General features: G+C 70.7%; 58 protein-coding genes and 1 pseudogene (2 of these 59 cut by a window edge). 47 read left to right on the forward strand and 12 right to left on the reverse strand.

Annotated elements, in window-relative coordinates:
• The 3 genes in view from ACQB60_RS02575 to ACQB60_RS02585 are tightly spaced (at most 39 nt apart) and all read left to right on the forward strand, a layout consistent with a single transcriptional unit that may run on beyond the window.
• Positions 1–376, forward strand: partial view of a sensor histidine kinase gene (locus ACQB60_RS02575; protein ID WP_496924128.1) — the final stretch only. Its footprint begins 905 nt before the window's first position; only the last 376 of its 1,281 coding nucleotides appear in the window; its start codon lies beyond the left edge, outside the window; it ends in the stop codon at positions 374–376.
• On the forward strand, positions 361–1,014 hold the full coding sequence (locus ACQB60_RS02580) for a LuxR C-terminal-related transcriptional regulator (RefSeq protein ID WP_496924129.1): 654 nt from the start codon (positions 361–363) through the stop codon (positions 1,012–1,014). The genes ACQB60_RS02575 and ACQB60_RS02580 overlap by 16 nt, the downstream gene beginning before the upstream one ends.
• A gap of 39 nt (positions 1,015–1,053) precedes the next feature.
• The gene (locus ACQB60_RS02585) at positions 1,054–2,403 is read left to right on the forward strand and encodes a DUF1996 domain-containing protein (protein ID WP_496924130.1); all 1,350 of its coding nucleotides are present in this window, start codon (positions 1,054–1,056) and stop codon (positions 2,401–2,403) included.
• 11 nt (positions 2,404–2,414) lie between these two features.
• On the opposite strand, the gene ACQB60_RS02590 is transcribed toward ACQB60_RS02585, so the two are convergent.
• Positions 2,415–2,846, reverse strand: a complete 432-nt coding sequence (locus tag ACQB60_RS02590; protein ID WP_496924131.1) for a hypothetical protein — start codon at positions 2,844–2,846, stop codon at positions 2,415–2,417.
• Positions 2,847–2,952: 106 nt separating this feature from the next.
• On the opposite strand from ACQB60_RS02590, the gene ACQB60_RS02595 reads away from it, so the two are divergent.
• From ACQB60_RS02595 to ACQB60_RS02615, 5 genes are all read left to right on the forward strand, one after another.
• Positions 2,953–6,060, forward strand: a complete 3,108-nt coding sequence (locus ACQB60_RS02595; RefSeq protein ID WP_496924132.1) for an alpha-N-acetylglucosaminidase — start codon at positions 2,953–2,955, stop codon at positions 6,058–6,060.
• A gap of 294 nt (positions 6,061–6,354) precedes the next feature.
• Positions 6,355–8,316: a hypothetical protein gene (locus ACQB60_RS02600; RefSeq protein WP_496924133.1), complete on the forward strand. Its 1,962-nt coding sequence runs from the start codon at positions 6,355–6,357 to the stop codon at positions 8,314–8,316.
• Positions 8,317–8,386: 70 nt separating this feature from the next.
• Positions 8,387–9,298, forward strand: coding sequence for a metal-dependent hydrolase (locus ACQB60_RS02605; protein ID WP_496924134.1), 912 nt, complete (start codon positions 8,387–8,389; stop codon positions 9,296–9,298).
• 1 nt (position 9,299) lies between these two features.
• Positions 9,300–10,421 (forward strand): PDR/VanB family oxidoreductase, encoded by a 1,122-nt coding sequence (locus ACQB60_RS02610; RefSeq protein WP_496924135.1) that lies wholly within the window; start codon positions 9,300–9,302, stop codon positions 10,419–10,421.
• A gap of 77 nt (positions 10,422–10,498) precedes the next feature.
• The gene (locus tag ACQB60_RS02615) at positions 10,499–11,206 is read left to right on the forward strand and encodes a TetR/AcrR family transcriptional regulator (RefSeq protein WP_496924136.1); all 708 of its coding nucleotides are present in this window, start codon (positions 10,499–10,501) and stop codon (positions 11,204–11,206) included.
• A gap of 16 nt (positions 11,207–11,222) precedes the next feature.
• Here ACQB60_RS02615 and ACQB60_RS02620 read toward each other — a convergent pair whose 3' ends face one another.
• Positions 11,223–11,588 carry a 5-carboxymethyl-2-hydroxymuconate Delta-isomerase gene (locus ACQB60_RS02620; RefSeq protein ID WP_496924137.1) on the reverse strand — a complete coding sequence of 122 codons (366 nt, stop codon included), beginning with the start codon at positions 11,586–11,588 and terminating at the stop codon, positions 11,223–11,225.
• 51 nt (positions 11,589–11,639) lie between these two features.
• Between ACQB60_RS02620 and ACQB60_RS02625 the strand changes: the two genes are divergently transcribed.
• On the forward strand, positions 11,640–12,152 hold the full coding sequence (locus ACQB60_RS02625) for a GNAT family N-acetyltransferase (protein WP_496924138.1): 513 nt from the start codon (positions 11,640–11,642) through the stop codon (positions 12,150–12,152).
• On the opposite strand, the gene ACQB60_RS02630 is transcribed toward ACQB60_RS02625, so the two are convergent.
• Positions 12,149–13,786 carry a SpoIIE family protein phosphatase gene (locus tag ACQB60_RS02630; RefSeq protein WP_496924139.1) on the reverse strand — a complete coding sequence of 546 codons (1,638 nt, stop codon included), beginning with the start codon at positions 13,784–13,786 and terminating at the stop codon, positions 12,149–12,151. The genes ACQB60_RS02625 and ACQB60_RS02630 overlap by 4 nt on opposite strands.
• A 282-nt stretch (positions 13,787–14,068) precedes the next feature.
• On the opposite strand from ACQB60_RS02630, the gene ACQB60_RS02635 reads away from it, so the two are divergent.
• The 3 genes from ACQB60_RS02635 to ACQB60_RS02645 are packed head-to-tail and all read left to right on the forward strand — an operon-like array spanning position 14,069 to position 17,760.
• Complete coding sequence (locus ACQB60_RS02635) at positions 14,069–15,760, forward strand: glycoside hydrolase family 13 protein (protein WP_496924140.1); 1,692 nt, start codon at positions 14,069–14,071, stop codon at positions 15,758–15,760.
• An 11-nt stretch (positions 15,761–15,771) separates the two neighbouring features.
• Positions 15,772–16,827, forward strand: a complete 1,056-nt coding sequence (locus ACQB60_RS02640; protein WP_496924141.1) for a LacI family DNA-binding transcriptional regulator — start codon at positions 15,772–15,774, stop codon at positions 16,825–16,827.
• Positions 16,828–16,881: 54 nt separating this feature from the next.
• Entirely contained in the window at positions 16,882–17,760 is an 879-nt protein-coding gene (locus tag ACQB60_RS02645) for a phosphatase PAP2 family protein (protein ID WP_496924142.1), read from the forward strand.
• Here the strand turns inward: ACQB60_RS02645 and ACQB60_RS02650 are convergent.
• Positions 17,748–20,759, reverse strand: coding sequence for a bifunctional [glutamine synthetase] adenylyltransferase/[glutamine synthetase]-adenylyl-L-tyrosine phosphorylase (locus ACQB60_RS02650; RefSeq protein WP_496924143.1), 3,012 nt, complete (start codon positions 20,757–20,759; stop codon positions 17,748–17,750). The genes ACQB60_RS02645 and ACQB60_RS02650 overlap by 13 nt on opposite strands.
• A 244-nt stretch (positions 20,760–21,003) precedes the next feature.
• On the opposite strand from ACQB60_RS02650, the gene ACQB60_RS02655 reads away from it, so the two are divergent.
• The 4 genes from ACQB60_RS02655 (at position 21,004) to ACQB60_RS02670 (ending at position 26,241) form a co-directional block, all read left to right on the forward strand.
• Entirely contained in the window at positions 21,004–21,888 is an 885-nt protein-coding gene (locus tag ACQB60_RS02655) for an alkaline phosphatase family protein (protein ID WP_496924144.1), read from the forward strand.
• Between the two features lie 74 nt (positions 21,889–21,962).
• Positions 21,963–23,330, forward strand: a complete 1,368-nt coding sequence (locus ACQB60_RS02660) for an MFS transporter (RefSeq protein ID WP_496924145.1) — start codon at positions 21,963–21,965, stop codon at positions 23,328–23,330.
• Positions 23,331–23,350: 20 nt separating this feature from the next.
• Entirely contained in the window at positions 23,351–24,397 is a 1,047-nt protein-coding gene (locus tag ACQB60_RS02665; RefSeq protein ID WP_496924757.1) for a TolB-like translocation protein, read from the forward strand.
• A 1,391-nt stretch (positions 24,398–25,788) separates the two neighbouring features.
• Positions 25,789–26,241: a hypothetical protein gene (locus ACQB60_RS02670; protein WP_496924146.1), complete on the forward strand. Its 453-nt coding sequence runs from the start codon at positions 25,789–25,791 to the stop codon at positions 26,239–26,241.
• Here ACQB60_RS02670 and ACQB60_RS02675 read toward each other — a convergent pair.
• Entirely contained in the window at positions 26,214–26,690 is a 477-nt protein-coding gene (locus tag ACQB60_RS02675) for an ATP-binding protein (RefSeq protein ID WP_496924147.1), read from the reverse strand. The genes ACQB60_RS02670 and ACQB60_RS02675 overlap by 28 nt on opposite strands.
• Positions 26,691–26,799: 109 nt before the next feature.
• Here ACQB60_RS02675 and ACQB60_RS02680 point away from each other — a divergent pair, with 109 nt between their 5' ends.
• Positions 26,800–27,459 (forward strand): Scr1 family TA system antitoxin-like transcriptional regulator, encoded by a 660-nt coding sequence (locus ACQB60_RS02680; RefSeq protein WP_496924148.1) that lies wholly within the window; start codon positions 26,800–26,802, stop codon positions 27,457–27,459.
• 30 nt (positions 27,460–27,489) lie between these two features.
• Positions 27,490–27,930, forward strand: coding sequence for a VOC family protein (locus ACQB60_RS02685; protein WP_496924149.1), 441 nt, complete (start codon positions 27,490–27,492; stop codon positions 27,928–27,930).
• A 45-nt stretch (positions 27,931–27,975) separates the two neighbouring features.
• On the opposite strand, the pseudogene ACQB60_RS02690 reads toward ACQB60_RS02685, so the two are convergent.
• Positions 27,976–28,062: pseudogene (locus ACQB60_RS02690) on the reverse strand (glutamine synthetase); the annotation flags it as partial.
• Between the two features lie 194 nt (positions 28,063–28,256).
• On the opposite strand from ACQB60_RS02690, the gene ACQB60_RS02695 reads away from it, so the two are divergent.
• On the forward strand, positions 28,257–28,898 hold the full coding sequence (locus ACQB60_RS02695) for an HAD family hydrolase (RefSeq protein WP_496924150.1): 642 nt from the start codon (positions 28,257–28,259) through the stop codon (positions 28,896–28,898).
• Positions 28,899–28,902: 4 nt separating this feature from the next.
• On the opposite strand, the gene ACQB60_RS02700 is transcribed toward ACQB60_RS02695, so the two are convergent.
• From ACQB60_RS02700 to ACQB60_RS02710, 3 genes are all read right to left on the reverse strand, one after another.
• Positions 28,903–29,973 (reverse strand): DUF1932 domain-containing protein, encoded by a 1,071-nt coding sequence (locus ACQB60_RS02700; RefSeq protein ID WP_496924151.1) that lies wholly within the window; start codon positions 29,971–29,973, stop codon positions 28,903–28,905.
• A 346-nt stretch (positions 29,974–30,319) separates the two neighbouring features.
• Positions 30,320–31,333 (reverse strand): P-loop nucleotide/nucleoside kinase family protein, encoded by a 1,014-nt coding sequence (locus ACQB60_RS02705; RefSeq protein ID WP_496924152.1) that lies wholly within the window; start codon positions 31,331–31,333, stop codon positions 30,320–30,322.
• 249 nt (positions 31,334–31,582) lie between these two features.
• Positions 31,583–31,933, reverse strand: coding sequence for a winged helix-turn-helix domain-containing protein (locus ACQB60_RS02710; protein ID WP_496924153.1), 351 nt, complete (start codon positions 31,931–31,933; stop codon positions 31,583–31,585).
• A gap of 594 nt (positions 31,934–32,527) precedes the next feature.
• Between ACQB60_RS02710 and ACQB60_RS02715 the strand changes: the two genes are divergently transcribed.
• From ACQB60_RS02715 to ACQB60_RS02830, 24 genes are all read left to right on the forward strand, one after another.
• Positions 32,528–32,740, forward strand: a complete 213-nt coding sequence (locus ACQB60_RS02715; RefSeq protein ID WP_496924154.1) for a hypothetical protein — start codon at positions 32,528–32,530, stop codon at positions 32,738–32,740.
• Complete coding sequence (locus tag ACQB60_RS02720) at positions 32,740–32,883, forward strand: hypothetical protein (RefSeq protein WP_496924155.1); 144 nt, start codon at positions 32,740–32,742, stop codon at positions 32,881–32,883. Before ACQB60_RS02715 ends, ACQB60_RS02720 begins: the two co-directional genes overlap by 1 nt.
• Before the next feature lie 136 nt (positions 32,884–33,019).
• Positions 33,020–33,793: a DUF4097 family beta strand repeat-containing protein gene (locus ACQB60_RS02725; protein WP_496924156.1), complete on the forward strand. Its 774-nt coding sequence runs from the start codon at positions 33,020–33,022 to the stop codon at positions 33,791–33,793.
• Between the two features lie 5 nt (positions 33,794–33,798).
• Positions 33,799–34,257, forward strand: coding sequence for a transcriptional regulator (locus tag ACQB60_RS02730; protein ID WP_496924157.1), 459 nt, complete (start codon positions 33,799–33,801; stop codon positions 34,255–34,257).
• A gap of 82 nt (positions 34,258–34,339) precedes the next feature.
• On the forward strand, positions 34,340–34,633 hold the full coding sequence (locus tag ACQB60_RS02735; protein WP_496924158.1) for a hypothetical protein: 294 nt from the start codon (positions 34,340–34,342) through the stop codon (positions 34,631–34,633).
• Complete coding sequence (locus ACQB60_RS02740; RefSeq protein WP_496924159.1) at positions 34,630–35,160, forward strand: hypothetical protein; 531 nt, start codon at positions 34,630–34,632, stop codon at positions 35,158–35,160. The genes ACQB60_RS02735 and ACQB60_RS02740 overlap by 4 nt, the downstream gene beginning before the upstream one ends.
• On the forward strand, positions 35,157–36,167 hold the full coding sequence (locus tag ACQB60_RS02745) for a DUF2637 domain-containing protein (protein WP_496924160.1): 1,011 nt from the start codon (positions 35,157–35,159) through the stop codon (positions 36,165–36,167). The genes ACQB60_RS02740 and ACQB60_RS02745 overlap by 4 nt, the downstream gene beginning before the upstream one ends.
• Entirely contained in the window at positions 36,164–36,550 is a 387-nt protein-coding gene (locus ACQB60_RS02750; protein WP_496924161.1) for an RRQRL motif-containing zinc-binding protein, read from the forward strand. The genes ACQB60_RS02745 and ACQB60_RS02750 overlap by 4 nt, the downstream gene beginning before the upstream one ends.
• A 27-nt stretch (positions 36,551–36,577) precedes the next feature.
• A complete protein-coding gene (locus ACQB60_RS02755) occupies positions 36,578–36,904 on the forward strand; it encodes a hypothetical protein (protein ID WP_496924162.1) in 327 nt (108 codons plus the stop codon).
• 11 nt (positions 36,905–36,915) lie between these two features.
• Positions 36,916–37,242, forward strand: a complete 327-nt coding sequence (locus tag ACQB60_RS02760) for a hypothetical protein (RefSeq protein WP_496924163.1) — start codon at positions 36,916–36,918, stop codon at positions 37,240–37,242.
• A 114-nt stretch (positions 37,243–37,356) separates the two neighbouring features.
• On the forward strand, positions 37,357–39,603 hold the full coding sequence (locus ACQB60_RS02765) for a cell division protein FtsK (RefSeq protein WP_496924164.1): 2,247 nt from the start codon (positions 37,357–37,359) through the stop codon (positions 39,601–39,603).
• A gap of 141 nt (positions 39,604–39,744) precedes the next feature.
• The gene (locus ACQB60_RS02770) at positions 39,745–39,996 is read left to right on the forward strand and encodes a hypothetical protein (RefSeq protein WP_496924165.1); all 252 of its coding nucleotides are present in this window, start codon (positions 39,745–39,747) and stop codon (positions 39,994–39,996) included.
• Positions 39,996–40,124, forward strand: a complete 129-nt coding sequence (locus ACQB60_RS02775) for a hypothetical protein (protein ID WP_496924166.1) — start codon at positions 39,996–39,998, stop codon at positions 40,122–40,124. The genes ACQB60_RS02770 and ACQB60_RS02775 overlap by 1 nt, the downstream gene beginning before the upstream one ends.
• Entirely contained in the window at positions 40,115–40,309 is a 195-nt protein-coding gene (locus tag ACQB60_RS02780) for a hypothetical protein (protein WP_496924167.1), read from the forward strand. Before ACQB60_RS02775 ends, ACQB60_RS02780 begins: the two co-directional genes overlap by 10 nt.
• 12 nt (positions 40,310–40,321) lie before the next feature.
• A complete protein-coding gene (locus ACQB60_RS02785) occupies positions 40,322–40,522 on the forward strand; it encodes a hypothetical protein (protein ID WP_496924168.1) in 201 nt (66 codons plus the stop codon).
• A complete protein-coding gene (locus ACQB60_RS02790) occupies positions 40,519–40,794 on the forward strand; it encodes a hypothetical protein (protein ID WP_496924169.1) in 276 nt (91 codons plus the stop codon). Before ACQB60_RS02785 ends, ACQB60_RS02790 begins: the two co-directional genes overlap by 4 nt.
• Before the next feature lie 25 nt (positions 40,795–40,819).
• Complete coding sequence (locus tag ACQB60_RS02795; RefSeq protein WP_496924170.1) at positions 40,820–40,951, forward strand: hypothetical protein; 132 nt, start codon at positions 40,820–40,822, stop codon at positions 40,949–40,951.
• Between the two features lie 17 nt (positions 40,952–40,968).
• A complete protein-coding gene (locus tag ACQB60_RS02800; protein ID WP_496924171.1) occupies positions 40,969–41,574 on the forward strand; it encodes a hypothetical protein in 606 nt (201 codons plus the stop codon).
• Positions 41,575–41,660: 86 nt separating this feature from the next.
• Entirely contained in the window at positions 41,661–42,347 is a 687-nt protein-coding gene (locus tag ACQB60_RS02805; protein ID WP_496924172.1) for a DNA cytosine methyltransferase, read from the forward strand.
• A complete protein-coding gene (locus ACQB60_RS02810; RefSeq protein ID WP_496924173.1) occupies positions 42,344–42,973 on the forward strand; it encodes a DNA cytosine methyltransferase in 630 nt (209 codons plus the stop codon). The genes ACQB60_RS02805 and ACQB60_RS02810 overlap by 4 nt, the downstream gene beginning before the upstream one ends.
• Positions 42,970–43,809 carry a bifunctional DNA primase/polymerase gene (locus ACQB60_RS02815; RefSeq protein ID WP_496924174.1) on the forward strand — a complete coding sequence of 280 codons (840 nt, stop codon included), beginning with the start codon at positions 42,970–42,972 and terminating at the stop codon, positions 43,807–43,809. Before ACQB60_RS02810 ends, ACQB60_RS02815 begins: the two co-directional genes overlap by 4 nt.
• Positions 43,810–43,811: 2 nt before the next feature.
• Positions 43,812–45,287, forward strand: coding sequence for an AICE element replication initiation protein (locus ACQB60_RS02820; protein WP_496924175.1), 1,476 nt, complete (start codon positions 43,812–43,814; stop codon positions 45,285–45,287).
• A gap of 447 nt (positions 45,288–45,734) precedes the next feature.
• Positions 45,735–45,980, forward strand: coding sequence for a helix-turn-helix domain-containing protein (locus ACQB60_RS02825; RefSeq protein WP_496924176.1), 246 nt, complete (start codon positions 45,735–45,737; stop codon positions 45,978–45,980).
• An 87-nt stretch (positions 45,981–46,067) separates the two neighbouring features.
• Positions 46,068–47,333, forward strand: a complete 1,266-nt coding sequence (locus ACQB60_RS02830) for a site-specific integrase (protein ID WP_496924177.1) — start codon at positions 46,068–46,070, stop codon at positions 47,331–47,333.
• A 78-nt stretch (positions 47,334–47,411) separates the two neighbouring features.
• Here the strand turns inward: ACQB60_RS02830 and glnA are convergent, their stop codons facing one another.
• Entirely contained in the window at positions 47,412–48,773 is a 1,362-nt protein-coding gene (gene glnA / locus ACQB60_RS02835) for a type I glutamate--ammonia ligase (RefSeq protein WP_496924178.1), read from the reverse strand.
• A 335-nt stretch (positions 48,774–49,108) separates the two neighbouring features.
• Here glnA and ACQB60_RS02840 point away from each other — a divergent pair, with 335 nt between their 5' ends.
• The gene (locus tag ACQB60_RS02840; protein WP_496924179.1) at positions 49,109–50,311 is read left to right on the forward strand and encodes a globin domain-containing protein; all 1,203 of its coding nucleotides are present in this window, start codon (positions 49,109–49,111) and stop codon (positions 50,309–50,311) included.
• Here ACQB60_RS02840 and ACQB60_RS02845 read toward each other — a convergent pair.
• Entirely contained in the window at positions 50,308–50,748 is a 441-nt protein-coding gene (locus ACQB60_RS02845) for an RrF2 family transcriptional regulator (protein ID WP_496924180.1), read from the reverse strand. The two genes, ACQB60_RS02840 and ACQB60_RS02845, sit on opposite strands and share 4 nt — an antisense overlap.
• A gap of 215 nt (positions 50,749–50,963) precedes the next feature.
• On the opposite strand from ACQB60_RS02845, the gene ACQB60_RS02850 reads away from it, so the two are divergent.
• Together ACQB60_RS02850 and ACQB60_RS02855 are read left to right on the forward strand one after the other, a co-directional pair.
• Complete coding sequence (locus tag ACQB60_RS02850; RefSeq protein ID WP_496924181.1) at positions 50,964–51,629, forward strand: thioredoxin-like domain-containing protein; 666 nt, start codon at positions 50,964–50,966, stop codon at positions 51,627–51,629.
• Positions 51,626–52,252 carry a DUF305 domain-containing protein gene (locus tag ACQB60_RS02855; RefSeq protein ID WP_496924182.1) on the forward strand — a complete coding sequence of 209 codons (627 nt, stop codon included), beginning with the start codon at positions 51,626–51,628 and terminating at the stop codon, positions 52,250–52,252. Before ACQB60_RS02850 ends, ACQB60_RS02855 begins: the two co-directional genes overlap by 4 nt.
• 49 nt (positions 52,253–52,301) lie before the next feature.
• Here the strand turns inward: ACQB60_RS02855 and ACQB60_RS02860 are convergent, their stop codons facing one another.
• Entirely contained in the window at positions 52,302–53,774 is a 1,473-nt protein-coding gene (locus ACQB60_RS02860) for a peptidoglycan D,D-transpeptidase FtsI family protein (RefSeq protein WP_496924183.1), read from the reverse strand.
• An 85-nt stretch (positions 53,775–53,859) separates the two neighbouring features.
• Between ACQB60_RS02860 and ACQB60_RS02865 the strand changes: the two genes are divergently transcribed.
• Positions 53,860–54,722: the 5' portion of a LysR family transcriptional regulator gene (locus tag ACQB60_RS02865; RefSeq protein WP_496924184.1), read on the forward strand. Its footprint extends 106 nt past the window's final position; the window shows 863 of its 969 coding nt (coding positions 1–863); it begins with the start codon at positions 53,860–53,862; the stop codon falls past the right edge of the window.

The raw sequence follows: 54,722 nt of genomic DNA on the forward strand, positions 1-54,722 counted from the left end.
CGCCGAGCGCGGCCTCGGCGACGCGGTGAAGGCGGTGGCGCTGCGCCTGCCCGTCGACATCGAGGTCGACGTCGAACTGCCGGGCCGGGCCGAGGCGCCGGTGGAGGCCGCGGCGTACTTCGCGGTGAGCGAGGTCCTGACGAACGTGGTCAAGCACGCGGCGGCGGACCGCGTCTGGGTGGACGTGCACCACGCGGAGGGCATGCTGCGGATGGCGGTCACGGACAACGGCAAGGGCGGTGCCCAGGTCGGGACGGGCTCGGGGCTGAGCGGGATCGAACGCCGACTCGGTACATTCGACGGCGTACTGGCCGTCAGCAGTCCCGTTGGCGGCCCGACCATGGTGACCATGGAGATCCCTTGCGAGTTGTCCTAGCCGAAGATCTCTTCCTGCTGCGCGACGGCCTGGTGCGGATGCTGGAGGCATTCGACTTCGAGATCGCGGCTGCCGTCGAGACGGGCCCCGAACTCACCAAGGCCCTCGCGGAGCTGGAGCCGGACGTCGCCGTCGTGGACGTCCGCCTGCCGCCGTCCCACACGGACGAGGGCCTGCAGTGCGCGCTCGCCGCGCGCCGGGCCCGGCCGGGGCTGCCGGTGCTCGTGCTCTCCCAGCACGTGGAGCAGCTGTACGCGCGCGAGCTGCTCGCGGACGGGAACGGCGGGGTGGGATATCTGCTCAAGGACCGGGTCTTCGACGCGGACCAGTTCATCGACGCGGTGCGCCGGGTCGCGGCGGGCGGCACCGCGATGGACCCCACGGTGATCCAGCAGCTCCTGTCGCGGCGCTCGGCGGCCGACCACCCCCTTGCCAAGCTCACGCCGCGCGAGCGGGAGGTCCTTGAACTGATGGCGCAGGGCAGGTCGAACGCGGCGATCGCGGCGCAGCTCGTGGTGACGGAACGGGCGATCGCAAAGCACACGTCGAACATCTTCGGGAAACTCGATCTGCCGGTTTCGGACGACGACAATCGCCGGGTGCTCGCGGTTCTCGCATATCTGGACCAGGGCCGCTGATCGCTGAACGCGATGGGGTTCTGATGCGTATGTAGCCCCATGCGACGTACCCCACAACGCAGTTCACGGAAACGATCAAAACTGTCCCGGCGTCTCGTCACCGCCGCAGCCGCGCTCTTACTGGGGGGTGGCGGCCTGATCGCGGTGAATTTCTACGCGAATGCCGAGGACGGACCGGATGCCGCGCCGCCCGACCCGGCGGCGCGGATGGCGACCATCGACTGCCCCGATGCGACCGACCGGCTGCCGGAGGTCCCGCGGGACGAGCAGGCCGAGCGGGACCGCCGGCTCGCCGACCTGGACAGTCAGATCACCGAGGCGTACACGCGCTTCCAGGAGTCGGCCGACCAGCAGTCCGTGCTCGGCCCCCTTGAGCAGCAGCGCCGTACCACGCTCGACCAGCTGGGCCCCGGCCTCGACGACCTGGCCCCCTGCACCCTGCGCGCCGCCGACGGCACCGGGCAGCCCAGCGGCGGCGGAGCGGCCCCTCCCCCGCAGGGCAACGGCCCCGACGCGGGCGACTTCGTCCCCATCACCTCCGTCCGCCCGAACGCGGCCCTCCCCCGCGAGCGGCGGGGCGCGTCCCGTGGCAGCTTCACCACGAAATGCGGGCGCAACGAGAACGGCAAATTCAATCCCGACAACGTCATCGTGGCGCCCGGTGTGAGCAATGGCGCGCACCATATGCACGACTACGTGGGAAATCAGGCGACGGACGCCTTCGCGAGCGACGACGATCTCGCGAACGGGGCGACGAGCTGCCGCAATCAGGGCGACAAATCCACGTACTACTGGCCGGTGCTCCGCCTGCGGAACGGAAAGGCCGAGAACGACGCCGGAGCCGACGGCGGCGGAAAGGACCAGAACGTCGGGGAGATCCAGACCCCGGCCGCGGTCACCCTGAAGTTCGCCGGGAGCCCGGTGAGCAAGGTCGCCCCCATGCCGCGCTTCCTGCGCATCATCACCGGCGACGCGAAGGCGTTCACCAACGGCGACGCGAACGCCAACGCCTCGTGGAGCTGCACCGGCTTCGAGAACCGGCAGCTGAAGGACAAGTACCCCATCTGCCCGCGCGGTTCGAAGGTCGTGCGCACCTTCCGCTTCCAGAGCTGCTGGGACGGGCGGAACACGGACAGCGCGGGCCACCGCACGCACGTGGCGTTCGCGGACCGGCGCACGGGTGCCTGCCCGCAGGGGTTCCGGGCCATCCCCCAGCTGGTGCAGCGCATCGTGTACGACGTGCCGCCGGGGCCCGGCTTCGCCGTCGACTCGTTCCCCGAGCAGCTGCACAAGCCGGTCACCGACCACGGCGACTTCATCAACGTCTTCGACCAGCGCCTGATGCGCAGGGTCGCCGACTGCCTCAACTCGGGCCGCGCCTGCGCCTGATCGCGGCCGGGTCACATGCCACCGTGGTGGCCGCCGTCCCCGTGTTCATGCCCGGCGGCCACCACGGTCCCGCCCAGCCGCTCGCGCACCTCGGCGACCGTCCGCGCCGAGCCGACCGCGATCCACTTCCGGCCGATCAGATACGTGCCCCCATAGGCCCGCGCCTCCGCGAACCACTCTGACTGGCCACGGTCAGTTGTAAAGGTTGCGAGGACAAAGCGACGGGAACCTTTCTTGCAGGTGGCCTGCCGTAGGTCGGCGGCATCCGTCGTGATGTCGGGCGCACAGCGCGCCCTGACCGCCAGCTGCTCCAGACTTCCGTGTGCCGTCCGAGGTGTGCCGTCACCGCCTGAGCCGCATCCCGCCACCAGCGCCAGCACTCCCACACCCATGCCCAAAAGCGCGCCTCGCGCTGCCCGCATGACCCGCACGTCCTCACTCATCCCTTCAGGCGATCCCAACTCGCCATCTCCGTATGCACCGTTGAGCACCGACGTACGCCCGGATACCGTGCGCCGCAGCCAGCGGCCCGCGACACAGGGGGTACACATGTCCGAACCGTCCCGACGTTCCGTGCTCGGCGCGGCCGGTGCCATCGGCATCGGCACGGCTCTCAGCGGGGTGGCGCTGCCCGCACAGGCGGTGGAGCGCCCCGCCTCAAGTACGGATTCCGCGCGCGCAGCGCTCAAGAGAGTCCTGCCGCAGCACGCGGACCAGTTCCACCTCAGACTCGTCCCCGCCCAGGGGAACCGCGATCGCTTCCGGGTCACGGGAGCCACCGGCCGCATCGAGGTGTCCGGCACCTCACCCGCCGTACTCCTGACGGGAGTTCACTGGTACCTGAAGTACGCGTGCGGGGCGCACATCGCGTGGAACGGCAGCCAGCTCGACCTGCCGCGCCGCCTGCCCGCCCCCGGCAAGGAGCTGACCCGCGAGACGGCGCTGCCGCACCGGTTCGCGCTGAACGACACCAACGACGGGTACACCGCCCCGTACGCCGACTGGGCGTACTGGGAGCGGATGATCGACGTCCTGGCGCTGCACGGCTGCAACGAGGTCTTCGTGATGGCGGGCGCCGAGGCGGTCTACCACCGCGTCCTGAAGGACTTCGGCTACTCCGACGCCGAGGCCCGCGCCTGGCTCCCCGCGCCCTCGCACCAGCCGTGGTGGCTGCTGCAGAACCTCTCCGGATACGGGGGTCCGCTCTCCCCCGAACTCATCGCGCGGCGCGCCGAGTTGGGCAAACGCATCTGCGACCGGCTGCGCGCGCTCGGCATGGCCCCGGTCCTGCCCGGCTACTACGGCCACGTCCCCGACGGCTTCGTGAGCCGCAACGGCGGGGACGCGCGGGTCGTGCCGCAGGGCACCTGGCACGGCTTCAAGCGCCCCGACTGGCTGGACCCGCGCACACAGTCCTTCGCCAAGGTGGCGGCGTCCTTCTACCGCCACCAGGACGACCTCTTCGGCGAGGCGGGCCACTTCAAGATGGACCTGCTGCACGAGGGCGGCACGGCGGGCGACGTGCCGGTGCCGGACGCCGCGAAGGGCGTGGAGCGGGCGCTGCGCGCGGCGAGACCCGGGGCGACCTGGGTGATCCTCGGCTGGGAGGCGAACCCCCTGCCCGAGCTCCTGGACGCCATCGACAAGAAGAAGATGCTGATCGTCGACGGGGTCTCCGACCGCTTCACGAGCGTCACCGACCGCGAGAAGGACTGGGGCGGCACGCCGTACTGCTTCGGCACGATCCCCAACTTCGGCGGCCGCACGACGATCGGCGCCCGCGCCCACATCTGGATGGACAAGTTCTTCGCCTGGCGCGACAAGCAGGACAGCGCCCTGGCGGGCACGGCGTATCTGCCGGAGGCGACGGACCGCGACCCGGCGGCCTTCGAGCTCTTCTCCGAACTGGCGTGGACGGAGCGGAAGATCGACCGGGCCGCGTGGTTCTCGGACTACGCGGACTTCCGCTACGGCGACCGCGACCGGAACGCCCGGTCCGCGTGGCGGGCCCTGCACGACACGGCCTACCAGCAGACCGCCGTGGAACGCAGCGACCCGCACGACTCGCTCTTCGCGGCCCGCCCCGACCTGGCCGCGAACCGCGCCGCCGAGTACGCGCCGCGCGCGCTCACCTACGACCCGGCCCGCTTCGACGCGGCGCTCGCGGGCCTGCTGGCAGTGACGGGAACGCTCCGCGGCTCGGCCGCCTACAAGTACGACCTCGTCGACGTGGCCCGCCAGGCGGTGGCTCACCGCAGCCGCCAGCTCCTGCCGCAGCTGCGCTCGGCGTACACGCGCAAAGACCGGGAAACCTTCAAGGCCCTGTCGACCCTGTGGCTGAAACTGATGGCCCTCTCGGACGACATCACGGGCACCAACTCGGCGTTCCTGCTGGGGCCTTGGGTGGACCAGGCGCGCCGCCTCGCGACGAACGACGCCGAGCGGGCCGAGTTCGAGCGGACCGCGAAGGTGCTCATCACGGTGTGGGGCGACCGGCCCACCTCCGACCCCGGCAAGCTGCACGAGTACGGCAACCGCGAGTGGCACGGCCTGATGGCCGACTTCTACACGCCCCGCTGGAAGAAGTGGCTGGACGAACTCGCGGACGCGCTCGCGGCGGGCCGGGAGCCGAAGCCGGTGGACTGGTTCGCGGTCGAGGAACCGTGGACGCGCGAACGCAAGGACTACCCGCTGCGCCCGGTGGCCGACCCGTACCGGACGGCGACGCGGGTCCGGGACACCCTCGCGGCGGCGCCCTACCAGGGCTCGCTGTCCGTGACGGCCGACCCGCCGGCGTTCCCGCCGGGCGGACACGCGCGCGTGGAGGCGGAGTTCCGCAACGTCAACGGGCTGCGGGCGACGGGCAAGGTCGACTTCGCGCTCACCGGGATCGACGCGGAGCCGGAGGGCCCGACGTCGCTGCCGAGCGTTCCGGCGGCGGGGAAGGGCAGCGTGAAGTGGCAGGCGAGCGCGCCGAGTTCACCCTTGGACCGGCCGCTGCGGCCCCTTCCTTACAAGATCGCCGTCCAGTACGGCCCGAAGGGCGAGCCCCGGGTGACCTCGGTGCACGAGGGCACGCTGTACGAGGCGGGGCCGCTGAGCGAGGGCTGGAAGACGTACACGAACAGCGCGGCGGTCTTCGGCGAACTGGAGGGCAAGTACGCGATCAACGGGGCGGGCGCGGACCTGTGGAAGGGCACGACGGAGTTCGGCGCGCTCTACCGGGCGGGGGCGTTCAAGGACGGCGTCTCGGTGACGGTGAAGGTGACGTCGCAGGACGCGACGGGGCCGTGGGCGCGGGCCGGGATCATCGCCCGCGACAGCATGGCCACGCCCGGCTCGAAGGGGATCGTGGACCTGGCGGTCACCCCGGCGAACGGGGTCGTGCTGTCGTACGACACGAACGGAGACGGGACGCTGGACACGTACAAGAGGATCACGGGGGTGAAGGCGCCGGTGCTGCTGCGGCTCTCGTGGGCGGGGGGTTCGGTCACGGGGGCGTGCTCGACGGATGACGGGGCGTCTTGGCGGACCGTCGCCACGGTGCCGGCTTCCGGGGCGGGCGGGGCTCAGGATGTGGGGATGTTCATGAGCGCGACGAATGGGGGTGACGGGGGGCGCGGGACGGTGGAGTTCGGTGAGTGGGGGCTGAGCTAGCGCCTCCGGCGGCCTTTCCCCGATCCCGCCCCTTCCCGAACCCGCCGACTCCGTCGGCCCTGGGGCACCCGATATCGCCCTAAGGGCTCGTCCTCAATCGCCGGACGGGCTGATTCAGCCCGTCCGGCGATTGAGGACGAGGCGCGTTCAGCGCCGACAGGGGGTCCAGGGGCGCAGCCCCGGGACGGGTGCCCCACCCAAAGGAGCGGCCCTGCAAGGGGGTTGACCAGCCACCGGTCAGGCGCCCCCGCCCGTGAAAAGTGACCGTAAGACGAATCGCTCGTTTTGCTGAACGTGTCGTCCCAAGCGCAGTCCCCGGAAGCCGCCCCCAAGACCGCCGCCGCCCCCGTCGTCGACGTGGACCAGGCCGAGGCCGCTCTCGTCGAGCACTACCCACGGCTGGTCCGGCTCGCCTACCTGGTGCTGCCGCCCAGCCTCGGCCGCAACCGCCGGGTGCTCACCGCCCACGCGCTCACCCAGCGCGCCCTCCCCCGCAACCGCACCACGGGCGACGCCGCCGTCGTCCCGGGCCAGGGGGCACCTCCCACGCCCTCAAGGCAGTGGGGGAGCAGCGCGGAGGGCGGGCGCAACGGGGACCCGGGCTACGCCTTCGTACGCCTGCGGGTGCTGCGCACCGCGCTGGAGGCCGGGCTTCCGCTGCGCCGCAAGGCGTGGCCGAAGCGGGCCCAGCTGCCGCCGCTGCTGCCGCACGTGTGGGGCCTGCGGCTCTTCCCGCGTTCGGGGGGCGCCGATGAACTGGCCCTGGATCAGCGGCTTTCCGCGCTGTCCGGGCCCGCCCGCGCCGCGTACGTGCTGCGCGGCCTGGAGCAGCTGGGCGACACCGACGTACGGAAGGTGCTGGCCGCCGCGGGGCTCACGGAGGCGGCCGCGGCGGACGCCCTCGTGGAGGCCGAGTCCGTGGCGCCGCAGTACGCGCTGCTGGACTCCCCCGAGTTCGACCCCTGCTCGCTGCAGGCGCGGCCCACCGACCTGATGCGGCGCAGGCAGCACATGAAGGCCGCCGGGGTCGCGGCCGCCGCGGCCCTGCTGTGCGGGGCGCTGCTCGGGCTCCCGGGCGACGGCTGGGGCCCTGACGGCGCCGCCGCACCCCCGTACGCGCAGAACCCGGCGGGTCAAGCGGCCCTGGACCCGGGCCAGTTGACGAAGGTCGCGCCCGCCGCGTGGAAGCGTTCGGCGCGCACCGACTTCTCCGTGTGGCCCGCGCGCGGATCGCTCACCGGCGACAAGGCGCTGCTGCGGCGGGCCCTCGCGGTGTGGGCGCGGCCCGGCGAGTCGGTGCAGGTCTCGGCGACGCCCGCCACCCCGGCGGGCGCCCCGCCCGGGCCCGCCCAACTGCTGTACGCGGGCGAGGTCGACGCGGCGCGCGTGGTGCTGTTCTACGACGGTCTGCGGCTCGTCCGGTACGCCGAGCCCGCGTCGGGCACGGCGGGCGCGGCCCTCGACTTCGCGCGGGTCGACGGGGCGACGGGGGCGGAGGCGGGGGCCGTGGTGCTGAACCGCGCCGACGGCAACGTCCGCTATCTGACGGCGCCCTGGGTGAGTGGCGCGTCGGTGCGGGACCTGCTGAAGCCGGGGGCCGCGGCGTCGTCCCTGCACCGGTCGGCCGACGGCGTGACGAGCCCCTTCACGAGCCCCGCGCTCGCCCGTACCTGCGCGTCCTGGAACACGCTGCAGCTCCGCGACAACAGCGGCACGTCGCGCCTCATGACCGACCTCGGGGAGCTCGCCCCCGCCCACCTCACGTCGGGCGGCCCGGCCGCGCCGCACGAGGCGAGCCCCGCGGCGTGGTCGCGGCTCGCCTGCTCGCTGGCGTCCGTGCGGGCGCACGGGGTGCGGTCGGTGAACTCCTGGAGCTACGCCCGCCAGACGCTGCCCGAGGGGAACGGGGCGGCGGAGTGGGCGTGTACGCGGGCGGAGACGTGGCGGGGCGGCGGGAGCCGGGTGCTCGCGCAGTTCGCGGGGCCCGGTTCCGGGGCGGCCGCGGTGGCGGCCAAGGCGGAGGACTCCCCCGCCTGCGGCGAGCGCGATCCGCTGGTGCTTGCGGGGGTGCTGTGGAAGTCCCGGGCGGGGCAGTGGTATCTGCTCGGCGCCGGGAGCAAGGGGGTCACTTCGGTGACGGCCTCGGGGGGCAAGAAGGTGCCGGGCAACGTGCTGGCGGTGCCGACGAAGCGGTCGGCGAAGGCGAGCTTGAGCGGACGCCTGGCGAACGGGGCGAAGGTGTCGACGCTGCGCTGACCCATCGCGACGGGAAAAGGGGCCGCACACCCCCTACCCCCCGCCACCTACCCATCAGTACATTGACGCCATGTCTAATACGAAGAGCCGGTCGACGGAGCCCGAGCCCATAGTCGAGGAACGCGTGCCGCTCAAGGCGCGCAAGGTCTCCTTCTCCTGGGAGGACACCCCCCTCCACTGGGTCCCGGACGACCCCTTCACGACGCACACCATCAACGTCCTGCACCTCCTGCTCCCGGCGGGCGAACGCTGGTTCGTGCACGTCTACAAGCAAGTCCTGCCGTACATCACCGACGACCGCCTCCGCGAGGACGTCATCGGGTTCATCGGCCAGGAGGCCATGCACTCGCAGGCTCACGACGAGGTCCTGCCCCACCTGAGGGAGCAGGGCCTCGACCCCACCCCCTACACCGCCCAGGTCGACTGGCTCTTCGAGAAGCTGCTCGGTGACCGGACCCTCCCGCCGGGCAAGCCCCGCACGTGGTGGCTCATGGAGCGCGTCGCGATGATCGCGGCCATCGAGCACTACACCGCCTTCCTCGGCGACTGGGTGCTGAACGCCGACGAGTTGGACCGGCGCGGGGCCGACCCCACCATGCTGGACCTGCTGCGCTGGCACGGGGCCGAGGAGGTCGAGCACCGGTCGGTCGCCTTCGAGCTCTTCATGCACGTCGACGGGGGCTACCGGCGCCGCGCCAGGACCTGGGCCACCGCCTTCACCGCCCTCGTCTTCCTCTGGCAGCGCGGCGCCCGCTTCTTCATGGAGAACGACCCGACGCTCGTCGACGGCAAGGCGAGCTTCAAGGACTTCTACCGGCGGGGGCGCGCGGGGACGCTGCCCACCACCGGCGCCATGATCCGCTCCATCCCCCGCTATCTGAGCCGGAGTTACCACCCCTCCCACGAAGGCAGCACCGAGCAGGCCGTCGCCTACCTCGCCTCCTCCCCCGCTGCCCGAGCCGCCGAGAAGGGTGCCGCCTGACATGCCCCGCCCCCGCATCCGCACCGTCCTCCTCGTCGCCGGAGCCGCCCTCACCGCCCGGCGCGTCCAGCGGGCCATGCGGCGCCGCATCGACGGCTCCCCGCTGTGGCCGCTGCCCGCCCTGGAGGAGCCCGTCTCCGGGCGGCCCCGCTCGCGCGCGCTCACCCTCACCGTCGCGCGGCACGAGACGGTCGCCGAGGGCGTCGTCCAACTGCGCCTGGAAGGGCCGGACTTGCCGCCCTGGGAGCCGGGGGCCCACCTCGACCTCGTGCTGCCCTCGGGGCTCGTACGGCAGTACTCCCTGTGCGGGGATCCGGAGGACCGGTCCTCCTACACCCTCGCCACCCGGCTCATCGGCCCGGACGAGGGAGGCCGCGGCGGCTCGCGCGAGGTGCACGAGGAGCTGCGGGCGGGCGCCGAGGTCGAGGTGCGCGGGCCGCGCAACCGGTTCCCGCTGGCCGACGCGCCCGCGTACGTCTTCGTGGCGGGCGGCATCGGGATCACCCCGATCCTGTCCATGGTGCGGGCCGTCGAGGCCGCCGGGAAGGACTGGCGGCTGCTGTACTGCGGGCGCACCCGGGCCTCCATGCCCTTCCTCGAAGACGTGCACAAGCTCGGCGGAACGCCCGGCGGGGCCGCGGAGGGCCGGGTCACCGTCGTCGCCGAGGACGAGAGCGGGCGGCCCGATCTCGACGCCTACCTCGCCACCGGTACCGGCCCCGCCGGTGCAGCCGGTGCCGCCGGTGCCGCCGTATACGTCTGCGGGCCCGAAGGGCTCATGGACGCCGTCGCCGGCGCCCTGCCCGAGGGGTGCGCACTGCACCTGGAGCGGTTCGCGCCGCACACCTCGTCCGACGGCAACACCGCCTTCGAGGTCGAACTGCGGCGCAGCAAGCGCACGGTGGCCGTCGCCGCGGACACCACGGTGCTCGCCGCCGTGCGCGAGGAGCTGCCCAACACCGCGTACTCCTGCGAGCAGGGCTTCTGCGGGACCTGCCAACAGCGCGTCCTGGAAGGTGAGATCGACCACCGTGACGAGCTCCTCACGGACGCGGAGCGTGGCGACGCGATGCTGATCTGTGTCTCCCGGGCCCGTGGCGAGCGGATCGTGCTCGACATGTGAGACGCGCGATCCGGAAGGCGAACGGGCCGAAGGACCTGGGCCGTTGGGCACCCGGCCGCGCTCGGTAAGGTGTTCGCATGACAACCGGGGTGCGCCGCAGGATGGGAGTCGAGGAGCGGCGGCAGCAGTTGATCGGGGTCGCGCTCGATCTGTTCAGCCACCGCTCTCCCGACGACGTCTCCATCGACGAGATAGCAGCGGCCGCGGGCATCTCGCGCCCGCTGGTCTACCACTACTTCCCCGGGAAGCTCAGCCTGTACGAGGCGGCGCTGCAGCGGGCGGCCGACGATCTCGCGGAGCGGTTCGTGGAGGCCCACGAAGGGCCGCTCGGCGCCCGGCTGCTGCGGGTCATGGAGCGGTTCCTGTCGTTCGTGGACGAGCACGGGCCCGGGTTCTCCGCGCTGATGCGGGGCGGACCGGCGGTGGGGTCCTCCACGACCAACGCCCTCATCGACTCCGTACGGCAGGCCGCCTACGTCCAGATCCTCGCCCACCTGGGCATCGAGGATCCGCCGGCCCGGCTTGAGCTGGTCATCCGCTCCTGGATCTCGCTCGCCGAGTCGACGGCCCTGATCTGGCTGGACGGCCGCCGCATCCCGCGCGCCGAGCTGGAGCTCCAGCTGGTGCACGACTTCGCGGCGCTCACGGCGGTCAGTGCCGCGTACGACGAGGAGATGGCGGCCGTGCTGCGCCGGGTCCTTGCGGCGGAGCCCGCGGACGGGCCGTTCGCCGACCTGATCGCCCGCCTCTTCGCGCTCGCCCCGCAGCCGGCCGCCGCCCCCTGAGCCGCGGGGGCTCGCGTCAGGCTTGCTGCGCGAACTTCCGGTAGGTGACGTCGAGTTCGCGGACCTCGGCGGAGGCGTGCAGGGTGCGCCCCGGGGTCGGCTTCACATGATCCCGTACGAGTTCCAGGGCCGCCTCCGAGAGCCGCGCCCTGACCTCGGCGGGGCGGCCGGGCAGCAGCCCGATCACGAGGTGCACGACGTCGTGGCCGTCGGCCGCGGCGCCCACGACGGTCGTGTCGGTGCGCACGAAGCGGGCCTTGCAGGCGTCGAGGGGGACGTTGTCGACCGTCTCGTGGAGCAGGGTGTGCAGGGCGAGCGCGAGGCCGCCGCGGTCGAAGGAGTCGGTGAGCTGCTCGGAGTAGTCGACGGTTATCTGCGGCATGGAGACCTCCTGCGTGCGCGTGCCCGAACGGGCAGCCTTACCGTGATCGTCATGACAGTACAGCTGGTGGTCCGCAGGGCGGGCGAGAGAGATGTCACCACCCTCGTGGACCTCTTCGACGGGGCGGCACGCTGGATGCTCGACCACGGCATCGAGCAGTGGCGCCCCGGCGAGCGGGACGCCGCGCACTTCCGCAAGCGGATCACCGCCGGCGAGGACGAGGTCTGGCTCGCCCACCGCGACGGCGCCGTCGCCGGTGCCTACGAGTTGTGGTGGTCCGACGAGGAGGCGTGGGGGCCGCAGCCGCCGGTCGCCGGGTACGTGCACCGGCTGATGACGCACCGCGCGGCCCCGCCCGGGACCGGCCGGCTGCTGCTCGCCGACGCCGAGCGGCGGATCCGGGACGCGGGGCGCGCCCTGTCCCGCCTGGACTGCGAGTCGGCCAACCCGCGGCTGCGGGCGTACTACGAAGGGGCCGGGTACGCGGCCGTCGGCGAGCCGCGGAAGAAGGAGAACGGGGAGCGGAAGTACAGCGTGATCCGCCTCGAAAAGCCGCTCGGCTAGCCCGAGTTGTGCAGGCGGAGCGCCAACAGGGCGATGTCGTCGTCCCGTTCGTGCCCGAAGCAGTTCAGGAGCGTGTCGCACAGGGCGGTGACGCCGAGGGGGGCGTCGGCCGCCGCGGTGCGCAGGTGCTCCATGGAGATGGCGAGGTCGGTGCCGCGGTTCTCGATGAGGCCGTCGGTGACCATCAGGAGCCGGTCGGCGGCGGTGAGCGCCGTCTCGGTGGGCGGCGGGCGGTCCAGGCCGAGGCCGAGCAGCGGTCCGCTCGCCGCGACGTAGCGGGCGTCACCGGTGTCCTGGACCAGGAGCGGCGGGATGTGGCCCGCGTTCGCGACGCGGGCCCGGCCCGTGTCCGGGTCGATGAGGGCGAGGCAGAGCGTGGCCGTGACGTCCGGGTGGTAGCGCTGCAGCATCCGGTCCAGGCACCGGGCCAGGACGGCCGGGTCGGACTCCTCCAGGCAGTACGCGCGCAGCGCGTGGCGCAGCTCCACCATCACGGTCGCGGCGTCGAGGGAGTGGCCGACGACGTCGCCGATCGCGGTGAGCAGCCCGGCGTCGGTGGGCATCGCGGCGTAGAAGTCGCCGCCGATCTCCGTGTGCCGGGAGGCGGGGACATAGCGGACGACGACCTCGGCGCCCGGCATCGGCGGCAACCTCGCGGGCAGGAAGCTGTGCTGGAGGGTCAGGGCGACGTGGCGTTCCTTCTCGTACATGAGCAGTGGCTCCGCGGCGAGGGCGGTGGCGTGGGCGAGCCGGTCGACGAGCGCGGCGGTGTCGGGGGTGGATTCGGCGCGGTTCGCGGGGGTGGCGATGCAGACGGGGAAGCAGCCCTCGGCGGTGCGGGCGAGGGCGAGGCGGGCGTCGTCGGGGTCGGTGTCGTGGCCCGCGAGGTCCTCGGGGCGGAAGAAGCCGGGCGGCCACAGCGGGGCGGGCACGACGGTGGAGCGGATCCGGCCGCGCCCGGAGGTGAAGCGGCGGACGAGGCGGACGACGGCCTGGTGCGCCTCGTCGCCGGGCAGGGAGGCGGCGGTGCGGCGCCGGGACAGGCCGTGGCGCAGGGCCCCGTCCGCGCCGGGCACGAAGACGACGGCGGGCCCGCCGGTGAGCCGCTCAGCGCCGACCGCGGCGACCTCGGCGAGCTCCCGCAGACAGCGCGCGGTCTGCACCTCGATGACCGCCCCGGCGAGCAGCGTGAGCCGGCCCGCGTGGTCCTGGGCCGCGGTGCGGTCCCGGGCGCCGCGCGCCGCCGCCCGTACGACCGCCTGGATCTCTTCCGGTTCGGCGGGCACCGTCAGATATGCCTCGCCGCCCGAGTCGAGGCCCCGGCAGCGGTCGGCGGGCGCGAGGGACGCCGCCGAGAAGTGCACGACGGGCAGCGCGGAGGTGGCGGGGGACGCCTTCAGGCGGCGGCACAGTTCGTAGCCGTTCATGTCGGGCAGGCCGACGTCGACCAGGGCCACGTCAGGCAGTTCGCCGGTGCGCAGCCGCAGGTCGAGCTGGATGAGCGCCTCGCCCGCGCTGGCCGCGAGCACGACGCGGTGCCCGTCCCGCCGCAGGACGGCGCCCAGGGCGTATCGGCTGGCGGCGACGTCGTCGACCACCAGGACGGTCGTATCAGCCGTTGAGTCGACACTCACGCGTGCTGCCCCTCGGGGTGAGGGCGGGTCAGACCCCCCTCGGGCCTGCTCGACCACGCTAAACCCTCCGCCCTCGCCCGGCGAGCGGTCGGGCGCCGCATCCTCCTTGCGGTGGACCGGCGGCGAACTCCCGTCACGCACGCCCCCCTTGACGGTAAGATCTGCTCTTTCCCGGGCCCCTCGTGACCTGCACCGGGTGCGCGACGTTGACCGGACTGACCGGAATGTCTGTCTCCGCATCGACCACTGTCCGCCTCCGCACCGACCGCAGCAAGGGACGTCATGACGCAGCACGCCACCGACGCACGCCCCACCCCGCACCCCGACCCGGCGGACGCGCACCGTCAGTGGTGGCGCGGCGCGGTCATCTACCAGGTGTACCCGCGCAGTTTCGCCGACGGGAACGGCGACGGCATGGGCGATCTGCCGGGCGTCACGGCCCGCCTGCCCTATCTGCGCGACCTGGGCGTGGACGCCGTGTGGCTCTCCCCCTTCTATGCCTCGCCGCAGGCCGACGCGGGCTATGACGTGGCCGACTACCGTGCCGTGGACCCGATGTTCGGCACCCTCACGGACGCCGACGACCTGATCCGCCGGGCCCACTCCCTGGGCCTGCGCGTCATCGTGGACCTGGTGCCCAACCACTGCTCGGACCAGCACGAGTGGTTCGAGCAGGCCCTGCGCGAGGGCCCCGGCTCGCCGCTGCGCGACCGCTTCCACTTCCGCCCCGGGCGCGGCCCCGACGGCGAACTCCCGCCCAACGACTGGGAGTCGGTCTTCGGCGGCCCCGCCTGGACGAGGGTCTCCGACGGCGCGTGGTACCTCCACCTCTTCGCCCCCGAGCAGCCCGACTTCAACTGGGAACACCCCGCCGTGCGCGAGGAGTTCCGCTCCGTCCTGCGCTTCTGGCTCGACCTCGGCGTGGACGGCTTCCGCGTCGACGTGGCGCACGGCCTGGTCAAGGCGGCCGGCCTGCCGGACGTCGGCCACGGCGAGCAGGTCAAGCTCCTCGGCAGCGAGGCCGTGCCCTACTTCGACCAGGACGGCGTGCACGAGATCTACCGCGACTGGCGCACCATCCTCGACGCGTACGCCGAAGGGGAGGACGGCGCGCGCATCGCCGTCGCCGAGGCATGGACGCCGACCGTGGAGCGCAGCGCCCGCTATCTGCGCCCCGGCGAGCTGCACCAGGCGTTCAACTTCGCCTATCTGACGACACGTTGGGACGCCGCGGAGCTGCGCGCCGTCATCGACCGCTCCCTGGACGCGATGGCCGCCGTGGCCGCGCCCGCGACCTGGGTGCTCTCCAACCACGACGTGGTCCGGCACGCCACGCGCCTCGCGGACGACGGGGCGTGCGGGCTGCGCCGGGCCCGCGCCGCGACCCTCCTCATGCTGGCCCTGCCCGGCTCCGCCTACCTCTACCAGGGCGAGGAGCTGGGCCTGCCCGAGGTGACGGACCTGCCGGACGAGGTGCGCCAGGACCCGGCGTTCTTCCGCGGCTCGGGCCAGGACGGCACCCGCGACGGCTGCCGGGTCCCGCTGCCCTGGTCCGGGGAGCGCCCGCCCTTCGGCTTCGGCCCCGTTCCCGGGGGCCCGTCCTGGCTCCCGCAGCCCGCGTCCTGGAAGGACCTGACCGTCGAGGCCCAGGAGGGCGACCCGGACTCCACGCTGGAGCTGTACCGCGCGGCCCTCGCCCTGCGCCGCGCCGACGGGGCCCTGGGCGCGGGCTCGGCCGTGGAGTGGCTGGACGCCCCCGAGGGTGTCCTGGCCTTCCGGCGTACGGGTTCCGGGGGCGGAGGCGGCGGTACGGATTCCGGGGGCGCCGTCGTCTGCACGGTGAACCTGACCGGCGCCGACGTCACGCTGCCCACCCCGGGCCGCCTCCTGCTCGCCAGCGCCCCGCTGCGCCGCCCCGGTGCCCGCGAGACGGTCCTGCCCGCCGATACGACGGCTTGGTGGGCCGACATGTAGGGTCCGGTCCCGTGACCGCACGGCTGGCCGACATCGCTGCGCAGGCGGGGGTCAGCGAAGCGACGGTCAGCCGCGTGCTCAACGGCAAACCGGGCGTCTCCGCGGCCACCCGCCAGTCCGTGCTTGCCGCGCTCGACCTGCTCGGCTACGAGCGTCCGGTGCGGCTGCGGCAGCGCAGCGCGGGCCTGGTCGGGCTGATCACGCCGGAGCTGGAGAACCCGATATTCCCGGCGCTCGCCCAGGTCATCGGGCAAGCCCTGACCCGGCAGGGGTATACGCCGGTGCTCGCCACCCAGACCCCCGGCGGGTCCACGGAGGACGAGCTGACCGAGATGCTGGTCGACCGGGGCGTCGCCGGGATCATCTTCGTCTCGGGGCTGCACGCGGACACCACCGCCGACATGGAGCGCTACGAGCGGTTGCGCGCTCAAGGGGTGCCGTTCGTCCTCGTCGACGGCTTCTCGCCCGAGGTGCGCGCGCCGTTCATCTCCCCCGACGACCGGGCGGCGATGCGGCTCGCGGTCACGCATCTCGTCTCCCTCGGTCATACGCGCATCGGGCTCGCCCTCGGCCCGAAGCGGTTCGTGCCCGTACAGCGGAAGATCGAGGGCTTCGTGCGCACGGTGCGTGACCAGCTGGGCCTGGCGCCTGCCGACATCGAGCTACGTCTCGTACAGCATTCGCTGTACACGCTGGAGGGCGGCCAGGCGGCGGCCTCCGCGCTCCTGGACCGCGGCTGCACCGCCGTCGTGTGCGCCAGCGACATGATGGCGCTGGGGGCGGTGCGGGCGGCGCGGCAGCGGGGTCTGGAGGTTCCGGACGACGTCTCGGTGGTGGGATTCGACGACTCCGTGCTGATCGCCTTCACGGATCCGCCCCTGACGACGGTGCGCAAGCCGGTGCCCGCGATGGGCCAGGCGGCGGTGCGCACCTTGCTGGAGGAAATCGCGGGAACGCCCGCGCCGCACAGCGAATTCGTCTTCATGCCGGAGCTGGTCGTCCGGGGTTCAACTGCCTCGGCCCCCACGGGACCGAATCGTCCGCAGGACGTAGAGAATGCGCAGTGAACCCAACCAAGGGATGATCGGTCGAAGGGTGGGGATCTGGCAGACTCTGTCCACATGGGTGAGATGACTGTGACGACACTGGAAGGCCAGGAGCGGCCCCCCAACTCACCCGTCGCGGGCGAGGAGCCACGGAGCCGTGACGGCCGCGCGCTGCTGCGCCGACTGCGCACTCCACGCCGTCCGCGCCTCTGGTTCGAGATCCTGCTGATCGCGGTGAGTTACTGGACGTACTCGCTGGTGCGCAACGCGGTCCCGGAGCAGAAGGCCCAGGCCCTGAAGAACGCGGACTGGATCTGGCAGGCCGAGCAGCACCTCGGCATCGCGGTGGAGCAGTCCGTCAACCACGCGGTGAATTCGGTGACATGGCTGATCACCGGCATGAACTACTACTACGCGACACTGCACTTCGTCGTCACGCTCGGCGTCCTCGTCTGGCTGTTCCGCTCCCACCCGGGGCGGTACGCGGCGACGCGCCTGGTGCTCTTCGCGACCACGGCGGTCGCGCTCCTCGGCTACTACCTGTATCCGCTGGCGCCGCCCCGCCTGATGAACGGACAGGACTTCATCGACACGGTCGTCGTCCACCACACCTGGGGCTCGATGGCCTCCGGCGACCTGAAGCACATGTCGAACCAGTACGCGGCGATGCCGTCCATGCACATCGGCTGGTCCCTGTGGTGCGGGCTCACGATCTTCGCGCTCGCGTCGGTGCCGTGGGTGCGGGTGCTCGGGCTGCTCTACCCGGCCGCGACGCTGATCGTCATCGTCGCGACCGCCAACCACTTCTGGCTGGACGCGGTGGGTGGCATGCTCTGCCTGGCCTTCGGCTTCCTGGTGGCGCGGCTCTGGTACGGGCACCTGCCGTACGCGCTCCCGAAGCACGTCGAGCCCGTCCGACAGGCGAAGCCCCGTAAGCCCGCCTACGCTCCATAGAAGCGCTCCTCCACCACCGCCCGCGCCCTGCGCGTGATGCGCCGGTAGTCGTCGAGCATGTCCCCGATGTGCCCCGCGTCGTACCCGAGGTAGCGGCCGACGGCGCCCAACTCCCGTACGTCCGAGGGGAACGTGTCGCCCGCGCGGCCGCGCACCAGCATCACCGCGTTGCGCACCCGGGTGGCCAGGACCCATGCCTCGTCCAGGGTCGCGGCGTCCTCGGTGGGGATGAGCCCGGCCGCGCAGGCCGCCGCGAGGGCCTCGCGGGTGCGGGTGGTGCGCAGGCCCGGCTCGGCCCAGGCGTGCTGGAGCTGGAGCAGCTGCACCGTCCACTCGACGTCGGAGAGGCCGCCCCGGCCCAGCTTGGTGTGCAGGGTGGGGTCGGCGCCGCGCGGCATCCGCTCCGACTCCATGCGGGCCTTGAGGCGGCGGATCTCGCGGACCGCGTCCTCGCCGAGCCCCTCCGCCGGGTAGCGCAGCGGGTCGATCAGCTCGACGAAGCGGCGGCCGAGGTCCTCGTCGCCCGCGACGGGCTCGGCGCGCAGCAGCGCCTGGGACTCCCAGACGAGGGACCAGCGCCGGTAGTACGCCGCGTACGACTTGAGGGTGCGCACCAGCGGGCCCGACTTGCCCTCGGGGCGCAGGTCCGCGTCGATGAGGAGCGGCGGGTCGGCGCTGGGCAGGGCGAGCAGGCGGCGCATCTCGGCGACGACGGTGGCGGCGGCGCGCGCGGCCTCCTGTTCGTCGGCGCCCTCGCGGGGCTCGTGCACGAACAGGACGTCGGCGTCGGAGCCGTAGCCCAGTTCGTGGCCGCCGAAGCGGCCCATGCCGATGACGGTGAAGCGGGTGGGCAGGGTGTCGCCCCAGCCGTCGCGTACGACCGCGCGCAGCGTGCCCGCGATGGTGGCCGCCGTCAGGTCGGAGACGGCGCCGCCGACCCGGTCGACCAGGGCTCCCTGGTCCCCCTCGGCGGGGCTGTCCTCGGTGCCGTACGAGCCGATGATGTCGGCGGCGGCGGTGCGGAACAGCTCGCGGCGGCGGACGCCGCGGGCGGCCGTGACGGCCTGTTCGGCGCCGTTCGCCCGGCCCACCGCGGCCAGGACCTCCTGGGTGAGCGGGGCGGCGGCGCGGGCCTCCAGGCCACGGGGGTCGCCGAGCAGGGCGACGGCTTCGGGGGCGCGCAGGAGCAGGTCGGGGGCGAGGCGCCCGGCGGACAGGACGCGGGCGAGGTTCTCGGCGGCGGCACCCTCGTCGCGCAACAGGCGCAGGTACCAAGGGGTCTTGCCGAGCGCGTCGGACACCTTGCGGAAGCCGAGGAGGCCCGCGTCCGGGTCGGCGGAGTCGGCGAACCAGCCGAGCAGGACGGGCAGCAGGGTGCGCTGGATGGCGGCCTTGCGGGTCACACCGGAGGCGAGGGCCTCCAGGTGGCGCAGGGCGGCGGCGGGGTCCGCGTAGCCGAGCGCGACCAGGCGTTCGCGGGCGGCGTCGGTGCTCAACCGGGTCTCGCCGGGGGCAAGTTGGGCGACGGCGTCGAGCAGCGGCCGGTAGAAGAGCTTCTCGTGCAGCCGGCGCACCACGGAGGTGTGCCGCTTCCATTCCCGCCCCAGGTCCGTGATGGGCTCAGTGCGCATGCCCAGCGAGCGGCCGAGGCGGCGCAGGTCGGCGTCGTCCTCCGGCACCAGGTGGGTGCGGCGCAGCCGGTAGAGCTGGATGCGGTGTTCGAGGGAGCGCAGGAAGCGGTAGGCGTCGTCGAGCTGGGAGGCGTCGACGCGGCCCACGTACCCGCCCGCGGCGAGCGCGTCGAGGGCCACGAGGGTGGAGCCGCTGCGCAGGTTCTGGTCGCTGCGGCCGTGCACCAACTGCAGCATCTGGACGGCGAATTCGACGTCGCGCAGCCCGCCGGGCCCGAGCTTGAGCTCCCTGTCGACCTCTCCCGCGGGAATGTTCTCGACGACTCTGCGGCGCATCTTCTGCACGTCGGCGACGAAGTTCTCGCGCTCGGCGGCCTGCCAGACGAGCGGGCCGATCGTGTCGACGTACTCCTGTCCGAGCTCCGCGTCCCCGGCGACCGGGCGGGCCTTGAGGAGGGCCTGGAACTCCCAGGTCTTGGCCCAGCGCTGGTAGTACGCGAGGTGGCTGCTCAGGGTCCGCACGAGGGGGCCGTTGCGGCCCTCGGGGCGGAGGTTGGCGTCGACGGGCCAGATGGTGCCCTCGATGTTCGTCTCGGAGCAGATCCGCATCATGTGCGAGGCGAGCCGGGTCGCGGCCTGGATCGCCTTGCCCTCGTCGGCACCGGCCGCGCCCTCGGCGGGCTCCGCGACGAAGATGACATCGACGTCCGAGACGTAATTGAGCTCGTGGCCACCGCACTTGCCCATCGCGATGACGGCGAGGCGGCACTGCGCGGCGTCGGCGGGCGCGGCCTTCTCGGCCTGCGCGAGCGCGGCCCGCAGCGTCGCCGTGGCCAGGTCCGCGAGCTCGGCGGCGGCCTCGGCGACGTCGGTGGTGCCGCACACGTCGCGGGCCGCTATGGCGAGCAGACAGCGGCGGTAGGCGACGCGCAGCGAGACCGGGTCGGTGACCTCGGCGAGCCCGGCCTCGAACTCCTCGACGCCGGGGTGCAGATCGGCCGACTCGTACGTGACCAGGGCCCGCCAGTCCCGGGGGTGGCGGGCGAGGTGGTCGGCGAGGGCCTCGGAGGCACCGAGCACGCCGAGCAGGCGGTCGCGCAGGGGCTTGGCGGTGACGAGGGTGTCGAGCAGCTCGCGGCGGCCGGTGTCGCCGCCGGACTCCTGCTCCGCCTCGACGAGGCGGACCAGGCCGAGCAGCGCCAGGTCCGGGTCGGCGGTGGCGCCGAGCGCGTCGAGGAGCAGCGGGTCGGAGCGGACTTGGGCGAGCGCGGGCGCGTCAAGGAGCCGCTCGGCCGCCGAGGGGTCGGTGAAGCCATGCCGGAGGAGCCTCGTGAACGTGCTGCTTCTCCGGCCCTGCGGCACCGTCATTCCGCGCCTCCGTTCGATCATTCCTGGGCCTGAGCCTACCGAGAGCGGCAGCAAAGGGCTCCGCATGTATCACCGCTCGGGACGGCGCCCCTCTTGCCGCTTGCGCCGCCCGCCTCCCCCAAGGTTCACCCGATCTTCATGAGGCTTGCGGAGCCTCGTACTCAAGGAGCACCTTGGCGTGAGCATGCTCTGTCCGCACCGCACAGACCCGCCCCCAGACCGCTCCCCCCACCGGAGGTCTCCCGTGTCCGGCAGAAACGTGTCCCGGCGCAGCCGCGCCCTGATAGCCGCCTCCCTCTCCCTCGCCGGAGCCGCCGTCGGCCTGTGGACGGGGCTCGGCGGCTCGTCCGCGCAGGCAGTCGCCGGGGTGCCCACCCCGGACCACGTGGTCGTCGTGGTCTTCGAGAACCACGCGTACGGCCAGGTCGTCGGCTCGTCCAGCGCCCCGTACATCAACTCCCTGAAGAGCGGCGGCGCCGACCTCTCCCAGTCGTACGCGGAGACGCACCCGAGCCAGCCCAACTACTTCGCCCTGTTCTCGGGCGCCACCCAGGGCATCACCGACGACAGCTGCTACACGCCCGGCTTCAGCTCCGCGCCCAACCTCGCCGCCGAGCTGACGGCCGCCGGCAAGACGTGGGCGAGCTACAACGAGGGCCTGCCGAGCGAGGGTTCGACGACCTGCTCCAGCGGGGACTACGCGCGCAAGCACAACCCGTGGTTCGGCTTCAGCAACGTCTCCACGTCGACGGCCCACACCTTCTCCGCCTTCCCCACCGACTACAGCAAGCTGCCCGACGTCTCCTTCGTCGTGCCGGACCTGTGCAGCGACATGCACGACTGCTCGGTGAAGACGGGCGACACCTGGCTGAAGGACAACCTGAGCGCGTACGCGAGTTGGGCCAAGACCCACAACAGCCTGCTGGTCGTCACGTTCGACGAGGACAACCGGCTCAGCGGCAACCGGATCCCGACGGTCCTGTACGGCCAGCCGGTGACCCCCGGCTCGTCGTCGACCACGAAGTACAACCACTACGACCTGCTGCGCACGCTGGAGGACATGCACGGGTTGCCGCACGCGGGGAACGCGGCGAACGCCAAGGACATCACGGGCGTCTGGGCCTCTTGAGATGTACGTGCGTGAGATGTACGTACGTGACATGTACGTACGCGAGATGTACGTAGTCGACGGGACCTCGTGACATGTACGTAGCGGACAGCCGTGCCACTCCGGCGTCCGCGACCGAGGAGGGTGCCGCCCGCACGACTCGTGCCGGGCGGCGCCGCTTCACGGTCGCACCCACCGTCTTCGCCCTCGGCTCGGTCAGCCTCATCACCGACGTCTCCTCGGAGATGGTGACGGCGGTGCTCCCGCTGTACCTGGTGGTGGGCCTCGGCCTGTCCCCGCTCGGCTTCGGCCTGCTGGACGGCGTCTACAACGGGGTGAGCGCGCTCGTCCGCCTCGTCGGCGGGCACCTCGCGGACCGGGGCGGCCGCCACAAACTGGTGGCGGGCCTCGGCTACGGGCTTTCGGCCGTGTGCAAGCCGCTGCTCCTGCTGGCGCAGTCGCTGCCGCTGATCGGGCTCGTCCTGGCCGCGGACCGCACGGGCAAGGGGCTGCGGACGGCGCCGCGCGACGCGCTGATCTCCCTGTCCTGCGAACCCGCCCAGCGGGGGCGGGCGTTCGGCGTCCACCGCGCGATGGACACGGCGGGGGCGCTGCTCGGGCCGCTGGCCGCGTTCCTGATCCTGCGGGCGACCGTGGACGGGTACGACGCGGTGTTCACGGTGAGTTTCTGTGTGGCGGTGGTGGGGGTGGTGGTGCTGGTGCTGTTCGTGCCACCGCGAGAGGCTGCGCCTCACACGCGGCCGGATCGGGAGCAGCTGGACCGGGAGCGGCCGGATCGGAAGCGGCCAGATCGGAAGCGGCCGGACCGGGAGCGGCCCACCCTGCGTGCCGCGGTCGCCCTGCTGCGGGGGCGGCCCCTGCGCCGTATCACCGTCTGCGCCCTCCTCCTCGGGCTGGCGACCGTCAGCGACTCCTTCGTCTTTCTGCTGCTGCAGCGCCGACTCGGCGTGCCGGAGCGGTGGTTCGCGCTGCTGCCGCTGGGCACGGCGGCCGCTTTCCTGCTCCTGGCCGTTCCACTGGGGCGGCTCGCGGACCGGTGGGGCGGCTGGCGGGTGTTCCTGTGCGGGCACGGGGCGCTGCTCGCGGCGTACGGGCTGCTGCTGTCCGGCTGGCACGGGTCCGCCTTCCCGTACGCGGTGCTCCTGCTGCACGGCGCCTTCTACGCGGCGACGGACGGGGTCTTGATGGCGGCGGCGTCGGAGAGTGTGCCGGCCGCGCTGCGTTCGTCGGGGCTGGCCGTCGTGCAGACGGGGCAGGCGCTGGCCCGCTTCGCCTGCTCGATCGCCTTCGGTGCCGCGTGGACGGCGTGGGGCGACCGGGCGGCGCTGAGCGGGGCGGCGGTCGCGCTGGCGGGCTGCGCGGCCGTGGCGACGGTGCTCCGCCCGTCATCGGCTTCCCGGTCGACTTCCCGCTCCGCTCTCACTTCGAAGGCTTCCGCATGACCATGACCATGACCCTGACCCTGACTCCCCGTGCCCGGCTGCTGGTTCTGCTGGGCGTCGTTCTGGTGCTGGCCGGTGTCGGTACCGTCGCCGTGCTGCACGCCGCCGATCGTGCCGACCGTCGGAACCATGTGCAGCCGGGTGGGCCGCGGGTCACCGCGGGACGGGTCTCCCTCGCCTCCCCCTCCTCCTCTGGGCTGATGGTGTTCCGCAACATGGCGTGGGGGCCGCACCGTGACGAGCTGACCAGGGTTCCGGCCGGGGATCCGGGAGGTCCGCGTGTCGCGTCGGGTGTGAAGTGCCTGCGCTTTCACGCGAGTTCGGGGACCGGGATCTGCCTCCAGGCCCGGCATGGGGCCCTGCGGGACACGTATCGGGCGGTGGTCCTGGACTCCCGGCTGCGGGAGAAGGCCCACTACGACGTGCCGGGTATCCCGTCGCGGGCGCGGGTCTCTCCGAGCGGGCATCTGGCGGCCTGGACGGCGTTCGTGGGCGGGGACTCGTACGCGGGCACCAACTTCTCCACGCGGACCGCGATTCTGGATGTGCGGACAGGGAAGCTCATCCCCTCGCTGGAGGCGTTCCGCATCGTGAAGGACGGGCGGGTGTACCGGTCGGCGGACGCCAACTTCTGGGGTGTGACGTTCAGTTCGGACGACCGGCACTTCTACGCGACGCTGGCGACGCGGGGGAAGACCTATCTCGTACGAGGGGATCTGCGCGCCCGTACGGTGACCACGCTGCGGGCGAACGTCGAGTGTCCGTCCCTGTCTCCTGACGGGACGCGGATCGCCTTCAAGAAGCGGGTCGAGGGGCGGTCGGCCGATGCTCCTTGGCGGTTGTATGTGCTGGATCTGCGGTCGATGCGGGAAGTGGCGCTGGCGGAGACGCGGAGTGTGGATGATCAGGTGGTGTGGAGGGGTGGGAGTGGGAGTGGGGGTGGGGGGCGGGCCGTGGTTTATGGGTTGCCGGGGGACTACGGGGCCGATCTGTATGAGGTTCCTGCGGATGGGTCGGGGGCGCCTCGGCGGTTGATGAAGGCGGCGGTGTCACCGGTCTACCTGTGATCGCATCACGTGGCCTTCTCGACGAAGGCGACGTTGTCCTCCGTGACGTCGTCTGGGGAGGGTGCGATGCGAGAGCTGTAGGCGTTCGAGATCGAGCCGGAGGTGAGGGAATGGCTCGAACGGTTATCGGACGCCGAATACAGCGGACACGGACGACCCCGAGCGCCTCGCTATCCGGGAAGCGATGGCCTTCGGGAAGGCCCTGTATGACAGGCGTAAGGCGGCACTGCGCCCACGCTGGAGTTGCTGCGGCTGCTGGCGGGCGCCTTGGATGCGGACGTACGCCTCACGCCTGGTCACGATCTCGGATCGCTGCTCTTCGAACCGCACGCCGCCTGAACGGTGTCCGGCTCTCGGTCGAGGCGCCGTCTTGGCCCACGCGCCGCCCGCTCCGCCGGAGCTCCGGTATCCGCTGTGCAGCTCGTCGACTGGCTTGCTCTTAGGCCGACTTGTCCGGATCCGCGTTGCCATCGGGGAGCTCAGCGCCGTGGTTCCTGAACTGTCGTGGTGTGCGCCTCACTGGCCGGGTGCCGTCCTGGCCCACCCGCCACCCCCTCCGCCGGGGTGTGCGGCGCGGCGGGTGCCGTTGCTCTGCGAGTTGGTCCCGCTCGGGTTGTTGTGCCTCAGCCCCTCGCTGAGGGGTCCCCTCCGGTCGGGGGTGTGGGGGTGTGGTGCCCGGTGGGTTCGTGGGTGCTCATGGCCGCCCTGCCGTATTGGATTTTGGCGGTTGCGGAGCCGCAGTAAAGGGCGCTCCGCTGCGCTGCGCGTCGGCTGCGCCGATGGCCCTGCGGGCCACCCTTGACTGCCCCTCCTCCACCGCGAGTTGCCCTCTTGGCAGGGCGGCCCGGGGCCCGGCCCCACGGGTCCGGCCCGGTGGGCGGTACCGGTTTCGCTGCCGTCTGCTGCCCGGCACTGACCGTGTCGCCCGGGGAGTATGACAGTGGCCGCACGGGCTGGAAACGGCAGTCGCTATGACGCGGCTTTCGCTGCCGTCTGCTGCCCGGCACCGACTGTGCCGCCCTGCGGTGCCCGGTCCGACCGGAGCGGCCTTGGTGGGTGGGGGCCGAGGGCTCGTAGCCGAGTGCACGGCCGGTGGTGGGTGCCTTCGCCGTTCCGGCGGAGGGGGCCGGTTTCGTGGAGTGGCCCGGGAGGCGGGGTCCCGGGGGGCAGGGTGCCGGAATGTGCGTGGTCCCGGGATGTGCCGGGAGGCGGGGGCCCGGCACCTCTTTTGGAAAGGTTGTGTTGGGGGAGTTCGCGCGCCCCCTCAAGTTGCTGTGGTGCGCCCCTGTGAAGGGGCTTGTCTCATATCCCCTTTGGTCTAGTTGGCCATTTGCCATGCGAATTGCGAGGATCGCACGTGCACAGCTCGTACCACCTGGGGGAACCGCTCGATGACGACCAATCCGCACACCGCCGCCGAAGAGGCCGACCGGGCCGACGGGGCCGACGGGGCCGGGCAGTCTGCCCTCGACGAGTGCGCTCCTTCGTCCTACCGGTCTTCCTCCCTCCGCGAACGCGTCCTCGGGCTCCTCTCCCCTCTCGCCCTCTTCGCCGCCCTGTGGTGGGCCGCCGAGCAGCGCGTGCCGCTCGTGGTCGCGATCCCCGTCTCCCTGGCCGCTCTGGCCCTGATCGCCGGGTGGATCTGTTTCCACCGGCTAAAGGATCAGCGTCTGCCCCACACCCGTCTAGAGAGCGGGATGGGGAGCACGGCCGCCATCACGCTCGGGCTTCCCGCCGGGAACACTCTGTGGGACACCCCGGACAGCACCGTCGGCATCGTCGTTCCGGCCGCCGTCCCCGCCCTCGCCCTGCTCGTCTATCTCGTCTCCCGCTGGCGGGCCTGAGGAGCGAGGGAAGCCGGGGGAAGCCAGGGAAAGTCCAGCTCCGCCCAGACCGTCTTGCGCGGTGCGGGGCCGACCTCTGTGCCCCAGCGGTCGGCCAGGGTTTCCACCAGGAGCAGGCCGCGTCCCGACTCCGACTCCGCTCCGGCTCGTGCGAGTTGCGCGGTCCGGGGCAGCCTCTCGGGGCACGTGTCGGTCACTTCGATGCGGAGGGTTCCCGCGCCTGACAGCCTGAGAGTCGTACGGAAGTTACGGCCGGGCACGCGGCCGTGCAGCGCCGCGTTGTTCGCCAGCTCGGCCACGATCTGCTCCGCCGTCTCGAACGGCCGCTCCCACTCGATGAGTTGCTGCACCGCCAGGCGCCGGGCCAGGCGGGCACCTCTTGGCGTTGCCGAGAGCAGGATTGTGAAGTGGCGGAAGGTGGTGGGGGGTTGGGCGGTCTCTGAGTTCACGTCACTCAGCGTGGTCGTGTGCGACTGCCCTGAACAGCAGTGACGTCTGTGCGTACAGGGGGTACGGGTGCGCGTTGGGCACGTACGGGACTTCGGGAGGGTGGCGCGCATGCACGAGGTCGAGAGCGAGCTGGGTTGGGACGTCGAGCCGGGAGAGGAGGTTGACCCGGCGGTCGAGGCTCTCGGCCACTTGCAGAAGCGGCGGCGGCAGGCGGCGGGACTGAGCGTCGTCGAGTTCGCGGACGCTGTGGGGTATGGCGAGGACCAGATCCGCAAGGTCGAGCGCGGGGCGCGGATTCCGAGGCCGGAGTATCTGGACAAGGCCGACGAGGTGCTCGGGGCGAACGGGATGATCTCCGGGTTGAAGGAGGACCTGGCCAAGGCCCGGTACCCCAAGAAGGTACGGAAGTTGGCCAAGTTGGAGCAGCGGGCGGTCGAGCTCTCGCTGTACAGCAACCACAACCTGCATGGGTTGTTGCAGACGAAGGAGTACGCAGAGGCCCTGTTCCGAGTACGGCGCCCCACGCTCTCGCACGATGAGCTGGAACAGGCGCTGGCCGCCCGGCTGGACCGGCAGAGCATCTTCGACCGATCACCCGCGCCCGACATCAGTTTTGTCCAGGAGGAATGGCATCATCCGGGCCCAGGCTCTCGCGCCAGCGGAGTCGCTGGCCTTCATCGAGCAAGTGCTGGGAGAAACATGAGCCTCAAGCCCACTGTCGGAGACACCTCCTGGCTCGACTTCGTAAGGTACGCATCCACTGGATGACATGCCCCTCGGACGAAGGGAAACCGCTCCATGGACATGACACTCGAAGTGATCCTGGTGCCTGTCTCGGACGTGGACCGGGCCAAGGACTTCTACGTGAACAAGGTCGGCTTCCACGCCGACATCGACGGGGAGGTCATGCCGGGGCTGCGCATCGTGCAGCTCACCCCGCCCGGTTCGGGGTGTTCCATCGCGCTGGTGGAGGGGACCCTGCCCGGGCAGGAGAATCCGCCGGCGCCCGGGTCGTACCAGGGGCTCCAGCTCTGTGTCGCCGACGCCAAGGCCGCGCACGCGGAGCTGACCGCACGGGGTCTTGAGGTCAGTGAGCCCGTGGCCTTCACGCCGGACGACGGGGCCACCTTCATGTACTTCAAGGACCCCGACGGGAACGGCTGGTCGATCCAGGAGTACCGCCAGCGAGTCGACAAGCCGCTGCACAAGCTGCTGGCCGAGCGGGCCGGGAGCCAGTAGGAGAGGCGGGGGCGGAGCGTCCCGGACGGGGCGCTCCGCACAGCCTTACAGCACCGGCAGGTTCTTGCGGAGCTCGAAGGCCGTGACCTCCGACCTGTACTCCTCCCACTCCTGCTTCTTGTTGCGCAGGAAGTGACGACGGTCCGTAGCGACCTCTTGCGATCAAAGTCGGCGCAGCGCTGACCAGCGGTCGAACGGTTGTTATTGGTCGTCATTGGTCACTGTGGGCTGCCCTTCGACGGCCCACAGACGGCCCGGCTCGTGCGTAGAGGAGTAGCCCATGAGCCCTGCCGGGCGGCCCCTCGTAGGGTCGCATCATGCAGCCCTTGGCGTTCTTCGACCTCGACAACACTCTCATCGACCGTCAGGGCGCCTTGGAGAGCTACGCCGCCGAATTCTGCCGGGCGCGCGAGTTGGGCGCCTCAGCAGAGCGTGAAATGCTGACGTTGCTGGGGGCCCGCGCCTACCCGAAGGACTTCGAGGCACTCAGGCAGCGTTGGGGGCTCGCCGAGTCTGCGTCTGCTCTCTGGGAGTCGTACGTCGATGGCGTCTCTACTCGTGTGACGTGTCTCCCTGGCGTGACCGCAGGGCTCGACAGGATGCGCGCGGGCGGATGGGCCCTGGCAGTCGTCACCAATGGAGCAGCAGACATTCAGCGAGCGAAGCTCGAACACGTCGGCCTGTGCGAGTACTTCGCCACCGTCTGCGTCTCAGAAGAGGTCGGAGTACGGAAGCCCGATCCGCGAATCTTCCACGCAACGGCCGAGCGTTGCGGTGTGGACCTGACCAGACACGGATGGATGGTCGGGGACGGCGCTGTGACCGACATCGGCGGCGGCGCCGCTGTGGGTCTCCACACCATGTGGATCGCCCTCGGCCGCCTTTGGACGACCGAGGGCGCTACTCCAGACCGGGTGGCGGACACTACCGCCGCCGCCATCTCCGAGCTCCTGGCCGAGAGCGAATAGCCAGTCAGCCCGTGCCGTGGAGCCGTTCAAGGGCCTCCTCCAGACCCAACTTCGTATCCTTCACGCCCTTCCACCGCTCCATCACGCTCGCGGCGGCTTCCGCGAGCTCAGGAGGTAGCCCGGCTTCAACCAGCGCGCTCGCCGCCTCACGCATCTCTGGGGCCCACCTCCATGCCCGAGCGGCGACCTTCGGGATGTATGCCGTCTCCGAGAGGTAACTGGTCGTCCGCTCCTGCGCGATGTCGAGGAGCTCATCCTGAACGTCGTGGTCACTGGCCAGGGCGTAGGCGACGGAAGCAAGGACACGGCTGGCCTTCTGGAAGCTGCTGTACGAGAGCTTCAGGGCTGAGGCCCGACCGACCTCATCCCCGAGAAGACGGACGTCCACGACCGACTCCGTGAAGACTCTGGAGACGACGGCAAGGGCACCTTCGGGCCCCGACAGATAGAGTCTGGTGTGTTTGCCCGCTGCCGGAGGCGACCCAACAACAGAGCCATCAATCACCGTGGCGGAGGTGGGCAGCAAGGCCGCTGCGACGCCCGACATCGTGGCGGGGGCAATCGCGTTCGCGTCCACGTAGATCCCGCCGAAGCGAACTGCGGCGACCTCGGCGGCAAGGTCCTCCGCATTGGCCGGCGGGCACAGACTCATGATGATGTCGCAGTGCCTAGCCATCTCGGCAACACTGCGTACGTCGGTGAGCCCGGCCCGCTCAGCCCGTTCCTTGGTCTCAGGGCCGCGCCCGCTTGAGCACCAAAGGACCTCTACGCCGCCCTTCTTCGCCTGTGCGGCTACAGCCGCACCCATGCTCCCAGGGTGCAGGATGCCGAGAACCGTCATCCGATCAACTCTCGAATATCGCGAACCTCGGCTCCCACACCGGCCAACCGGGCTTCGTCGATGGCCCGTGCAGACTCGGGAGGCGTGAGCTGATCGGTCCGAATGACGAGTGACCAGGGCTCTTCCATGTGGTCCAGTAGGTCTTGCCGTGTCTCTTCCCAGACCTTCAGGCGAGCATCGACGTCCTTGTCCATACGGCCCTGACAACGCGCTGCCGTCACGTCCCGAGGACACCAGAGCAGTACACGGACCCAATGCAGCGGGAACGCGCTGACGGCTTGTGCGCCGATGACCTGCCCCATGTGCAGAACAGGAACACGTCCGGAGTTCACGAGTCGTGAGACCTCCTGGCGGTCGATGGCGTACTCGGCGTTGTACCGAGCATTGCGGTAGAGGAGCTCCCCGGCACGCGATAGCTCTTCGATGTGGTCGGACGAGGTGAGCCTGTAGCCAGCCGTTCGACCAGGCCCGGCCTTGAGGCGCTCGAAGAGCTCGAACTCAGGTCGTCGAGCGACAAGTTCACCGGTAATGGTGTCCTTTCCGGCGCCCGGGGGGCCGTACAGGATGACGCCGGAGGAGGTCACAATCCACCGCCGTTCAGTACGTCGCGTGCCTCATCAACGAGGGTCATGGCTGCGCCGAGGCGATTGTCTGCGACGAAGTGCGGACCCTGAGGGCGCATCTTCATATCCAACGTGGCGAGGTATTCGTCCCATGCCTCCATCTTCCACATGTCGCGGGCGGCACCTCTGAACTCAATGTACTCACGCATGGATTCCTGGTCGCACTCGACCCATATCGTCGAGAGTGATACCTGCTTGGGTCGACAGAAGTTCTGAAATCGCTGCATCCATGCCGCTTGCGAGAACTCGGCAACAAACGGGGCGTCGAGAATTACCGAGACGCCTGAGCGAATGTTCTCCTTCGCTACCTCAATGAGGCAGTGATATTCGAGTGGCCGAACTTTCTCGCGGTACAGGTCTGAGCTGCGGTCATGCGCTTCACCACCGAGCGCCACCAGGAGTTGATCCACCAAGCGGCGGGTGAGTGTGTCCTTGTCAAGAATGGTCCAACCCGTCAGTCCGCCAAGGAACTTCGCCATCTCAGATTTCCCCGAACCGGCAAACCCTCCGACAAGGATGACGGAGGCCCCATCGACTTCCCCACCTGGCACACCATTGCGTCGACGCCATGCGTTGACGATGCGCTCCCGCAGGGCGTCGGCGTCTACGTCATCCGTTCCAGCTCGGATACTGCCAAGCGCCTTCAGGATGGCCTGTGACGGTTCAGCCAATGGAGGTGTCGCCTGTATCGGGACGCTGGCCACTGGGGGCTCCTCTCCGGGAAGTGATGGACGGAAGCCGAGTTGAGACTCAGTGCAGCGGTAGAGAATGCAGTACGCCCGCCGATAGTGAGGGTTGGGGTGCGTTCCGTTCTCGTGATTCCACAGAGTTTGGAAGTTCGCAGCAACGTTGAGCTTGTGCCGCTCGGCGATGTCTCGCAGCTTCTCCCCGAGCTCTTCCAAGGTGAGTTCGAACTCTTTCCGGTACTGCGGCAGCAGATTCACTTTCTTATCTGTCTCCCTGCGAGCCATCTGTCCCCTCCTCGGATACCCGCTAGGAACCGCGAGTGTAGCGGCTCAACTAGCCCTACGAAACTTCGTGATGCTGCGCGTATAAGAGAACGTTTAAAAGAGTTGAGGCTATGTCAGGTAGTGGATCGTGATACAGCTTTCCGGGCCTCGGCTGTGGAATTGAGCACATCCGAACAGGAGGTGCTCATGCACAGCATCAAGAGCAGCGCGGCCACCCAATGGCCGCGCCAACAGGACCCGGTCGGGCCGCTACTTGCCCTCCAGGTCCGCCATCCGCTCACGAAGCTCGTCGACGGCGTTACGGAGCTGCCCCACCTCGTCACGCAGTTCAGCGATGGCCCTCGCGGGATCGGCGCTCTTAGCCGCGTCCACCGAGTCCGCCGTCAGGAACGCCCCCTTGCCCTGGTGACTCACCACGAGTCCGTCCGAAGCGAGTTGCCTGACGGCGGCACGGGCAACAGTGACCGTGATCTCGTACTCCTCCTGAAGCTCCGTCAGCGACGGCAACTTGCCAGTCTTGGCGAACTCATTCTTCGCGATCCTCGCCCGCAGCGTCTCCGCCACCTGTTGGTAGGCGGGCTTACCGGTCCACTCGACCATCTGCACCCCAAGTTCTTCGTCGTCTCTGCCTCATAGTGCCCAAGCGGCACAGGGAGAACCAGCATGCGACGCGCCTTGTTCCGCAAGGGGACTTGACGCACTCTGCCTCACAGTGCACTCTGAGGCAGAGTTGAGTGAACGGCTCGCCCCCTCTCGAAGGGGAGAGCGTCGCTTACGACCTGTTTGACCTGCACGAATGCAGAGGGCGGGGACGCTGCAATCCCGCTAAAGGCCAGGGGACAGGGCTTCGGCCCGACTGGCGAGGTGGCCCGGTGACCGCGAGCAACGGCCGGAGAGTGGGGATCTGGTCCCCCTTGCAGTGCACTTCCCCTGTTCAGCGGCCTGAAGGAGTGGCAGTGAGTCGACGAAAGCAATGGGCGCAGCCGTGATTGACCGGCACGGTGGCGCCGCCTCACCCCCGGCCCGTGAGCGCGAAAGAGCCTCGCGGCCAACCGGTCACCTTCTACCGAATCGCGGCGGCTAGCGCTGCGCCGGTTGCCTCCTTCGCCCGTCCGGGACCGCCTTCGCGGTGTCGTACGGGCGGAGTTGAGGGGAGCCGGGATGGTCCTGGATCTGACCTGAGGGGAGCACGTCATGGCAGAGCGTTGTATCCCGTGCGAGCAGCACGCCGAACTCCACAAGGGCAACTGGCTAGGCATCGGCCAGGAGCCCTGTGCGCAGTGCGAGCAGCATGCCGTGATGCATGCCCAGGAATCGGGCGTCGGCGGGCTGTGCCTGGTGGTCACGCTCACCGCTGTTGCTGTCGTCGGCAGTGTGCTGCGGCTCGGCAGGAAGGGGGCGCGCTGATGGGCATCTTCTCTTCTCCGTCGGATGACGACTACTGGCACTGCGACGGCTGTAAGGCGCACTACCTGCTGCACAAGGGCGGCAAGGGTCTGCCTTGTGCCTGGTGTGAGGCGCACGCCGAGGAGGGTTCTTGGTGGCGCTGAGGCAGTCCATCACCGGCCGCTGACCGGTGGCGTGTCCGCCCCGATGGTCGCAAGGCCGGGTTCGACTCCCGGCCGGGGCACCTGCTCTGGCTCTTCGCACGCACCCAACATCCCTGCGTACTGAAGGAGTTTCGTCATGCCCCAGCGCACGTTCGAATCGAGCACGACCGGCCCGGTCGTGTTGGGTCTGTCTCTGCCGGTGGGCCACGTGGACGTGGCCGTCAGCGAGAGTCACACCACCGCCCGCGTGGTGCTGTCCACCGAGGACAGCACGGGGCCGGCGGCTGACGCCGTACAGCGGACCCGCTCGGAGCAGACCGGGCAGGCGCTCGGTATCGAGGTGCCGGAGATGCCCGGCGACGTCATCGTGCAGAGCTACCACGGTGGACGCGTCGTGCAGAGCGTCGGCACCGTCTACGGCTCTGTGACCGGCATGACCATCGTCAACGGCCGCATCGTTTCCGGGAGGTCGAGCGGCATGCTGGCCGTGAGTCCGATCGAGGCGACCGTGTACCTGCCCGCCGGATCGTCCCTGGCCGTGGTCTCCACCTCGGCCGACGCGAAGGTTCACGGCGATGTGGAGCGGTTGGAGTTCCGCTCCGTCTCCGGCGACCTCATCGCAGATGGGGCGCGGGAGTTGAGCGCGTCGACCACCTCCGGGGACGTGGACGTGGCCCGTGTCAGTGAGCGTGTCTCGGCCCGCTCGGTCTCCGGGGACATCGACGTGGCCGTCTACGGCGGCCATGTCGCGGAGCTGAAGAGCACCTCTGGGGACGTTGCCCTCGCCGCCACGGCCGGTTCGTCGGGCACTGTGCGTGCCCGCAGCGTCTCCGGCGATGTCCGTCTCTCCGGCGCCCGCCACCTGGCCGTGAGCGCGAACAGCGTCTCCGGCCACGTCCGCAACCGGTGACCGGCATGGACTCCCAGCCCGCCGCCCTATTCGCGGCTGTCTTCGCCGCCCTGTACGTGGCTCACAGCGTGGGGGATCACTGGGTGCAGACCTCGCACCAGTCCGCCCACAAGGGCCGCCCCGGCTGGGTCGGCCGCCTGGCCGATGCCCGGCACGTGGCCACTCTGACCGCCACCAAGCTCGCCGTCCTAGCGCCGGTGGCCTGGCTGCTGGACATGTCGCTGACCGTCGCTGGCCTGGTGCTGGGGCTCGGCATCGACGCCGTCACGCACTGGTGGGCCGACCGCCGCACCACCCTCGCGTGGTTGGCCCGCGTGATGGGCAAGGCCGAGTTCTACCGCCTCGGCACGCCCCGGCCGGACCGGGATGACAACCCGCACATCGGCACCGGCGCCTACGCGCTGGATCAGTCCTTCCACCACCTGTGGTTGCTGGTCGCCGCGCTCCTCATCGCCACCGTCTGACCTTCTCGCCGGGGCGGCCCGCCTCTCGCCAAAGACCGCGGCCGCCCCGGCTCCATGCCCCTTCGACACGGGAGAGACCCCCATGCGTAGCTACATCGGCGGCCATCAGGCCGTCACTGACCTCGACTTCGTCGAACTTGCCCTCGGTACCCCGGTTGAGCTGTGGCTCGGGGTGGAGGGCGAGAGCCAGGAAGAGCGGGATGCTCGGCTGGATGCGGCCCGCGACATCCTCGCGGTGAACCCGCACCTGCCCGATGACGCGCTCCGCGTCGCCGCCGTGGCGATTGAGGCGCACGCGCCGGAGCTGTTCAACGTCGTCCCGCTCGCCCGGCCCACCGCCCGCACCCGTCGGGTCCGGAAGGGGGCGGCGGCATGATCCGCATCGTCACCAGGAAGCGCCTTTCGCTCCTCGAAGCCGACACACGGGCCGCGTTCGAGCGGGCCCGCCAGGCGACCGAGGCGGCGGACAAGGCATCTGCCCGGCACACGGTCGAGCTGTTCGCCGTCACCGGCCGCGCGGAGCGCGCGGAGACGGCCACGGAGGAGGTCGGCACGCTCCTGTGCCGTGCTGTGGACGAGCTGAGCGCCGCTCAAGAGGACCTTCTTCTCAAGGACATCGAGCTGCGGCGCCTGCGCGAGGAACTCACCGAGGCGCTCGTACCGGCGCGGCAGGTGTTCGTGCTCGTGCACTACGGCACCCCGGTGATGGTCTACCGCAGCCGTGAGGACGCCTACGCCGACACCGCCACCCACGGTGCTCCGGCGGACCGCCCGTGGGGTCCGGCCCGGCACTTCTGGGCGGATGCGGAGTGGGTGCTCGCAACGTTCACGTACGACCCCGCCTCGCACGGCTTCCGCGGCTCGCTGACCCCGGTGGCGGAACCGGTCGGGGGTGCGGCGTGAACGCTGTTCATATCCGTTCAGCGGAGAAGGCACTGTCCGCCGGCACGTGGCTGATCGTGTTCGGGGCGATGCTCTTCTCCATCCTCACCGTGACGCCGTTGATGGCCAAGCACACCGCCGACGCGTGGGACTGGACGGCGCCGATTCTGCCGCTCGTGGTCGATGCGGCCGTGGTGATCGTGGTCAAGCTCGATGACGTGCTGGCCCGCCTGGGTGGGCACGGCGGGCGCTGGCCTGTGGTGCTGCGCTGGATGACCGGTCTGATGACGCTGGCGCTCAACACCGCCGACTCCGCGCTGAAGAAGGACCTGGTCGGCACGGCCGTGCACGCCGTGGCGCCCCTCCTGCTCATCGTCACGGCCGAGACCGGTCTTGCCTACCGGCGGGCCATCGCGCAGGCCGTCAGTGCCCTGGAGGCCAAGCAGAAGGCTGAGCGCGAGGAACGGGAGCGGGCGGCTCGGGAGCGTGCCGAGCGGGCACGTGCTGAGGCCCGCGAGGAGCGCGAGCACGCCGAGCGGCTGGCGCGTGAACAACGCGACCACGAAGCACGCCTGGCCCGTGAACGGGCTGAGCGTGAGGAGCGTGGCCGTCGTGAGGAGCGCGAGGCCCGGGAGCGGTTGGAGGCTGTCGAGCGGGAGGCTCGTGAACGCCGTGAACGCGAGCATGAACAGGGTGAACGCGAGCGTCTCACGCGTGAACGCCAGGCCCGCGAGCGTGCCGAAGCGGAACAGCGCGAGCGTTCCTTGGCGGTGGAGCGTGAACGCCGTGAACGCCAGGAGCGGGCCGAGCGTGAACGCGCCGCGCTCCTGAGCCGCGGCCCCGCGCAGAGCAAGCTGCCCGAGGCAGAGGCGCGCCGGATCGTGGCCGCCGCGTTCTCGGCGGACCTGTCGGTGCGGGAGGCGGCGGAGCTGTGCGGCTGGTCGGTCGGCTGGGTCAACGCCCGCTACCAGGAACTCAAGCCTCAGCCTGCGCTCGCCAGTGCGGCACCTGAAGAGGTGGCGGCATGACGGTGGCCGCGTACAGCAAGTGCTACGACCCCCACGGCGTCCGCTACGGGGTGCCCACCTACCCGTGGCGCCTGGCGCCCGATGGCTACGCCACCCGCCGCCAGCTGCGCGCCCGCGGACTGCGGCCGGGCGGACAGCCGATCGCCGCGCAGGTCATGTTCGCCAACCGCCGTGCCGGCGGATTTCGGGTGGCCTACCTCTACCGCGAAGACCTGGCCAAGCCGGTGCGGCCGATGACGTCGCGCAAGTGGGGCGCGCTTGGCCTGGCGATGCTCGCCCGCCGCACCTGCCCCGTCTGCGGCCTCACGTACAGCTACTGCCTGCCGACCTCGCTCGGCATGTGCGTGCTCTGTGCCTACCCCGATGACCAGCGCGCCGCCTGAACACCCCACCCAGATCTGGGAGTTCTCATGGATCACTCACGCCTGCCGTTACGCCGCCGCCTGGCCTTTCCGCTCATGTGCGCGATAGCGCTGGGCTGCGGCGCCTTCACCGGTGCCCAGCTCGCCGCCTATCACGTGCCGGTGCTGCTGCTCATCTCCTGCGCACTGGCCACCGTCTCCTCGGTCTTGTGCGTGCTCGGGCAGGCCAAGGAGGCGCTGACGAGCGTTGTGCACCGCTGCCCCGCCGATGACTGCGACTTCGAAGTCCGCGTCAGCGATGGCGACGCCGCAGAGAGCCGCAGGTGGCAGGAGATTGCCGCCGACCACCCCCACCACGACCACGCCGCCCGCTAGGAGGGCCGACCATGTCCAAGCCCAACACGCGCCGCCTGGACTATGCGATTCAGCAGACCCGCCGCGAACTCGCCGCCGTGCAGAAACGCGAGCTGTGGGCGCTGAACGGCAGCGAAGCGCGGGCCGCCCTGTCTGCTGCGGCCGGTGGCTCGCTCAAGGTCGCCCGCGGCAAGAGCGGCGTCCGCGGCGAGCACAAGGTGGAGGACACCTGGAGTTCGGCCGAGACCCGGCTGAACGCGGAACTCACCGCCCTTGAGACCGAGCGGCAGAAGGCCGTCAACGAGGCAGCCGCCGACAAGGCGGCCAAGACCGCGCAGCGTTCCTCCCGCTGGTGGTAGCCGCGCCCCGCCCCACCGTCTGACGCCTCAACTTCCCTGCCCGTGAGGCCCGGCCGCCCACCTCCTACAGCGACGGCCGGGCCCCTTGTTTTCCTCCCGAAAGAGGAGCCCTCAGTGAAGCACCCCGACGATGACAGCGAGCTGTTCGAGCGGCTCGAAGCCGAGTTCAACGGACTCGAAGATGAGCGGGCCGCCGACGCGTCGCCTGACTCGGGCGGCACGGTGGTCGACCTTGAGTCGGCTCGTGCCGCCCGCAGTGAGTCGGCCGACCCGACGCGCGATTCCGCACCCGACCCGACGCCTGTCGAGTCGGCCGACTTGGAAGGCGACCCGACCGCACGGGTGTGGGTCGACAAGCCGACCGCGAAGGCGGCCGGGCCCGGCTACCTGGGTCGGCTCCAGGGTGCGCGGCGCCGCACGATCGTGCCTGAGTGGCTGCGCTCCACCACGGAGCTGAAGACGGCCGCCTCGTGGGTGGCTCGCCACTACGCGCACGCGGTCGGCTATCACGCGCTGCGCACCCCGGTCTACGCCGCCCGCCTCACACTCCAGGCCCCCACCGGGGCCGCGCGGTTCATCGGCGGCACCATGCGGTGGGTGGCCGACCGCGAGGGCGAACCAGTCCGCCTGGCCGCCGTGCGCCGCGAGGACGCGGCCGAGTACCTGACCCTGTCGCGCCAGCGTGATGGACGGGTGCGGCTGCGCACCCTGATTGCGTTGGTGAGCGGCTTCGTCGGCCTGGTCACGGCGCTGACCCTGTATGTGCTGGCGCCCGCCTGGCTTCAGGCGGTGTCTGTCTCAGCGCTGGTCATGGGGCTCGGGTGCGTCGGGCGCCGGGCAGATGACCCGGTCATCCACCGTGCGGTGGAGCTGCCCAAGGCCATGAAGCTCACCTCGGACATCGTGCTGCGCGCGCTGGGCGCGGTGGACATCAAGGCCATCAACCAGGCGCACGCCAAGGGCAAGGACGGCTTCGAGTTCACCGCCCCCATCACCCGCGACGGCCCCGGCTGGCGGGCGGAGGGCAACCTCCCCTACGGCGTCACCGTCACCGACATCATCGAACGGCGCGAGCGCCTGGCCTCCGGGCTGCGCCGCCCACTGGGGTGTGTGTGGCCCGAGGCCGTCCCCGACGAACACACCGGCCACCTCGTGCTGTGGGTGGGCGACCAGGACATGAACAAGGCCAAGCAGCCCGCCTGGCCGCTGGCCAAGTCCGGCACGGTCGACCTGTTCAAGCCGGTCGACTTCTCCACCGACCAGCGCGGCCGCTGGGTCGGCCTGACCCTCATGTACATCGCGGCGGTCATCGGTGCGATCCCGCGCATGGGAAAGACCTTCCTGCTGCGCCTGTTCGCGCTGATCGCCGCCCTGGACCCCCGGGCGGAGCTGCACACCTACGACCTGAAGGGCACCGGCGACCTGGACCCGGTCGGGGAGCACGTTGCCCACCGACACCGGGCGGGCGAGGAAGACGAGGACATCGAGTATGCGATTGCCGACATGCGCGAGGTCCGCCAGGAGCTGCGGCGCCGCGCCAAGGTGATCCGCTCCCTTCCCCGCGACATCTGCCCGGAGTCCAAGGTGACCAGCGAACTCGCCTCCAAGCGCTCGCTCGGGCTGCACCCCATCGTCATCTGCGTGGACGAGTGCCAGGTGTGGTTCGAGCACGACAAGTACGGCAAGGAGTTCGAGGAGATCTGCGTCGACCTGGTCAAGCGGGGACCGGCGACCGGCATCGTGCTGATCGCGGCGACCCAGCGCCCGGACGCCAAGTCGCTGCCCACCGGCATCTCCGCGAACGCGGGCGTGCGACTGTGCATGAAGGTCATGGACCACACCGCCAACGACATGGTGCTGGGCACCTCCGCCCACAAACGCGGGGTGCGCGCCACCATGTTCGCCTGGGCAGACAAGGGCATCGCCTACTTCGTCGGCGACGGCTCCGATGCCCGGATCATCCGCAGCGTCTACGTGGACGCACCCGCCGCCGAACGCATCGCACTGCGCGCCCGCAAGGCGCGCGAGGCCGCCGGCACCCTGTCCGGCCACGCGCTGGGCCAGGAGCCGGAGGTGACGGTAAGCGCCTACGACCTGCTCGCCGACATCCTCGCCGTCGTCCCCGCCAAAGAGACCAAGGCGTGGTCGGAGACCGTCACAGCTCGCCTCGCCGAACTGCGCCCCGAGGTCTACGACGGATGGGATCCCGACGCGCTCGCCGCCGCCCTCAAGCCGCACGGCATCACCACCATCCAGGTGGGCCGCCGGGTGAAGGGCAAGGTCGTCAACCGGCGCGGCATCGACCGCTCCCACATCACCACCGCCATTGCGGAGCGTGACGGAAAGCGGGACGCGAGCTGAGCCGCCGGGGCCGCTAGCGATAGCGGCACACCCCGCTAACGTTAGCGGCCCCGCTAGCGCCCCAAACCCCATCTGATCTGGCCGCTAGCGGATAGCGGCCCACCTGCGGAAACCCTGGAAAACCGCCTGGAAGGGCCCGTCATGCCCCCTGCCCTGCTCGCTATCACCCTCACCATCGGCATCACACTCTGTTACGCCGCCTTGTGTGCCGGGTCGCCGTTCGGCGACTGCCGCAAGTGCTCCGGCATCGGCCACCTGATCAAGACCGACCGCAAGGGACGGCCCAAGCGCGGCAAGCCCTGCCGCCGCTGCAAGACCACCGGCAAACGCATACGCCTGGGCCGCCACCTCTACAACCTGTGCTCCCGCACCTACCGCGCAGGCACCCGCTGATGCGCACCACGATCCGCCTCGCCCTGTTCGGCGTCGCCCTCGGCCTGCTGCTCGCCTCCTGCCCCAGCCACGACACCGCCCCAACTCCCGCCCCCACCACCCAGAAAGGAGCCCCGGCATGGCCGTGACCGTCTCCCTGGTCTTCCTGTTCGGCCTGGTCCTGTTCTTCCTCCTGCGCGGCAAGTCCCTCGGCTTCGGCGCCGCGTTCATCGCCGTGATGTTCGGCTTCTTCCTCGCCTCCACCGGCGCCGCCACCCCCATCAACAACCTGACCACCGCCGTCATCGACGCGGCCCAAGACGCCAGCAATTGAGAGGAGTTCACCGTGACCGCACCACCGACCCTGATGGCCGCAGGAGAGCTGCGCACCGCCCTGGAAGCCCACACCCGCGGCGACGTGCCCGCTGCCGTGGCCGCGCTCATGAGCATCGACGCCACGTCCTGGCAGGCCATCGCCGACCGCCTCGCCGCGATGGGCGGCACCCTGCCCCAACTCCTGGACGCCGTAGGGCAGGAGCGGCCGTGAACCCGAACCTCATCGCCGCTATCGCGCTCGCCAGTCCGGCCGCCGTCGTCACCACCGTGTCCCTGCTCGGCCACCGCTGGGCAGGCCGCCGGGCCGACGCCCTCGCCGCCGCCTTCGCCGCCCACCGCGCCGCCACCAAGGGCCCGCCGCAGGGCGGTCCGTGCGGGCCCGGCGACCCGGCCCCCGCACCCGAGCCGGACCCCGCAGAGGTACAGACACGGCTCGCCCCCGTCGTCTCCCTCGACGCCCGGCGCCGTGACCGCGCCGCCTGATTTCGACGACAAGGAGCACCGCCCCATGGACGACTTCAACCCCTACGACTGCGAGCACTGCGCCCCGTCCGACGGCAGCGAGCCCTACGACTACCCGCACTGCTGTGGCTGCGGCGCCGACGGCAGCAGCGAACGCCCCGACTGCACCTGCAACTAGCCCCGGAAGGACACCCCATGTTCGAGATCCGCGTCATCTGCGACGAAGCCGACCGCGAGCACATCGCCTGCGTCCTGGCCAAGGCGTTCGACACCGGGCCGGAGCGCTGTTTCCTCGGCCGCCCCGCGGGCAAGGTCCGCCTGTACGTCACCGCCGACCACCTCGCGACCGACCCCGAGCAGCACTCGCGCCGTGCCGCCGATGCCGTCCGTTCCTTCAACCACGCCACCTTGCCCACCCGCGGCACCCCGAGCCTGTACCCGGGCGGGGCGTACGAAGCCCTCGGCTCATTCTCCTCGCTGGCCCAGCGGCTCCCGCAGGCGTTCGAGCAGATCAGCACCGATCTGGAACGCCTGGATAAGACCGGACGCCTCACCGCCTGTCACGGCACCCCGGTCATGCACGTCACGGACGTCCAAGACGCACTAATCGATGCGGCGGTGTATGCCGACCGCCTCGGGGAGGCCCTGAACAGCGCCCACAGTTCCGCCAGTCCGCTCGGCTACAGCGACTTCGCCACGGCCAAGCCTGAATGCGCAACGGCCGCGGTGGCCTCCGCACCGGCCAACGACGCAAGGGCCATCACCCCCGCTGCACCGGTCACGGAGCAGCCCCCGTTCTAGATGCGCCCGGGGCGGCCGCCCTCTCGCCAAAGACCGCGGCCGCCCCGGCTCCATGCCCCTTCGACAGAACAAGGAGAACCCCCAGCATGACCCAACCCACCCTGATCCGGCGAGACCGCTCCCGGCCGTGCCTGGTCGATGCCTTCTGCTGCCAGGGCGGCGCCGGCACGGGCTACCACCAGGCCGGATTCGACGTGACCGGTGTCGATAAGGACGCTCAGCCCCGCTACCCGCTCGCCTTCCACCAGAGCGACGCCATCGCCTTCATCCTGAAGTTCGGCGCGGACTTCGACTTCATCCACACCTCGCCGCCCTGCCAGCACGACACCGACTGCCAGCGGCTGCGCGGCAACCCCCACCCCGACCTGATCGGCCCGACCCGTGAGGCCCTGAACGCGACTGGCCGGCCGTGGGTGATGGAGAACGTCCGCGGCGCCGCCGCCAAGCTCCACAACCCCGTGATGCTGTGCGGGGCCATGTTCGGCCTGAAGACCTACCGCCACCGCTACTTCGAGACCGGCGGCGGCTTCACCCTCACCCCGCCCCCGCACCCCGAACACAGGTCGCCGCAGGCCAAGATGGGCCGCCCCGTCCCGCCCGGCCACTACGGGCAGTACGTCGGCAACTTCTCCGGCGTCGACCAGGCCCGCCAGGTCATGGGCGTGCCCTGGATGAACCGCGACGGCATCCGCGAGTGCATCCCACCCGCCTACACCGAGTTCATCGGTCGCGCCTTCCTTGCCGCCGCCCTGCCGCTGGAGGTGGCCGCGTGAACGCGCGCGTGCTGCCGCTGCGGCGGCCCAACAGGCTACGGGTGCTGGATCTGTGCTGCGGTGCCGGCGGCCTGTCGATGGGCTACTACCTCGCCGGATTCGACGTCGTCGGCGTCGACCACCGCCCCCAGCCCCGCTATCCCTTCACCTTCCACCAGGCCGACGCCCTCACCTTCCCCCTCGACGGCTTCGACCTGGTCCACGCCTCCTGGCCCTGCCAGCACTTCGCCAAGGTCACCGCCTGGCGCGGCGACCAGGCCGACCATCCCAACCTGCTCACCCCCGGCCGCGCACTGCTCGAAGCCTCCGGCCTGCCATGGGTCATGGAGAACGTCCCCGAAGCTCCGCTGCGGCCGGACTACCGGCTGTGCGGCACCCAGTTCGGCCTCAACGTCCGCCGCCACCGCACCTTCGAGACCTCCTGGGGCGGCGGCGGAGACCTGGTCCCGCCCTGCTGGCACCACAAGGGACTGCTCGCCTTCCAGCACAAGGGCGAGCGCGCCTACGCCGACGCCATGGGCTGCACCTGGATGACCAACCTCGAAGCCCGCCAGGCCGTACCCCCCGCCTACGCCCAGTGGATCGCCACCCAGTACCTCGCCCTCGAAGGGAGCGCCGCCGCATGAGCAACCACCTGCGCACCGCCCTCCGCCTCGCGGCCGAGGGGCTGCCTGTGCTGCCGTTGCGCAAGGGCAAGGCGCCCTTCGCCAACTGCCCCGCATGCCTGTACACCTCGTGTGGCGGGCGCCCGCACATGAAGACCCCCGGCCCCTGCACCTGCCCCGCCCCCTGCCACGGCTGGGCCGCCGCCACCACCGACACCAGCATCATCATCTCGCCCGCATGGGCGACCGCATGGCAGGGCGCCGGGGCGGTCGCCTACCACCCCGGCGGCGCCGGGCTCACCGTCGTCGACCTGGACGACACCGACGCAGTCATGTGGGCCCGCGAGACGCTGCCCGTGACCCGTACCGTGCCCACCACCCGCGGCGAGCACTGGCTCTACCAGGGCGCCATGCGCTCCGCCAACGCCGTACGGCCCGGTGTGGACATCAAGTCCACCATGGCCTACGCCCGGTGGCTCGGCCCTGGCACTGGCACCCTCACCGCACTGCCGGACGTCGTGCGCGCACTGGCCGTGAAACAGCCCGCCACGGCCCCGCATGTGCCGCAGGCCGTCCCGGTGCCCGCGGGTGCCGGGGGCGGGGCGTGCCGGCACCGCACGCCCGCCTATCTGGAGCGTGGCCTCGCCATGGCCGAGGGGCGCATCACCGAGGCACGCGACGGGATCCACGCCACCGTCTACAGCACGTTCCTCGCCGTGCTGTCCACGCATGGCCGGTGCGGCTGCCTCACCGAGGCGCACGTGGCGCGGCTGTTCGCCGCCGCGCAGGCCAAGGGCGAAACCGCCCGGCACTGCACCGATGCATGGACCAACGCCCGCGCCAAGTTGGGACTGTGACCATGTCCGACGACGACAAGACCCCCGCCCGCGAGGTCATCGCCGACTACGCGAAAGCGCACTTCCGCTACTTCCGCACCGCCGACGGGACCGTCTACGCGCAGCAGAACGGCCACCCCGTGGCCCGCCCGATCCGCTCCCAGGGCACCGCGGGAAGCCACCGCCAGGAACTCATGGTCGGCCTGTTCAACGACGGCCGCGGCGTGTTCAACGGCACCGCCCTGAAGGAGGCGTTGGACTTGATCGAAGCACTCGCACTGAGCCAAGACGTACAGCCCGTGCACATCCGCGTCGCCCCCGGATTCGGCGGCGCAACCTGGCTGGACCTGGGCCGCAACGACGGCAAGTCCGTCCGCATCCACCCCACCGGCTGGGACATCGCTGTCCCCGATCCGGCCGAGGTGTGCTGGCGACGCACCCAGCTCACCGGCGAACTCCCCCTGCCCGCCAAGGACACCGACGGCAAGGGCATCGATCTGCTGCTGAGGCTGTGCAACTTCGCCACCGCGGAGACCGAATGCCTGGCCATCGCCTGGCTGATCGGCTGCCTCGGCCCGTCCGTGCCCGTCCCCGCCCCCTTCCTCACCGGACCCCAAGGCGCCGGCAAGTCCACCGGCGGCCGCATGCTCGTGCGCATCATCGAGGGCATGAGCGGCGACCTGCGCCGCGCCCCGAAGGACGAGGAGAACCTGATCGCGGCCGTGGCCGCAGGCTGGGTCACCGCCCTGGACAACCTCTCCTACCTCTCCCCGGACCTCTCCGACGCCATGTGCTGCATCGTCACCGGCGCCGAGACCGTCAAACGCGCCCTCTACACCGACGGCGACGTGGTCCGCGCCCGCTACCGCCGCCCCCTGCTCATGACCGGTATCGACGTGGGCGTCATCCGCCCCGACCTCGCCGAACGCCTCCTGCCGCTGCGCCTGGAGCGGCCCAAGGTCCGCCGCACCGAGGCGGAGCTGTGGGCGGAGTACGACGAGATCCTTCCCGTCGTGCTCGGCTCGCTCCTCGACCTCACCGTCAAGGTCCGTGCCGCCGAGGCCGACATCCCCACCGACCTGCGCATGGCCGACTTCGCCCACCTGTGCGCGCAGTTGGACGCGGCCACCGGCCTGGGAGCACTCGACGCCTACCGGCGCAGCCTGGACGACCTCAACGACGACGTCATTGAGGGCGACCTGCTCGCCCAGACGGTGCTGCAGCACGCCGCCGGCATCGACGCGGGGACCGAGGAGCGGATGACGTCGGCCGAGTGGCTGCACTGCCTGACCCGGCTCTACAGCGGCGAGGACTGCCGCCCGCTGCCTAAGGGGTGGCCGACCACGGGCAAGGTGCTCTCCGACCGTCTCAAGCGCCTTCAGCCCACCCTCGCCGCCCGCGGGGTCTTCATCGACTGGGGCCGCACCAAAGCAGCCCGCTTCATCGAGATGAGCCGCCCGCCTGCCCCGCCCGCACATGAGCAGGAGCAGGCGTTCTGATCTGCCGCGGGGGCCGTCTCGGACAAGCAAGAAGAGCACCCGCCGCCAGTGGTGCTCTTCTTGCTGTTCGGCGGCTCGCCGCCGCCCGGTGGTCGTGCCGCGAAGCGGCTCCTTCTCTGCTGTTCGCGCTTGAACGCGCGCACCACCAACAGACACCACCCCTTTCTCTTTTCCTAAGGAAAGAGACCCTGCGTCACCCGCGTCATCCGAGGACGGAAAACAGGCCCTGACCTGCCGCTACAGCGGTGACGCAGACAGACGAAAGCTGCGTCACCCCGCGTCACCCACGTCACCGATGACAGAGCCCCGGCGCCGGTGACACACCCCCAAACCCTCTGCGTCACTGAAACCCGCAGGTCAGCGGCCCAAGTGACGCAGATGACGCGGTGACGCAGAAATCCCAACCTCGGACACACGCGGCCTCCCGACACCCCTCCCGAGGACGCCATGAGCCGAACCCGACCCGCTCAACCCGACCCTCGCGCCACCCTCCGCGGCGGCCTGCCCGACCGGTACCTCACCCCCGACGACATAGCCGAGATGTTCGGCGTCCCGCTGGAGACCGTCTACCAGTGGCGCAAGAAGCGCACCGGCCCGCCCGGCTTCCGCATCGGCAAGCACGTGCGCTACGACCCCGTCGACGTACGCGACTACGTCGCAGGACTCAGGGAGACCGACGCAGCGGCCGCCTGACACCACCCCCCACACAGAACCCAACTCCTCAGGGAGGGCCGCCCCGTGGCCCTCCCTGAGGCATTCCCAGAAGGGATCTCGCCTCAGATGGCAGGCCACATCCAAGACCGCTGGTTCAAGACCGAGACCAACGCAGACGGCAAGATCCGCCGTGTCAGGACGGACCGGCACGGCACGGGCCTGCGCTACCGGGCCCGCTACGTCGGCCCCGACGGCGCCGAAAAGGCCCAGAGCTTCCCCGACGGACAGAAGCGCCTCGCCGAACAGTGGCTGACAAAGATCAAGGCCGATATGGACAGCGGCCGTTACATCGACCCGAAAGCGGGCCGCACCACCTTCCGCCAGTACGCCGAGAAGTGGCTCACCTCGCAGACCACCGACCCAACCACGAGAGAGCCCGTCGGCGTGCAGATCAGGCGCCATGCCATCCCGTACCTGGGTTCGCGCCCGCTCGGTTCGTTCAAGCCCGAGCACATCCGCGACTGGCTCGCCGAGTTGGAGCGAGCGATCCCCGCATCGTCGTATCGCCGCGTCATCTTCGCGAGCGTGTCGGCCGTGTTCACGGCGGCAGTGGATGACGACCACTTGCACCGGAACCCATGCAAAGCGAGCACCGTTCGTGCGCCCGGCCCGAACAATCGCCGCGTGGTGCCGTGGACGGTGGAGCGCACGTTCGCTGTACGTGCCGCGCTACCGGAGCAATACCGCGCCGCGGTCGACCTGGGTGGAGGATGTGGTCTGCGGCAAGGCGAGATCTTCGGGCTTCCCGTCGACGAGGTGGGGTTCGATACTGGCTGGCTGCACGTCGGGTATCAGGTGAAGGTGTCGGGTGGGAAGCTTGTGTTCGCTCCACCGAAGCGCGACAAGGAGCGTGACGTACCGCTCGCCGACTCAGTGGCGCACGCCCTCAAGGAGCACATGGGGGCCTATCCCCCGGTCGAAGTCACGTTGCCGTGGCTGCGTCCAGATGGCCCACTGGTCACCAAGGAGCTCTTGTTCGTTCGCCCCGATGGCGATGGTGCCGTGCGTCGCACGGACTTCAACACGCGCTTCTGGAAGCCCGCTCTCGTGGCGGCTGGGGTCATCCCCGAGCCCGAGCCAGGCAAGCGTCACCAGGCGGCACGCCAGCACGGAATGCACGCCCTTCGGCACTTCTACGCATCGGTACTTCTGGACGCTGGAGAGAACATCAAGGCACTGAGTACGTACCTGGGGCACACAGATCCGGGCTTCACGCTTCGCGTGTACACACACCTTCTGCCGAGCAGCGAGGGGCGTAGCCGCAAGGCCGTGGACTCCGTGTTCCAGCGCACCGATTCGGCGTCCGACGGCCCACAGACGGCCCAGCGGTAGGCAGACAGCCTTGAGGGTCCACGGCCGTCGACCGTGGACCCTCAAGGACTGGCAAGCAAATAGCGCTCTGAACTGGCCTTACAGGACCGGCAGGTTCTTGCGGAGCTCGAAGGCCGTCACCTCGGACCGGTACTCCTCCCACTCCTGCTTCTTGTTGCGCAGGAAGAAGTCGTAGACGTGCTCGCCGAGCGTCTCCGCGACCAGTTCCGACCGTTCCATCAGGGAGATCGCCTCGCCCAGGTTCTGCGGGAGGGGCTCGATGCCCATCGCGCGGCGTTCGGCGTCGCTCAGTGCCCAGACGTCGTCGTCCGCGCCGGGCGGGAGCTCGTAACCCTCTTCGATGCCCTTGAGGCCCGCCGCGAGGAGCACCGCGTACGTCAGGTACGGGTTCGCGCCGGAGTCGATGGAGCGGACCTCGACGCGGGCCGAGCCGGTCTTGCCGGGCTTGTACATGGGGACCCGGATCAGGGCGCTGCGGTTGTTGTGGCCCCAGCAGATGTAGGACGGGGCCTCGCCGCCCGCGCCCGCCGTGCGCTCCGAGCCGCCCCAGATGCGCTTGTAGGAGTTGACCCACTGGTTGGTTACGGCGGAGATCTCCGCCGCGTGCTTCAGCAGCCCGGCGATGAACGACCTGCCGACCTTCGACAGCTGGTACTCCGCCCCCGACTCGTAGAAGGCGTTCCTGTCGCCCTCGAAGAGCGAGAGGTGCGTGTGCATGCCTGAGCCGGGGTACTCCGAGAACGGCTTCGGCATGAACGTCGCCTGGACGCCCTGCTCCAGGGCCACCTGCTTCATGACCAGGCGGAACGTCATGATGTTGTCCGCCGTCGAGAGGGCGTCGGCGTAGCGGAGGTCGATCTCCTGCTGGCCCGGGGCGCCCTCGTGGTGGCTGAATTCGACCGAGATGCCCATCGATTCCAGCATGGTGATCGCCTGGCGGCGGAAGTCCATGCCGACGTGCTGCGGGGTGTGGTCGAAGTAGCCGGAGGTGTCGGCGGGGACGGGGCTGCTGCCGTCGAGGGGCTTGTCCTTGAGCAGGAAGAACTCGATCTCGGGGTGGGTGTAGAAGGTGAAGCCGAGGTCGGAGGTCTTCGCCAGGGCCCGCTTGAGGACGTAGCGCGGGTCGGCGAAGGACGGGGAGCCGTCCGGCATGAGGATGTCGCAGAACATGCGGGCGGTGCCGGGGGCCTCCGCGCGCCAGGGCAGGACCTGGAAGGTGCCGGGGTCCGGCTTGGCGATCATGTCGGACTCGTAGACCCGGGCGAAGCCCTCGATCGCCGAGCCGTCGAAGCCGATGCCCTCGTCAAAAGCCTGTTCCAGCTCGGCGGGGGCCACGGCCACGGACTTCAGGAAGCCCAGGACGTCCGTGAACCACAGACGCACGAACCGGATGTCGCGCTCCTCCAACGTCCTGAGCACGAACTCCTGCTGCTTGTCCATCTTCCGCTTCCACCCATCCTTGCTGGTCAGGCCGCTTGCCTCCACGCGCGACGGAGACACCGTCCGGGACACCCGAAGCATCCCATCCCGCCGTTTCACGCACGTTGCGGAGGTCGGCGGACCTCGATCGGCTCCCCCAGTGCACATACTGCCTGCCGACCTGCGCCCCTGACGACCCGACCCGTCCCCTTACCCGCACTCAGCACTTAAATTTGCATCTCAGATGCCAGTTTCATACGGTACGGATCAGACATGGGGTGCCATATGGCGTCGATCGGCCCATCGCCGGGTGGTCGGTGAACCGGCCCCTTCCGCACCGGCCTTGAGGAGTCCCGTTGCTGTCCCAGCAGTCCGCCGCCACCGTGCGCGCCACCCTCCCTGCCGTCGGCGCCGCCATCGGCGAGATCACCGAGCGTTTCTACGGTGGAATGTTCGCCGCCCGGCCCGAGCTCCTGCGCGATCTGTTCAACCGGGGGAACCAGGCCGCGGGCACCCAGAGCCGCGCCCTCGCGGGCTCCATCGCCGCCTTCGCCACGTATCTCGTCGACCACCCCGACGAGCGGCCGGACGTGATGCTGGGCCGCATCGCCCACAAGCACGCCTCCCTGGGCATCGCCCCGGAGCAGTACGAGATCGTGCACGAGCACCTCTTCGCGGCGATCGTCGAGGTCCTCGGCGCCGACGTCGTGACGGACGAGGTCGCGGCCGCCTGGGACGAGGTGTACTGGCTGATGGCGCACGCCCTCGTCGCCATCGAGGCCCGCCTGTACGCGGAGCGCGGGGTCACGCCCGCCGAGACCTTCCGTGAGTGGCGCGTGGCCGGGCGGATCGAGGAGACGCCGGAGGTCGTGACCTTCCTGCTGCGGGCCGCGGACGAGAGCGTGCCCGTCCCCGCCTTCCGGCCGGGGCAGTACGTGTCGGTCCAGGTCGAGCTCGCCGACGGGGCCCGCCAGATACGCCAGTACAGCCTCTCCGGCGCCCCGGCCTCCGCCGGCGCCCCGGTGCGGCAGATCAGCGTGAAGCGGGACGGCGAGGTCTCCCGGCATCTGCACGCCCACGTCCGCGAGGGTGACCTGCTGCGGGTCTCCGCCGCCTACGGCGACCTGGTCCTGGGCGAGGACCTCGCCGAGGACGCGCCCGTCCTGCTCGCCTCGGCCGGCATCGGGGTGACGCCGATGATGTCGATGCTGGAGCACCTTGCCGCCGCGGGACACCGCGGCCCGGTCGCCGTCGTGCACGCCGACCACTCCCCCGCCCGGCACGCCCTGCGCGCCGACCACGAGGCGTACACGGAGAAGCTCCCGGACGCCGCCGCGTACTTCTTCTACGAGCACCCCGAGGCGGGCCACCCGGCCGAACTCACCGGCTACGCCGACCTGTCCCGGGTGCCGCTCCCCGCGGGCACGCGCGCGTACCTGTGCGGACCCCTGCCCTTCATGCGGGCGGTGCGCGGCCAGCTCGTCGAGGGCGGAGTGGCGCCGCGCGACATCCACTACGAGGTGTTCGGGCCCGACCTGTGGCTGGCCGGCCCCCGCTAGTCGCGGCTGGAGATGCCGAGGAGCAGCGGGCCGGTGGGGGCGGCGACGACGTCCGCGACGGTCAGCGGGTCGAGCGAGGCGTAGAACGCCTCCTGGGCCTCGCGCAGCGCGGCGCGCAGGCGGCAGGCGGACCGCAGGGGGCAGGGCGCGGAGCCCTCGCAGTCGACGACGTCGCCCGCGCCGCCCTCGAAGGACCGCACCACCGCGCCGACGGAGGCGCCGCGCCCCTGCTCGGTCAGGGCGAGCCCGCCGCCCCTGCCGCGGCGGGCCACCAGGAGCTCCATGCGCTGGAGTTCGGCGACGACCTTGGCCGCGTGGGTGTACGGAACCTCCATGTCGGCGGCGACCTCACGGGTCGTGGGGCAGGCGTCGCCGTCCGCCACGGCGAGCCGCATGAGGACGCGCAGGGCGAGGTCGGTGGAGCGCAGGAGCCGCATACGGGCAGCGTAGATAATGCGCATCTGGGGTTCAAATTAGGCATTCCCTCCCGCCATTCCTCCTGGCTCCCCTGCCGGGGCGGGCCCCCTGCCCACTACGATCAGCGAACCGCACGACTTTGCACCTCGTACTTGTACTTCGTAGCTCGTACTTCGTATTGCTTGCTTGCTCGCTTACTCGTCACCGCTCGTCCCTTTCCGCAGAAGGACACAGCATGGGTTCCGCCAAGAACAGCAGCACGGCCGCGCGCAAGGCGCGAATAGAGGAGATGCGCCGCGCCGAGCGCGCCCGCGACCGCCGGGGCCGCATCCTCACGATCACGCTGAGCGCGGTCGTCGTCGCGGGTCTCGTCGTGGGCGGAGTCGTCCTCTTCAAGAAGACCGACGACGGCTCCTCGGACAAGCCCGCAAGCGGCAAGTGGCCCAAGTCCACGGTGACGAAGGACGGCGAGCGGGTCTGGGACGCCAAGAAGCTCGGCCGTACGCACGTCGCCGAGAAGGTCGACTACCCCATGACCCCGCCGGTGGGCGGCAACCACAACCAGGTCTGGATGAACTGCAACGGCGACGTCTACACCAAGGAGCTCCCGGAGGTGAACGCCGTGCACTCCCTGGAGCACGGCGCCGTCTGGGTCACCTACAACGAGAAGGCGAAGCCCGCCGACCTGAAGAAGCTCGAGGCGAAGGTGAAGTCGACGCCGTACTCGCTGATGAGCCCCGTGAAGGAGCAGAAGGACCCGATCATGCTGACCGCGTGGGGGCACCAGCGCACGGTGACGGGTGCGGGTGACACGAACGTCGCGAAGTTCTTCGCCAAGTACGTGCAGGGCAAGCAGACCCCGGAGCCGGGCGCCGCTTGCACCAACGGTCTCGCCAAGTGAACCGGCGCACGGGCTGGTTGATCGGAGGCGCCGCCGCGGCCGTCGTGGCGGCGGGAGGCATCACGGCGGCGGTGGCCGCGACGGACTCGGACGGCTCGTCCTCCTCCGTCCCCGCCGACTCCTCGGCGGACGCCGGGTTCGCCCGCGACATGGCGGTCCACCACCAGCAGGCCGTCGAGATGTCGTACATCGTCCGCGACCGCACCAAGAACGAGGAGGTGCGGCGCCTCGCGTACGACATCGCGCAGACGCAGGCCAACCAGCGGGGCATGCTGCTCGGCTGGCTGGACATGTGGGACCTGCCGAAGGTGTCGGAGGACGCGCCCATGACGTGGATGGGCATGGGGGACATGCCGCCCGGCAAGGACGGGGCGCTGATGCCGGGCATGGCGACCAACACGGAGCTGGCGAAGCTGGGCAAGCTGAGCGGGAAGGACGCGGAGGTCCGCTACCTCCAGCTGATGACCCGCCACCACCAGGGCGGTGTGCACATGGCCAAGGGGTGCGTGGACCGCTGCAAGGTGGGCGTGGAACACCGGCTGGCCGAGGGCATGGTCAACTCCCAGCAGTCGGAGATCGAGCTGATGGCGGGCATGCTGAAGGCGCGCGGCGCCAAGCCCTAGCCGCAGCCGCAGCCGCAGCCGTGACGTCCGGGCGCCACCAGCCGTCCCGCTAGCGCTTGAGGACCGCCTCCATCACCGCCTTGGCGATGGGCGCCCCGAGCCGGCCGCCGGCGATGTCCGAGCGCGAGATGTCCATGTCCTCGGGGTCGACGAACACCGCGACCGCGACCGGTGAACTGCCGTCCGCCTGCTTGGCGTAGGAGACGAACCAGGCGTACGGCCGCTCGTCGCGCACGTCGGCGCCGTGCTGGGCCGTGCCCGGCTTGCCGCCGACCGTGACGCCGGGGATCTTGACCTTGTCGCCGGTGCCGTCGGTGACGGTGTGCTCCATCATCTGCTGCACCTTCTTCGCGGTGCTCTCGGAGACGGCCCGGTCCAGGACCTCGGGCTCGTTCTTCTCGATCACCGCGAGGTCGGGGCCGCGCAGCTCGTCCACCATGTACGGCTTCATCACCTCGCCGTCGTTGGCGAGTCCGGCGGCGACCATCGCCATCTGCAGCGGAGTGGTGGTGACGCTGCCCTGGCCCATGCCGGTCAGGGCGGTCTGGGGCCGGTCGAGCTCGGCCGGGTAGCCGCTGGCGGCGGACCGTACGGGCGTGAACTGCTCCTTGTTGAAGCCGAACTTCTCGGCCGTCTCGCGCATCTTGTCCTTGCCGGTCTTCAGCGCCGCGTCGAGGAAGACGTTGTTGCAGGACCACTGCATGGCGGTCTTCATCGAGACCTTGTCGCACTGGGAGTTCGGCACGACGTTCCCGATCTCGGTGTTGCTCTGCGGCAGCCGGTAGGGGGCCCGGGCGCCCGAGGCCGCGTCGATGTCCGTGACGGTGCCGTGCTCCAGGGCGGCGGCCGCGGTGAGGATCTTGAAGGTCGAGCCGGGCGGGTAACTCTCGCGCAGCGCGCGGTTGTTGAGGGGCTTTTGCTTGTCCCGCTCCAGCTCCTTGAACGCCTCGCCCTCCTTGGCGGAGATCCCGGCGAAGACCGAGGGGTCGTACGAGGGCGTGCTCGCCATCGCGAGGATCTTGCCGCTACGGGGGTCGAGGGCGACCACCGCGCCCTTGGCGTCGATGTCTTTGAGGCCCTTGTACGCGGCCTTCTGCGCGGCCGGGTCGATGGTGGTGATGACGTCGCCGGGGCGCGGCTTCTTGCCGGTGAGCAGGTCGACGGGGCCGCTGAGGAGCCTGCTGTCCTTGGCCCCGAGCACGTCCTTGTGGACGCCTTCGAGGAAGGTGGCGCCCTGCGCCTGCGAGAAGTAGCCGGTGACGGGGGCGTACATCGGGCCGTCCTTGTACGTCCGCTTGTACTTGAGGTCCGAGCCCGGCGTCGCCCGGGAGCCGGTGATCGGCTCGCCGCCGACGACGATGTTGCCGCGGGGCTGGGAGAACGCGTCGATGGTGACGCGGCGGTTCTTGGTGTCGTCCGCGAGGTCGTCGGCCTGCACGAACTGCAACCAGGTGATGCGGATGAGAAGGGCCATCACCAGCACTCCGCAGGCGACGGCTATGTGCTGCACGGTCTTGTTCATGGTGCGAGGGGAACAGTCCGGTGTGGTCCATGTCCAAGATGGATATGGGCGAGTAATTCATACAAATGCGATATCGTCGCTGGTTGTGGACCTGATACGGCACCTGGAGTGCTTTGTGGCTGTTGCCGAAGAGTCACATTTCGGTCGTGCCGCCGAGCGCCTGGGCATGGCCCAGCCACCGCTGTCGCAGCGCATCCAGCGCCTGGAGCGCGAGCTCGGCGTGCGCCTCTTCGAGCGGACCAGCCGGCAGGTGACGATCACCAAGGGCGGCTCGCTGCTGCTGGCCGAGGCCCGCGAGCTGCTCGCCCGGTCCGAGGCGCTGCGTGCCACCGCCCGCCGCGTCCGCGACGGTGAGAGCGGGCTGCTGCGGGCCGGGCTTCCGCCGGACGTCGCGGGCGAGGCGGTGGCGGCGATCCTCGCGGAGTTCCGGCGCGAGCACCCCGGGGTCGAGGTGGAGCTGCACGAGCTGTCCACCGCCCAGCAGCTCGTCCAGCTCGCCGCGCACGACCTGGACGTCGGCCTCATCCACCACCCGTGCGACGTCACCGGTCTCGAACTGGGCCAGGTGCTGCGCCGGGAGCTCGGGGTGCTGCTGCCCCGGGGCGCGACGGCGGCCGCGCTGCCCGAGGTGCCACTGGCCTCGCTCAGCGGGTACGAGCTGATCCTCTTCCCGCGCGCGGCGGCGCCCGCGCTCCACGACGACGTGCTGACCACGTGCGCCCGCAACGGCTTCACGCCCGCCGCGGTCCGGCACGGCCTGGGCGCCAGCTTCGTGCGGGGCCTGATCCTCTCCTCGAAGGCCGTCGCCCTCAGCCCGCGCGACGCACAGGGCCCCGCCGTCGCCGCCGGGGAAGCGGAGGTGGTCTGGCGGCCGCTCGCCGGGGCGCCGCTGGCCTGGCGGCAGTCGGTGGCCTGGCCGCAGGGGCGCAGCGACACGGCGGTCGGCGC

Origin of the sequence: Streptomyces odontotermitis (assembly GCF_050510915.1) — a bacterium.
In the GTDB taxonomy this organism is placed as follows: Bacteria; Actinomycetota; Actinomycetes; order Streptomycetales; family Streptomycetaceae; genus Streptomyces.

What these genes read in the sequence shown, in the direction of transcription:
- ACQB60_RS02585 (WP_496924130.1), top strand. Translation starts at nt 1,054, where the DNA reads ATGCGACGTACCCCACAACGCAGTTCACGGAAACGATCAAAACTGTCC.
- ACQB60_RS02590 (WP_496924131.1), bottom strand. Translation starts at nt 2,846, where the DNA reads ATGAGTGAGGACGTGCGGGTCATGCGGGCAGCGCGAGGCGCGCTTTTG.
- ACQB60_RS02595 (WP_496924132.1), top strand. Translation starts at nt 2,953, where the DNA reads ATGTCCGAACCGTCCCGACGTTCCGTGCTCGGCGCGGCCGGTGCCATC.
- ACQB60_RS02605 (WP_496924134.1), top strand. Translation starts at nt 8,387, where the DNA reads ATGTCTAATACGAAGAGCCGGTCGACGGAGCCCGAGCCCATAGTCGAG.
- ACQB60_RS02610 (WP_496924135.1), top strand. Translation starts at nt 9,300, where the DNA reads ATGCCCCGCCCCCGCATCCGCACCGTCCTCCTCGTCGCCGGAGCCGCC.
- ACQB60_RS02615 (WP_496924136.1), top strand. Translation starts at nt 10,499, where the DNA reads ATGACAACCGGGGTGCGCCGCAGGATGGGAGTCGAGGAGCGGCGGCAG.
- ACQB60_RS02620 (WP_496924137.1), bottom strand. Translation starts at nt 11,588, where the DNA reads ATGCCGCAGATAACCGTCGACTACTCCGAGCAGCTCACCGACTCCTTC.
- ACQB60_RS02625 (WP_496924138.1), top strand. Translation starts at nt 11,640, where the DNA reads ATGACAGTACAGCTGGTGGTCCGCAGGGCGGGCGAGAGAGATGTCACC.
- ACQB60_RS02635 (WP_496924140.1), top strand. Translation starts at nt 14,069, where the DNA reads ATGACGCAGCACGCCACCGACGCACGCCCCACCCCGCACCCCGACCCG.
- ACQB60_RS02645 (WP_496924142.1), top strand. Translation starts at nt 16,882, where the DNA reads ATGGGTGAGATGACTGTGACGACACTGGAAGGCCAGGAGCGGCCCCCC.
- ACQB60_RS02650 (WP_496924143.1), bottom strand. Translation starts at nt 20,759, where the DNA reads ATGACGGTGCCGCAGGGCCGGAGAAGCAGCACGTTCACGAGGCTCCTC.
- ACQB60_RS02660 (WP_496924145.1), top strand. Translation starts at nt 21,963, where the DNA reads ATGTACGTAGCGGACAGCCGTGCCACTCCGGCGTCCGCGACCGAGGAG.
- ACQB60_RS02670 (WP_496924146.1), top strand. Translation starts at nt 25,789, where the DNA reads ATGACGACCAATCCGCACACCGCCGCCGAAGAGGCCGACCGGGCCGAC.
- ACQB60_RS02680 (WP_496924148.1), top strand. Translation starts at nt 26,800, where the DNA reads ATGCACGAGGTCGAGAGCGAGCTGGGTTGGGACGTCGAGCCGGGAGAG.
- ACQB60_RS02685 (WP_496924149.1), top strand. Translation starts at nt 27,490, where the DNA reads ATGGACATGACACTCGAAGTGATCCTGGTGCCTGTCTCGGACGTGGAC.
- ACQB60_RS02705 (WP_496924152.1), bottom strand. Translation starts at nt 31,333, where the DNA reads ATGGCTCGCAGGGAGACAGATAAGAAAGTGAATCTGCTGCCGCAGTAC.
- ACQB60_RS02710 (WP_496924153.1), bottom strand. Translation starts at nt 31,933, where the DNA reads ATGGTCGAGTGGACCGGTAAGCCCGCCTACCAACAGGTGGCGGAGACG.
- ACQB60_RS02715 (WP_496924154.1), top strand. Translation starts at nt 32,528, where the DNA reads ATGGCAGAGCGTTGTATCCCGTGCGAGCAGCACGCCGAACTCCACAAG.
- ACQB60_RS02720 (WP_496924155.1), top strand. Translation starts at nt 32,740, where the DNA reads ATGGGCATCTTCTCTTCTCCGTCGGATGACGACTACTGGCACTGCGAC.
- ACQB60_RS02725 (WP_496924156.1), top strand. Translation starts at nt 33,020, where the DNA reads ATGCCCCAGCGCACGTTCGAATCGAGCACGACCGGCCCGGTCGTGTTG.
- ACQB60_RS02730 (WP_496924157.1), top strand. Translation starts at nt 33,799, where the DNA reads ATGGACTCCCAGCCCGCCGCCCTATTCGCGGCTGTCTTCGCCGCCCTG.
- ACQB60_RS02735 (WP_496924158.1), top strand. Translation starts at nt 34,340, where the DNA reads ATGCGTAGCTACATCGGCGGCCATCAGGCCGTCACTGACCTCGACTTC.
- ACQB60_RS02740 (WP_496924159.1), top strand. Translation starts at nt 34,630, where the DNA reads ATGATCCGCATCGTCACCAGGAAGCGCCTTTCGCTCCTCGAAGCCGAC.
- ACQB60_RS02750 (WP_496924161.1), top strand. Translation starts at nt 36,164, where the DNA reads ATGACGGTGGCCGCGTACAGCAAGTGCTACGACCCCCACGGCGTCCGC.
- ACQB60_RS02755 (WP_496924162.1), top strand. Translation starts at nt 36,578, where the DNA reads ATGGATCACTCACGCCTGCCGTTACGCCGCCGCCTGGCCTTTCCGCTC.
- ACQB60_RS02760 (WP_496924163.1), top strand. Translation starts at nt 36,916, where the DNA reads ATGTCCAAGCCCAACACGCGCCGCCTGGACTATGCGATTCAGCAGACC.
- ACQB60_RS02770 (WP_496924165.1), top strand. Translation starts at nt 39,745, where the DNA reads ATGCCCCCTGCCCTGCTCGCTATCACCCTCACCATCGGCATCACACTC.
- ACQB60_RS02775 (WP_496924166.1), top strand. Translation starts at nt 39,996, where the DNA reads ATGCGCACCACGATCCGCCTCGCCCTGTTCGGCGTCGCCCTCGGCCTG.
- ACQB60_RS02780 (WP_496924167.1), top strand. Translation starts at nt 40,115, where the DNA reads ATGGCCGTGACCGTCTCCCTGGTCTTCCTGTTCGGCCTGGTCCTGTTC.
- ACQB60_RS02795 (WP_496924170.1), top strand. Translation starts at nt 40,820, where the DNA reads ATGGACGACTTCAACCCCTACGACTGCGAGCACTGCGCCCCGTCCGAC.
- ACQB60_RS02800 (WP_496924171.1), top strand. Translation starts at nt 40,969, where the DNA reads ATGTTCGAGATCCGCGTCATCTGCGACGAAGCCGACCGCGAGCACATC.
- ACQB60_RS02805 (WP_496924172.1), top strand. Translation starts at nt 41,661, where the DNA reads ATGACCCAACCCACCCTGATCCGGCGAGACCGCTCCCGGCCGTGCCTG.
- ACQB60_RS02815 (WP_496924174.1), top strand. Translation starts at nt 42,970, where the DNA reads ATGAGCAACCACCTGCGCACCGCCCTCCGCCTCGCGGCCGAGGGGCTG.
- ACQB60_RS02820 (WP_496924175.1), top strand. Translation starts at nt 43,812, where the DNA reads ATGTCCGACGACGACAAGACCCCCGCCCGCGAGGTCATCGCCGACTAC.
- ACQB60_RS02825 (WP_496924176.1), top strand. Translation starts at nt 45,735, where the DNA reads ATGAGCCGAACCCGACCCGCTCAACCCGACCCTCGCGCCACCCTCCGC.
- ACQB60_RS02830 (WP_496924177.1), top strand. Translation starts at nt 46,068, where the DNA reads ATGGCAGGCCACATCCAAGACCGCTGGTTCAAGACCGAGACCAACGCA.
- glnA (WP_496924178.1), bottom strand. Translation starts at nt 48,773, where the DNA reads ATGGACAAGCAGCAGGAGTTCGTGCTCAGGACGTTGGAGGAGCGCGAC.
- ACQB60_RS02845 (WP_496924180.1), bottom strand. Translation starts at nt 50,748, where the DNA reads ATGCGGCTCCTGCGCTCCACCGACCTCGCCCTGCGCGTCCTCATGCGG.
- ACQB60_RS02850 (WP_496924181.1), top strand. Translation starts at nt 50,964, where the DNA reads ATGGGTTCCGCCAAGAACAGCAGCACGGCCGCGCGCAAGGCGCGAATA.
- ACQB60_RS02860 (WP_496924183.1), bottom strand. Translation starts at nt 53,774, where the DNA reads ATGAACAAGACCGTGCAGCACATAGCCGTCGCCTGCGGAGTGCTGGTG.